Origin of the sequence: Bacillus cereus, assembly GCF_002564555.1 — a bacterium.
Lineage (GTDB): Bacteria > Bacillota > Bacilli > Bacillales > Bacillaceae_G > Bacillus_A > Bacillus_A cereus_K.
Genome location: NZ_NUVD01000004.1, coordinates 57,672 through 115,342 on the forward strand (window position 1 = coordinate 57,672; position 57,671 = coordinate 115,342).

The window sequence follows — 57,671 nt, forward strand, 5'->3', positions numbered from 1 at the left end:
ACAAGTCGCAGATAAATTAATGAAACAATTATAAAAACCATCCAGGAAATTGCTTTAACAATACATTTCCTGGATGGTTTTTGTGAAAGTTAACTATTAACCGTTTCTTTTTGTAATAATTTCTGCATATAACCTAATAATTCATGCTTCAACTCATCGTGCTGTAACGCCATTTCAATTGTTGTCTGAATGAATCCGAGCTTCTCTCCAACGTCATATCGCTTTCCTTCGAAATCGTAAGCGAACACTCTTTGAATCTCATTTAAACGCTGAATAGCATCCGTCAACTGAATCTCGCCACCAGCTCCTGTTTGTTGGTCTTCTAAGAACATGAAGATTTCAGGTGATAGTACATATCGTCCCATAATCGCTAAGTTGGATGGTGCTGTTCCTTGAGCTGGCTTTTCTACAAACTTACTTACTTGATAACTACGATCCTTTTGTACCAGTGGATCAATAATACCATAGCGATGCGTTTCCGTTTCTGGAACAGTTTGAACACCAATTACTGATGATTGTGTTTCCTCATATTGATCCATTAATTGACGTAAACATGGTGTTTCAGCTTGTACAATGTCATCACCAAGTAAGACAGCGAATGGCTCATTACCAATAAACTTACGAGCACACCATACAGCATGACCTAAGCCTTTTGGCTCTTTTTGACGAATATAGTGAATATTAATTTTAGAAGACTCTTGCACCTTCCTAAGGATTTCAAGCTTACCCTTTTCTAGTAGGTTCTGTTCCAACTCAAAAGAATGATCAAAGTGATCTTCAATAGCACGCTTTCCTTTTCCAGTTACAATAATAATATCCTCAATTCCAGATTCAATCGCTTCTTCTATAATGTATTGAATTGTTGGTTTATCAACAATCGGTAACATTTCCTTTGGCATCGCTTTAGTTGCTGGCAAAAATCTTGTTCCTAGTCCAGCTGCTGGAATAATAGCTTTTTTTACAGCTTTCATTACTATTTCATCCTCACTTAATAACATTTATTTTTAATTATATTGATGTGAATTATACTCTATCTTTCACTTACTCTCTTTTAAAAATCACATGTTTAAACGAAAAAAATCTCAATATATATTTAATATTTTAATTTCCTTAGTTCTTATCCTCTGCTTAACCATTCAAAATAAGGTTTATCTTTGTAAAAAGATAAATCTCTAACAAAAACCGGCACTATTGCTTTTTCACTATCGATATCGATTGAACTTCTTTATGTGTTTCATCTGAACGCGCTGCAATATAATAACTTTTAGTTTCATAGAAATAGTGTTTTTCATTATCATTGTTCATCATTTCGGTACCTAATACTTCATGTAATTTTGCAAAGGACATCGAAATATCTTGAAATACAACTTCAACAACCTTATCTTGTACAATAGCAAATTGAATGTTTCCATCTTTAACAATTTTCTTCCCAGCTTGATCCGGCAATGAAATTAAAGAGGTAGGATATTCTGATTTTAATTCCTCAATAGTTTTCCCTAAATATCCTGAGGCATTTACAATATTTGCACCATATACGCGCTTTAATACGTTCGTTAAATCTACTAATTTCGTGTCTTCAGCTATAGCATTTCCTGAGTTAAATGGTTCCATATACTTTGTATTAATCCATCCATTTTCACCATTTAGTAGCTGAACTTCTGACCATTCTTCATTTTTTTCTATATTCTTATTCTTATTAACTACACTAAAAATCTCACCAAAATTTGCTATGCCTATTTTATCGCTATTTACCATCGCTTCTTTACGAATAATAACCTCATTACTCTTTACAACGTACTTTTGTACCTTTTCTTTTTCGCTTATCTTGTTTTCAGATACAGTCTTACTTGAAACAATTTTTCCCGCATTCGTCTCTTCCTTATTAGTACCTAAAATTGTATCTTTATAATAAATTCCCGCAGTAATTCCTGCTACTATCAACGTTAAAGCAATAGCAGATATAGCAAATTGTTTTTTCTTTACTTTGCGACGAGGTTTTCTTTTAAGACTCACAGAATTTCTTTGTAATAGCCCATGTTGAAGATCCGATGCTTCTTCTTCTTTTTGCTTTTCTCGTTCTTCTACAGTCATTTGATTATATTTCTTTAAAAATCCTTCATAATGTCCAACTACTTCATGTACATCCCCATACTCTTTAAATCGACCATAATGTAACCAAAGAGCTTTTGTACAGAAGCTTTTTACTTGAGCAAGTGAATGACTAATAAAGAAGATGGTTTTCCCTTGTTCCTTAAATTCATTCATTTTATCTAAACATTTTTTAGTAAAGGTTTGATCTCCAACAGAGAGAGCCTCATCAATTACCAAAATATCTGGATTAATATGAACCGAAATCGCAAATCCAATTCTAGACTTCATCCCACTTGAATAAGTCTTCACTGGTTGATATATAAATTTCCCTATATCAGCAAACTCAATAACTTTTGGTGTAATCTCTTTAATTTGTTCTTTCGTAAGTCCCATCATTAAACCTTTTAGCTCAATATTCTCAATGCCTGTTAATTGTCCATTTAATCCTGAAGAAATTGCAATTAATGCTGCAGATCCTTTAATATCGACTTTTCCTTTATAAGGAATTGTCACTCCAGCAATTAAATTGGACAGGGTACTTTTTCCGGAACCGTTTAACCCTACAATACCAACTATCTCTCCTTCTGGTACTTCAAAGGATATATTATTTAAAGCGTAATGGTACTCACCATCGTCACTTTTAAAAAATAGATCCTTTAATTTATCAGAGGGCTTGTTGTACATTTTATATCTTTTTGTAACATGTTCGAATTTCACTTTATAATTCATTGAACCATTCACCTTTTATAAGTAGTCAACAAACTGCTTGCGGAACCTTATATGAAACATTGATCCAATCACAAACAAAATAATTGCGATTCCCCAGAAGTATAGTGTATATAATGACCATATGAAACTAATATCACCATGTAATAATGAAAGCCTATAACCTTCCACCACATAATAAAATGGATTTGCTTTCATTAAAAATGCAAAGGCACCATGCATATGTTCACTTGGTTTCCACAATACTGGTGTTAAATAAAATAACATTCTTGTAATTGATTGAATAAACAAATGTATATCTCTTGAAATGGTAGAGATTGTAGAAGTGATAAAAGCTAATGCAATTAAGAAACAAAAAGTAGAAAATATGCAATATATCAAGCCAATTATACTAAGAAAACTTAACCCTTTAATAAATACTATAATAATTAATAGCACACCTAGCAAAATCATATGTGTATATAATTGCGATAATATCACATATGTTGGAATAACACTCAATGGAAAATTCATTTTAGACACTGCATTAAGCTTAGCGTAAATAGAATTTGAGCCTTGAATAATTGAACTGTTAATAAAAAACCATGGAATAATACCACATATCATCCAAACAAAGAAAGGAACCCCTTCTACAGGTGCCCCGCCTCTTATACCTAGGCCAAATACTAACCAATAAACTAAAATTTGTGTTAATGGATTTAAAAATACCCATATAACTCCTAATGTACTCGCTGCATATTGTTGCTTGAGTTCATAAGAAGAAAGCCTTCCCATCAAATAGATGCTACCTACTTGTTCACGAATAACACTTTTTATTGCTTTCATACAATAACCCCATTTTCCTGTAACACCTTATGTATATTTCCAAAATTAATAATTTTCATATTAATCCTTGGATCTTCTACTATACAGTTACGGGTATCAAAAAGAAGAGGTTGTCTCATTTTAGCAGCCAACTTATTATAATCCATGCTACCAAACTCACTATGATCAGTTAATACAAGAAGTAAATCCGCTGCCTCCAAAGCCTCTTCTGTTGATAGTGTTTTAAAGAAACTTGCTTGAATGTATGGGTCATGAATTGCAACTTCGTATCCTTGTTCATGAAGCAATTCTATAACTTCTAGCGCTGGGCTCTCCCTCATATCATCTGTATTTCCCTTATAAGTTACGCCAAACACAGCAACTTTTGGTTTTTCAATTCCTTTAAGTAATTTTCCAACATTTTCTGCAACATATGAGGGCATAGAAATATTTGTATCACGAGACATTTGAATAATATTTGTCAGTTCTGGTGCTTTTGCCACAATAAAATATGGGTCCACAGCTAAACAATGTCCTCCTACTCCAGGGCCCGGTTGATGTAAATTTACACGTGGATGCTTGTTTGCCATTTCAATAACATCCAATACGTTGATTTCTAGTTTATTACACACCTTTGCTAATTCATTTGACAGCGCAATATTAACATCCCGAAACGTATTTTCCATCAACTTGGACATTTCTGCTGTTTTTGCATCTGTTTCAATTATTTCACCTTGTACAAACGTTTCATATACTCTCGCACCCATCCGAGCACAAGTTGGAGTTACTCCTCCTACTATTCTATTATTATATACAATTTCTTTCATTATATGCCCAGGAAGCACACGTTCTGGACAATGGACTAAATATATATCCTTCCCTACTGTAAAACCAACCTCTTCAACTAAAGGTTTTACATAATCATCCATGCTACGGGGGGAAATTGTTGATTCTACAATTAGTATGCTCCCTGGTTTGGCGTAATGGAGAATCTCTTTTACTGCCATTAACACACCTGTTAAATCACATGATTTATACCTATCTTTATGATTTGGAGTTGGGACCGCAATAATAAAAACATCAGCCGCCTCCGGTGTAAGTGAAGCACGTAACACACCTCTATTTACCACTTCTGTTACAATCTCTCCAAGTCCTGGCTCTTCAATAAGGATTTCTCCTCTATTTAATTTATCTACAACCTCTGCATTAATATCGACCCCTACTACTTCAACGCCATGTTTCGCAAACATGGCGGAAGTAGGGAGACCGATATAACCTAAACCCACTACACAGATTTTCATTAAAATCCCCTACTTCCTCTTAATGCCATTTAAATATCAGTTTATATCGCTTGACTGTCATCGTTAACCTGATTTATAACATGTCTTTTATCCGTATCATTTTCACACTGATTATTTAAATAATCAAATAACTTTTCACAACTGTTCGACTTTGTATTAATCATTTTCTTATATTGTCTTTTAACTATTTTAGATACTTTAAAATTCTTTTCACTGTGCTTCTCTATACTATCAATAACTTGATCTTCTTCTAAGAAGAAAGTATTTGGAAGCATCATTTCTATTTGATTATAAGTCAGGGTTTGATGTCCATTGAAATAATCAAAACCATACATCACTACTGGTTTTTGTAAGTAAATAAAATCAAATAATATACTAGAATAGTCTGTAACAATCATACTACTACTTTCTATAATACTCTTTACATCGACTTCGTTAAACTTAATAAAATTAACATTAGAATTATCTGTTGATAATAAGTCTACATACTCAGCCATTCTTGGATGAAGTAAAACGTTTAGTTTCACCTTATTATCTTTTAACACTTGATTTAATTTTTTATTATTTATCAAACTGTGAATTCGTTTAAAATAATTACTTTGTAAAAAGTCTTCTTTTGTCTTGATATGTGTTCTCCAAGTAAAAGTTAAGAGAATGTTGTTTTCTTTTACTTTGTTTTGTAAATATTGTGTTCTAAGAAGCCCTGTAGATATAATATCTTGGGGGTTAAATCCATAATGATTTGAGATAATCCCTTTTTCTACATTAGAAGACACTAAAAATTTATCTGCAATATCATTCCTATTATGGTATACATTTTCAACCCTTTTAAAATTAATAATTCCGTGCTGAATAAATATTCGTTTCGCTTTCCTTAACGACTTGATATTAGAAGGCAACATGATATTTACATTATCTGTACTAATAATGTATTTAGCATTCATACTGTAATATAAATGTCTTAAACTATAAAAATGTATTACATTCCCTAATTTTTTAACTTTTTTATACTCTTTAGCCTCTTTTTTAATTACATAATATATTTTTTTATCTGGATATTTTTCGCGACAATATTTAAAGAATGCATAGCCATTATCATTACATGTATCTCCTGTTTTTTCCCCAATTAACCATATATCTTTCTTCCGAAGAATTAAATTAGAAAGGTCTTCCGTAACTACACTAAATAATAATTTTAATTTTTCCCCCATTCCAATACCTGGATTATTTTTAATCTGAGCTATTGAGAATTGTTTGCTTCTAATATTAGAAATTATTTTTCTTTTGAAATAACCCCACTTGCTAGGAAGCTTTTTATAATTAATGGCTAACTTACTTCTACTTTTAACAATAGGAACTATCTCATAATGCACATTTTCCATCTTTATAAAGTGATTATTTGCTTTATATACAAAATTATTATTCATTCCTCCTAGAGGTACTTGCTTCTTAACCCCTAAGAATTCCGTTTCAATGTAGAAATCATATCCCCCTAGTTGTATCGACCCGTTAAACGGAATTGTTACTTCGTACCCACCATGTCCATATTTAAAGTGTGGACTAGAGAACTTGTTATTATATGCATATGATGCATTAATTTTATATTCCCTTTTTGTCTTTCGATTTACCATAATGATAGTATGCTGAATATCGTTTTTGTTTGTAATAGATATATTATTAATATAAGCTAGTCCTTTTAAAATAAGCTGATTTCCTTCAAATTTAATGTCTACTAACCGATTAATTAACTTATTGGAATTAACATAATGCGTAATATCTACTAAAACATTTTTCCCTTTACATTCAAATATAAAATAGAATTTGCCATTATGTTTTACAGTTTTAAACGGAGGCGTATTTACATCGTCATACATGGTCATTTTTTTCCACAATCGACTTAAGGTAATTAACTCTTCATATTTATTCTCTAATAGCAAAGTCATTTTTACAAAGTTGTGAAATGAAAATACTTTAATTTTATTTTTATTGAAATTGGATCCAAATAAAGTTTCCCTTACTAATTTCAAAACTAGCATTTGTTCCTCTTGCGGATATTGAATAATACTAGAAACATGTTGACTTGCTTCTAACATTCTATAAAATTGAATTGAATTATTAAATCTCACTTTATTTTTAATATTGAATTTATTCTTCTCTATAACATTATTAATAGAACTCACTGCAATAGACAAGTCCTTTAAATTTTGAATACTTTTTTGTTGCGTAATAGAGCTATTAGATGTTTCTCCTCTGCCTCTATAATAATAAACAAAATCTTCGAGGACCAGGGTCTTCTTAGATTGAAAAAACATTGTATTAGAGAATAACAAATCCTCAGCATACTTAATATTTTTAATGAAATCTATATTCTTAATTAGTTCCTTTTTATATAATTTAGCACAACAACTAGGGAATAAATATAAAACCGGGTTCTCAGTAATACTTACTATCTCAAAGTTTTTAATACCCTTCAAAAATTCCATTCTTTGTCTAAACCGGGGAACATTTTCAAATGTTTCAAACTGCTTTTCTCCAATAAATGACATCATTCGCCCAACTACCAAGTCTGCCCCTTGGTTTTCGGCATAATTATACATTTTTTCACACGCATTACTATCTATATAATCATCGCCATCTAAAAACATTACATATTCTGCATTAGCAATTTTCTTTCCAATATTTCTTGGTTCTGACGGACTACCTGTATTTTCTAAAAATCTATAACTAACTCGGTTCTCTCGCTCAGCTATTTGTTTTACTACATTCGTTGTATTATCAGTGGAACCATCATCTACAACAATAACTTGGACACCTTCTAATGTTTGATTTAAAACAGATTCAATAGCCTCCTCAATATAATTTTCAACATTATAGCTTGCGATAACAACAGCTACTTTATAAAGGGGAGGTTGCTCTTCAACATTTTGTATTTGATTTAATAGATTTTGAATATATTTTTCATTCTTCTTGGCAGGGTTGTACACATTCAAGAAATTTATATCTGTATAATCATTTCCTTTAACCTTAACTACTTTTGCACCAGATAGATGTTGCTTCAAATAGCTATAATATACCTTTAAACGTTCATTTACTGAGCGAATATCTTTAATATTTTTAAATTGATGAAAAACACCATCTTTTAGATACTCTTCAGATAAGTACATCTCATGGATAATAACACGTTTATTAAAATACTGATTTACAACTTCTATAAATCGGTCACAGTATGTTTTCCACGTTTTAAAATCTATATGATTTCTTTTTATAACTTCAAAGTTCATCTCTTTGTATACATTACTATCTCTAACAATCCAACTGTTTAGAACTAAGGAGTCTTCTTTTTTCAGAAGATCATACCTTTCATCTAACAAATCAATAATAATATAATCATTCTGTCTTGAAATTTTCTCAATATCATTTAAAAAAGTTTTATTCAACTCGTTTCCTAAAACTCTCTCCTTGGCATAACTATGGGGTGTTATATTATCTGGATTATAATGAAGGGGAGCTGACATCATACTCATCATAGAATGAAGAGCATAATCCGCATCTACATATATACTATTCTCTATTACAGCACTTAATATATTTCCCGTTTCATTCCCTAAAGTTACAATGTTCACTAATGGATCCCACCCTTTACTTTTTCTTACTCATTTAAAAACGAAATTCCGCTAAATTTTATATTAACTTATAATGTTTGTAACAGTTTGTTTAGCCCAATTCCCAAGATGTTTTGGTAAATCTCCATGTCCTTTTCCATCTTTTAAAAGGTTATTATATACAATCTTATTTTCACGTAAAAGTTTTGTGAACTTCTCAAAGTAAACTTCATAATAAATATCATTAGTAATACTTAAAAATTCTATCTTCGTCTGTATACCTTCATATAGTAAAGACGGTAAAACGTCATCCATATATTTTGTATCTTCTTTAGATACACCCCCAGCAACATTTTTAACTAAACTACTCTGATGATAATAGCTACTATTAAATATCCCCCAATAAATAGGAGGACCACCGGCAACTACATGTCCGACATTCATTCTCAACCCATAATATAAAGCTGAACCGCCACCTTTAGATCCGCCAAGCATAATAATATTTTGTTTTGCGACATTACATTGCTGCGCAATATTTTCTATCAACTCTATAATATTTCTCTGCAAATTATCTTTTCTGTTTGTATCTTGATAAAATCTTCCGTTTAATCCGTAATCATCTAATAAATATAATGTGTTCACGGGCATATCCTTTAAAATCCCTAAAAACTCATACTTAGTTATATATGGATTAAAACCATGAAAAACTACCACTAAATATTCACTTGCTTTTTTCTTTAATAAATATTTAATATTTTCACTATCGGGGCAATGGCATACTTTATCAAAAGCTGTTACGTATCCTTGTTTACGATGGCGACGTATTTTCAAATAATTAATATGCGCTTTACCTTTTCCTTTCACCTTCAGATAAATACGATAAAAATTAAATTTACTTGGTGTATTAATAATTCCATTATGTTCTGTACACTTTTGTGAATAAAATACGCGTCCTTCATCATTAAAGAAATTGACCACTACACTTATATCTAGTTCATTTTGTTTCTTATCTATTTCTAGTAGATATTCCGCATCCTCTTTCAACACTGGAAGTAAATTTCTGTTCACTTTGAAAAATTCGTCATAAAAATTCGTCCAAAATCCTACCGTTTTTTCTTCACTTTCTACAGACATTTGAATTTCTGCTTCGCCACCAACACAAAATTTAAAATCTATATTTGCATGTGGTACTAAGTACATATGTGTAGTAAAGGGGATTTTATAGTACTCTTGTGTACTATCAAATGTATTGTACAAATCTGTATAATACTTCTTAAAATATTCGTCTCCTGGAAGATTGAATTTTAAACATGGTGTAAAAACAGATTCAGCGTAATTCTTATCTATTTTTATCGTACCTATACCTTCAAAATTCTTTTTAAAGAAATCATACATTTTTTGTAATTTCTTATTTACCTGAGCTACTTCGGAATAGTTTTCTAACTTTATCGCTTTATTTTCTTTCAAATATTCTTCTGTAAAATACACTTCATGAAGAATAACTTTATCACTAGATACTACTTTTTTTAGCATTGCTATAAAATCTAAGCAAACTCCTTGCCATCTCATATTAAACACATTTGCATGTTTAATAGATTCGCCTTTAAGATCTACTTCTTCTAATTCTTGTTGTAAATCACATGTTAAGGTTAATTTTTCACCTTCATAACTTAAAACATCGTATGCTTCATCCAATAAATCAATAATGATATAATCTGAAGAATTCACATACTTGGGTAGATCATAAAACTTAGAGTAGCTTTCGTATTGTATTTGAGATGAATGAAAGAGACCGGTATTTTTGAGTTCTTGTTTTGACATTAAAGTTTCTAAGTTTACTTGATGGATATCTGTCACTAACTCAATATTTTTCGTCGAAGCTAAATTAAAAACCAATCTACTTGCAGCACCAATAGTTGTAATTTTCACCTTGCCAATCCCCTATTCTTTTTTTATAGATTCAAATATCATTTGACAATGTTTATTAGAGCTTCTTTTTAGATATACAGACCGCTGTTTTTTAAAAACCATTTCGTCAACACAAAAATTTACTTTTTGAGAAATAATATTGAATAAATCTTCCATGCCATTAACAACCGGCCCAAATAAGTCTTGCTTATGATCAATCGGCCCTTCATTGTAATGCCTAGAATAGAATTCATCATAATCAAATTGATAGAAAATAACCGGCTTATTCATATAAGCAAAATCAAATGAAACGGTAGAATAATCCGTAATCAGTAAACGATGCCGTTTTAATAAGCTTTGAACAGTTTCTTCTCCCTGTTTAATGATCCTGATTCGTTTATGCAAAGCAAGCTTTTCTGCACCAAATTTTTGTGTTTGATAGTGCGGAAAGAATGTCAATGTTAAATCTTGCTCTTCTAGTATTTGATGAAGCTCTTTACTTTGTAAAAATGACATGTATGTTTGCCAATAATTTGATTCTTCCAATTGCTCTTTTGTTTTAATCCAGCTTCTCCACGTTGGCATGAGTAAAATTTCATTCCCTTTACTCTCATCTTGTAGTGCATCCCAACGTGCAAGTCCTGTTACAATTACTTCATCTTCGGTATAACCAAATTCTTTTACAATATGATCTTTCTCAAATTGGGAAGATACGACAAACAATGAGTATCCCATACGATTTTTATTCAATACATGATTCACCCGACTTACACCGATGACTCCATGTTGAATAAAAATTTTCTTATTTTGTTGCCATTCTGGATAATACTTCAAAATATCTTTGTACGCACTCGTATACATATTTGCTGTTTCTGAATAACTGTTAATCGTCTTATCACAAATTAATAAGTAAAACGTATGTTTAAAACTCCCGTATCGAATACTGTTACCTAGATTTTTAATATTTTTATAATCATTTGATTTTTTGTCGATAACATAATATATCGGTACATCTGGATATTCTTTTCTAATATAGGTAAATAAATGATAGGAATTGTCTTGCGCTGTATCCGGTCTTTCCCCAATTAACCATATCTTTTTTTTGCGAAAATATGAACTAAATAGCTTATACAAAACTATAGCAAAAAATGACTCATACTTTTTCCGCTTAAAAAGACCTATATCATAGCGCATCGCTCGTTTTTTTTCACGATATTTATTCATCATTCGCTGCGTATAACTACACTTACGAATTTGAATTGTAGCTTCACTATTTTTATATAGCATTCTAAACTCTAATGGATTTATCTCTTGATGTTTTGTATTATTGCGTAACTGTGCCAATAAAACCTTTATTGGTTCTTCAACAACAGTATTCCCTATGTTGAGGCGTATTGATATTTTCCATTCTCCCTCTTCTAACAAATCTTTCACATTGACCTCTATTGTTTCAAAGCCCGCATCATTATAGTCAATGGTATTGTTAGAAAATAGGTATGTTATATCGGTACGTAAGGAGCTTTTTAATTGAATTATTTTAGTAGTTCCTTCTTTTCGAAATACCAATTCTTTTTTTATTCCCCTTGTAGACAAGTTTTCAATAAAAGCATATCCACTGATTGTTAAGGTTGCTTGTCGAAGCCTTATACCTTCAATTCGATGATTTACTGTTAAATGATCTACTTGTAATAAGTTTTTATATCGAGGAAAAAATCGGTATAAATAATAATAATATTTCTCATTCTCACAAATAAGTTCTTTAGAAATAGATTCATCTCGAAGAATGACTAATAATTGTGTTAAAGACGTGCAATCATTCTGTTTAATCATTTCTGTTATTAATTGATCACGCACATTTAACTCCTCTGTAATATTTGAAAGATGCAAACTTGAAAGAAATTCATTCCCAAACTGAATAACTTGAGATAGTTGTTCCTTGGAAAAGCTCGTACCTTTTAAAAGAATAGAATCAACAAAGAATTTCCATTGTCTTTTCTCAATGAAATCAATATATGATTTTTTTGCATACTCCTCATAGAGGGATTCTAATTTCTTTTGTAATGTAACTAATTGTTTAAAAAATGATACACTTGTTTTTTTTGATAAATTCTCTCCACTATCTAGTACCCTATAGTTCAGAAAAGGAATATCTTTTACAACAATACGGTCAGATACAAGAAAACAGTGCTGTGTAAAAAGCAAATCTTCTCCTACTTCCAAATCCTCAGCAAAACAGATGTTATGTTGTCTACATAACATCCTTTTAAATATTTTATTACTAGCAGATGGTGTCAAATGTAATTCAGAATGCACTGTAATATTTCTAACTGCAGGTAAATCCTTCTGAAATACCTTTTTCATATATGAAAGCGGCCATTGCTTATATTCATTAAAGCATTTAATATTTGCAATACCAATGTCTGCATCTTCTTTAATTACATGCTTATATAGCTGTTCATAAGCCGTTGAGTTTATGTAGTCATCTGCGTCTAGAAAAGTAACATATTCACCTTTTGCATACCGAAGCCCCGTATTTCGTGCACTACTCACGCCTCTATTTTTTTGCGTGTATACTTTAACATGACTATACATCTCTTCGTATTTTCGTAAAACACCTATACTGTTATCTGTTGATCCATCATCCACAACAATGATTTCGATGTCTTTTAATGTTTGATTGATAACAGTCTCCAAACACTGCTTTATATATTGTTCTTTATTATAACTTGTAACTATAACACTTAATTTTATTTTTTTCAACAACTATCATTCCCATCTGCTAAACCATACAACGACGTAAAGAATAGAAAATACTCCCCTATCCTTTAGGTTATTGTAAACCCCTATATATATCTACAAAGAGTTTCTTTTCATTTTCCCAATTATAACTTTTTCGAGCTGTAAAACAATTTTGTCTCATCTTTTCTATTTCTTCTGGATGATCAAGTAAATAGTTTACACCTTCTGCAATAGAAACTGGATCATGAGAATCCACACAAACCCCTGTATACTCCTTCTCAACAACACGCTGAATTTCAGGGAAACTACAAGCGACAACAGGTACACCACTCATCATATACTCAAATAATTTGTTAGATGAAGCTGAGTAGTGATTGAAACAAACATTATTTAATACTTGAAAACCTAAGTAAGCATTTTTTGTATAGTGTAACAATTCATTCACAGGCACCTTTGGAATAAATGTCACTTTGTTTTCCAAACCTAATTCTAGGACCATTTTTTGTAAATCAGGTTTTATACGGCCGTCACCTATGAATACAACGGTTCCTCTCTTAAACATTGGAACAGCTTGTATTAACTTATCTAAACCTCTACCGACTTGAATGCCACCTTGATATAAAAGAATAGGCTCATCTTTAGAAATGTTTAACATCTTATGTAAGTTCATTGCATCACTTTCTTCTGGCTGTGTAACAAAAGGATAATTATGAATAACTTTTGGATAAAAGCCATATAAGTCTTCCGCATATTTTGCACGTGTATGATTTTCCATAATCATGACATCTGCATATTTAAGAAAGAATTTTTCCATAATCCCATAAATTTTACTATTGTATCCTGTACGACTAGTCTGTACCTCATGTGAATCATAAACCAATTTCTTTTTTCTAAATATTTTTGCGCAAAGCCACCCTTGTGGTAGTGTATTTAAATCATTAGAATGATAGAAATCATATTCTTTTTTCAAACCTACCTTGACCATTTGAGCCAATATGTAAGAGCGTACAATTAATGTCCGTAGCTTTCCCACGGAGAATACTGCACCAAATAATAATATCAAACATGTTATCATCGGAAATTTCCATAAACAGAGTGCCGCAATTATTCCAAACAACAACATTGTAATTATATTTTTTGTTATCAACTGTTTTACTCGTTTTGCTGCACCCAAACCTTTTTGTAAAAGAGATAGGCGATTATTTACACGTGTTACTGTAAACCCTTCTTTTCGCATCTCCCACTTAGGTAAATCCTGTTGTTTCCAATCGTGAATACATATCAAGTCCACTTCATAACCCTCTTCAGCTAAAGCCGTGCATTCCCTTAACACACGGGCATCATTTGTGAAGTGGTTCCATACGAACATACACACTTTCTTCTGTTGCATTTTTTTCCTCCATTAAACTTGTTAATACTTTAATATTATTTTTCCACCTCAAATGTTGAAAGGCATGTTTATGTCCATTACTCCCTATTTTCCTACGCAATATCTCATTCTCAGATAATTTTATAATATGCTCTCCCAATTCTTTCACTGTTCGATCCTGTGAAATCAAACCACACTGAGCAGTATTAATAACCTTTTCGGCATATCCAGAGACATCTCCAACGATAGGCTTTTTCATACACATATAATCAATAATCTTTCCTGGCAAAACTGTTTGAAATACTTTTTCATCTACTAAACTAACATATGCAATATGTGCTTTTTCCACTTCCTGTAGAGTCTTCTTACGACTTTTTGCTTGAATAATTTCTATATTAGAAAGTTTTTTTTCTTTAATAACTTCAGCTACTCGATAACTTTTAAATCCATAGCCAATTATTTTAAATTTAATATTTTTTTTGTCCTTTAAAAATTCTGCCACATCAATCAACTTTAGAACATCTTGAGCTAATCCGATATTCCCTGTATAAATCACTTCCACTGTTTCAGCATTTGAATAAGTCATAACCTGTTTATTGTCTACCATATGTAATTCTTTCTCTGTCAAAGAATTTGGCATGAATGATATTTTTTCACGTTTAACATTTTTTAACTCAAGATACGGGATAAACCCTGCGCTATTTACAATGATCTGATCGGCTGTACGATATAAAAGCTTCTCTAAAGCATATGCTATTGATAAAACAAATCGATTCGCAAAAACTCCAACACCCAATAATGATTCCGGCCATAGATCTCGAACATCTAACAATAGTTCAGCCCTCAATCTTTTCTTAGCAAAAATCCCTGCTATACCGATAAAAATAGGCGGGGTTGAAACAAATACATAATCATACTTTTTATCCATACGCAATATAGCCATAATAAAAAGTATTGTAATTTCCAAATACAGAAATAACCTTCTTAACATATTATTGGTGTACTTCTTCACCTTTGGTTTTACTCTAATAATGTCGTCACTATTTAACGATGCCTCATCCCAAAATTCCTTTTTCTTATATAAATTTTCATTTGGATATCTTGGATCAGTAGTTAAAATTGTAACATCATATCCTTTTTCATTTAATTCCGAGTAAATATTCTTAATTCGATTCGCCGCACTCCCAATTTCCGGATAAAAATTCTGTGCTATCACTAACACTTTCTTCATTTTTCTATGTCCCTTCTTCCTCCCGTATCCATTAATGCCCCATTCTATTCTCTCTAATCATTCTCTATTTTTAATTTTTAATAAATTTGGTAAATTTGGTAAATTTGGTAAAATCACAAAATTAACTTTAAATTTACAAATTTCACTTTAAATTTACAAATATAAGGATATCACTAAATCTGACAAAATTGAACCTTTCTGACTAATAATTTATTCCCCTTAATAATATTTTAATATTCAAAAATATAGTTATTTATAAATGATACTCATTAATCTGAATATCCCCTTATGAATTGGACAAATATAAATAAACCTTGAACAGCAAATAAATAAGCTGGCTGTTCAAGGTTACCGTATTTCAAATCATATTAATTCTATATCTATCGTAATGCACGACGTGGTAATTTATCAATATTCTCTAACATAATACCTGTACCAACCGCAACACATTGCATTGGGTTTTCAGCAATTAATACTGGTACTCTTAATTCTTCTGCTAGAAGCATGTCGATACCGTGTAATAGCGCTCCACCGCCTGTTAGAATAACACCGCGGTCGATAATGTCCGCAGATAATTCTGGTGGCGTGCGCTCTAGTACGCCTTTTGCAGCTTGTACAATGACAGCTGCGTCTTCTTTTAGTGCTTCTGTAATTTCTTCAGAGCATACTGTAATTGTACGTGGTAAACCTGTTACCATGTCACGTCCGCGAATTTCAAGTTCCTCGCTACGTGCACCTGGGAATACTGTACCAACTTTAATTTTAATATCTTCTGAAGTACGTTCTCCAATTAATAGCTTATACTTACGTTTGATGTAGTTTAAGATCTCCATATCAAACTTATCGCCAGCCATTTTGATAGAGGAGGAGGTAACAATATCACCCATAGATAGTACAGCGATATCTGTTGTACCTCCACCAATATCAACAACCATGTTACCGCTTGGTTGGAAGATTTCCATACCAGCACCAACTGCTGCTACTTTTGGTTCTTCTTCTAAAAAGACTGTTTTACCACCTGAACGTTCAGCAGCCTCACGAATTGCTTTTTGTTCTACTGATGTGATATTAGTTGGACAACAAATTAAAATGCGAGGTTTTGAAAAGAAGCTCTTTACGTCCAATTTGTTAATGAAATACTTTAACATTGCTTCTGTAATGTCGAAATCTGCGATTACACCATCTTTAAGTGGACGAATTGCTACAATATTACCAGGCGTACGTCCCACCATACTTCTTGCTTCTTCACCTACTGCTAATACTTTACCTGTGTTACGATCAATTGCCACAACAGATGGCTCATTTAATACAATACCCTTACCTTTAACATGAATTAATACGTTAGCCGTACCTAGGTCAATTCCGATATCTCGCGCAAACATTCCCGTTTTTTCCTCCTCGATATTCAAAATCAGGTTACACCCGAATTCTTTTACACCTAATTTCTGATTTTATCATAAATTTAACAGAAACGTAATATTCGCAAAAAGAATTCTTCTGAAAAATATTACCGAATGTATGCGGAATGTTTGCTATCGTATACTTATTGACGTACAGGCTTTTCTACATCTTCTTTTCTATACTTTTGCTTTGTTGCTTCTCCCCCTCTTAAATGACGAATAGACTTATGATAATCAAGGATTTCTTTCACTTCATTTGCGAGCTCTGGATTAATTTCTGGTAGACGTTCTGTTAAATCTTTATGGACTGTACTCTTTGATACCCCAAATTCCTTTGCAATGACACGCACTGTCTTTCTTGTCTCCACGATATACTTACCAATCTTGATAGTTCTCTCTTTGATGTAATCGTGCACACCACTCGCCTCCCTAAATTGGATGTGAGAAGTGTGAAATGAGCCTCGCTGCATACGACTAAGAAGTAAGTGTGAGTGCTGTTTGTAAGCGTTAAACATTCTTGGATTTATAATGAAATGATTCACGATTTCTCACCTCAAACACTCTCTTTGCTTTGGTTTATACCATTGTATTGCCCGCACTACTGATATATGCTACATGTTCACTATTTTTGAGGACTAAGTACAAAAAACTTTAATTTTAAGAAAAGTACATCCTTTAAATAAAAAAGCCTATTAGAATTTAAATACAATTCTAATAGGCTTGAACTTTACTTATTTGGAACCTCATATTTACCTGAGACTATTTTCTCAAAGGTATCCATTTTAGTATCCGCTGAAATAAACCAACGTTTTATTTCTAGGGGCTTATTTTCTGGTGTCGCATACCCTTGTATACTAGCAAATGCTAACTCCATTTTTAAATCTTTTAATATTTGGATTGTATCTTTATTATACTGTCCAAATGGGTATGATATATAATTTGACTTTAAAATATCTTTACTTTTTAATATATCATTTTTCACCACTTGATTTCCTTCGGCAAGTAAAGCTGCTGATCCATTCTTAAATTTATGTAAATCATGTGTATGACTTCCAAATTCAAATACATCTTTCATTTTATTCATTTCATTCATACTTAACATTTGAAACGCTTTAGGATTAAACTTTTCTTCCTTATTGGTTATTCTAGATGTAACTGCAAATGAAGTTGCATGCATGTTATATTTTTTCAAAATTGGATACGCATATACATAATTTGATTTAGAAGTATTATCAAATGTGATTAAGACACTTTTCTTAGGAAGTTTCTTTTTATTTTTTATAAACTGATTAAATTCTTCCAAAGTAAGAGTATGATACTGATTGTCCGCTAAATACTTCATTTGTTTTTCAAACGTTTCTACCGATACCGCAGTCTCCTTATCTTTTAATACTGGATTTTCATTTTTATCTTTATCTTTTGTTAAATAATAATATTGCAGAACTGGTACTTTATCCTGATTACTTGCAGTATTCATTTTATTAAAAATGAATACTCCAATTCCAGCGACTAAAGCCACTGCTACCGCTATTAAAATAAATAATTTTTTAGAACCTTTTCTTTCTCTAGTTTTCATTAAACTTCCCCCTCAACCACAACAAAAAATACAGTATATTAGATCCCTACTGTATTCTAATATCGTTTTTATGTAAAAAAATCACAATTAGTATTATACGGCCTAGCTCTAAAAATTCCAATAGGTGTACTAAAAGAAAAGACACTCCTTTTTGGAGTGTCATTCTTCTCGATCATATTCTTCTTCTAACAATTGATGGTGGGGAGCGCCCTTCTTACCGGCAATATAATAGTACAAAGTAAATAAAACAAACAATAAAATAATAGCAATCGACAGAACAAATAAAAATGACACAGTATCCCCTCCTTTTTATAATATATATTCGAGAATCTCGTCATTTTTCCTTGTTATTGCACCTTTTTTCTCGAAATTGATTATTTTTATATGAAAATGAAAAAATCAGCTCTCCTAGTGAGAACTAATTTTTTCACTTTTTTATTCTTGTGAAGAAGAACCGTTAGATGATTCTGTAGAACCATTTGTTGATTTTTCTTCTTTCTTAGTTTCTTCTTTTTTGCTGCTTGTCTCTTTATCACTAGTCGAACCACTTGTTGATTTCTCTTCTTTTTGAGACTTGTCTTCTGTTTTACTTTCTGGTTTCGTGCTTGTTGACTTCTCTTCTTTTTGAGATTTGTCATCAGCCTTTTTACCAGAAGCATTCGTTGCCTTTGCAGCACCTGCATCAGCTTTAATTTCTGTTACTGATTTATTTAAGTAACGCTCAGGGTTCACAGCCACATTATCTTTACGTACTTCAAAGTGAACGTGAGAACCTGCCTCTTTGTTCATTGCACTTAGACCGGATTTTCCTAATACTCCACCTTGCATGACTCTTGCACCTTTTTCTACTTTCACACTGCCTAAGCTTTGATAAGATACCGCTACACCATTTCCGCTATCAACTGTTACAACATAACCAAGAAGTGAATCTTTTTCAGCTTTCGTTACGACACCACTTAAAGCAGCTGTAACATTGAATTCTTTTCCGTTCTTCGCAGCAATGTCGATTCCTTTATTTGGGGAATATGTGTTGTTATAAAAGACAAGTGCTTTTTCTTGTTCCGCCTCAGTTGCTGCATCTTCATAGAATTTCTTCTGTACGACTACTTCCGCATTAGCGGCAGATGGCATTTTTACTACTTCTGAAGATTTCGTTACTGGTACTGCTGGATCTTCCGATTGTGTATACGGCGTTGCTTGATCTTGGTTCGGAGTCTTCTTCGGATTAGCTCCTTGGAACCATAGCGCAACCATTAAGATTACTGCTGCACAAGCAATGTACAGTGCCGGAAACACCCATCTTTTTTGAAATAAATGTACTACCTTTTGCGACTTTTTATTATTTCTTCCTCGCATTCCATCATCACCTCAGCAATCATTTTGAACAATATTCACGTATCCTATACAACGTATAACTAATTACTTTTCGACAAATTATGTAAAAATATGTATAGAAATTGTAAAATTTCCGAGGAAATGATAGAAAATAGAAAAAACTGAGCGTTTCGGCTCAGTTTTTAGTCCATTTGTTTCTTTTTATATACGATTAAACATGCAATAAGCGCAATAATAAGCCACACTCCAACATTTAATATATGCCCACTAATACTACTAAACCCTGCTCCCTCTACTAAGCTGTTAATTGCTTTTGCCATATGAGATGTTGGAAGATACTCAATCATTGTCTTAATGACTTTATTTTCAACCATTGGCTCAAATTGTACCGCTAAATACATCGTCATTAATATCGGCATTCCAATTAGTGATGTTTGCGGTACAGATTCAGCTAATAATCCAATCGTTGTTCCAATTACGATAAATAGAATTGTCCCACTTAAGAAAATAAACCCTAGCAATACAAGATTGCCACTGAATTGATCTAGAATGAATAAGTTCACAATACAAATACAAAGCGTCAAGCATGCTGTTAATATACTTTTTCCAAGAAGAACTTCAACAGAAGAAGCTGGCGATAGCATTAAAACACGCAACGTATGTTTTTCTTTTTCTTCTGCGATTACCATCGATTGAACAAACCCAGCAACAAATAGAAAGGCCATTAAAGTAATAATACCAACTCCTGCACTCCCTTGCCCAAATCTGCTAAATATAAATGCAAATATAATTGGTAAAGATGCCATTAACAGCACTTGTGAATTTGTCTTAAAATCTTGTACTTCTTTTCTAAAAATAGCTGATACACGTCTCATTGAAAATGTCATTACAATCCCCTCCCAGTCACTTCAATAAAGATATCGCCTAGTGTTGGTTCGTGTGAATGAATGGATAGTAGTTCACCTTTTTTCATCCATTCTGAAATACGTTTTGCACCTAATTCATCTTTTTGTACGACTTCTTTTTGCTTATCTTTTAATACGACTTGTATTTGATCTTTCGCGTATTGTAAGCGAAGGTTTTCTGGTGTATCAAGCGCTACAATTTCTCCGCCACACAGAAAGGCAATGCGGTTACAAAGCATTTCTGCTTCGTCCATGTTATGCGTCGTTAAGAAAATCGTCGTTCCCTCTTTATTTAAGTCTTTTAAGATTTTATGAATGTTTTGTACGTTTACTGGATCGAGTGCAGATGTTGGTTCGTCTAAGAAGAGGATATCTGGTTTATGAAGAATTGCTCTTGCTAAAGTTACACGTTGCTTCATTCCTTTTGATAGTTTCTTTATCTGTGTTTTTTTATCATCTAATAGATTTACTTGTGCTAGTACTTCATCGATTCGTTCTTTTTTACAATCGTATAAGTCACAAAATAGTAGTAAGTTATCATAAATGCTAAGTCTTTCGTATAAGCCGCTATTGTCTGTTAAAATACCAATTCGTTTGTAATCGATGCTGCTTGGTCCTGTAATATCTTCCCCTAATACTCGTACCGTTCCAACACTATGAAGTAATTGAGAAGTTAAAATTTTTACTGTTGTTGTTTTCCCAGATCCACTCGGTCCGAGGAATCCGAAAATCTCTCCTTGTTTCACCTCAATATTTACATTTCGAAGTGCTGTTTTTCCGTTGAAACTTTTCATTACATCTTTCATTTCAATTGCCAATGTCATCTCGTCATCCCCTTTGTTTTTCTTTTTTATAGATGAAAGTCGCTTTAGCGCTTTTCGTTTGTTTGTTTCGCTTTTCTTGACTCAATCATATGAAAAACAAAGGGTAGGCGCAGTAAAATACCGATAAAAGGAGTATTTTTACTAGTGAATGAATCGTATTTTGAGCTGATTGGAGCATTTTTATATCCCAATTACATCTTTTAACTCATCCATTCTTCCTTTTGAAAGCGGGATTGAACTTTTTCTTTCATCATCCAAAATTAAGCTAAAACTATTACGAGTCCACGTAATAACTTCTCGTACTCTTTGTAAATTTACAAGGTACGAGCGATGACATCTGAAAAATCCGAATCCTGTTAATCTTGTTTCTAATTCACTTAATGTTAACGCACATACAAAATCACCTTCACGCACATGAATATGCGTTACTCCATTTTGTGTTTCAATGAAATGAATTTCCATCGGATCAAGTAAAATGATTTTATCGTTCACTTTCGCTGGTATTCTTTCTAATTTCATTTGCGGAATCATTTGAACGACTTTTTCTTCATCGACTTCTTCTGCTTCTTCTTGCTCAATTTCTACTTTTTTCACACCATCTTGATTTAATATGTATACATCTTCTGTTAATGAAAGGGCGTCTGATAAGAAAGATGACGTAATAAAGATTGCCTTTCCTTGCTCTTTCATTTTCATAATTGCTTTTCGAATAATAATCGTACTCTCTGTATCTACATTTTGCTCCGGCTCTTCCAAAATAACTAAATCTGGATTATGAATCATGACACGCCCGATATGAAGACGTCGTTTCTCTGAAAATGATAATTTTTCTATTTTAACGTTTAGCTTATCTAGGAGACCGACATATTGTACCACTTCTTCTATACTCATATTTGATTCATAAAGTCCTATTAAGAATTTGAAGTATTCCTTCACCTTTAAACGATCATATGCTTCATCTTTCAAAAAACAAAAGCCGATGCGGGAATAATTTTTCTTTCCAATTGCTTCTCCCTCAAACAGCACATTGCCAGTTGAAGCTTCTTCCTCGCCAATAATGATGCGATGCAAAATCTTTGCTGTATGGTTATTACATTGCAAAACAACACATTGTCCCTTCTCAACCTCTAGCTCAATTGCCGGTAACTGGTTCGCTTTCCCTAATTGTTTCAACTCCAGTAACGCCATTTCGTCTCCTCCAAATGTTTTTTATCCTATTATACCAAACAATTAATGGAAAATTATGATATTTCATACAACGTTTTAAGGTATTATATAACTATGAAAACATAAAGGGGGAATTCTTAATGATTCGTGATGCAATTATTGAAGGGAATCACCGCTATAGTTTGACGAGAGTGTGGGATATTACAAACGAGAACCGCGCTCTATTTATTATGCTAAACCCAAGCACAGCAGATGAACAACAAGACGACATGACTACGAAGCGTTGTATTAACTTCGCAAAGCGGTGGAAATGTGGCAGTTTAGAAATCTGTAACCTGTTTAGTTATCGTACAACTTATCCTAAAGATTTACGGAAGCTTCCCTACCCTGACATCATAGGAGAAAAAAATCGCTATTACTTAGAAAAAGCCTTTAAAGAAGCAACTATTGTCGTTGTAGCTTGGGGAAAGCAAGGGAAACTACATAAACAATCTACTCACATACATCCTCTCCTCAAACAATGGTCACACGAGCATAAAAAAACTATCTATTGCCTTGGATTTTTAAGAAACAAAGAACCACGCCATCCACTTTACGCACCTACTGAAACTGAAATAATTGATTTCTTCACAAATCCACCATTCGACGGAGGAAAACTACCATGCAAAATTGGCAAACAATAATTAAAGTAGCTGGCGAAGGAGGCTCTATCTCACTATTTGGCTTACAACAAGCCGATAAAAGATGGATTTTTTCTCGTCATATAAATGAAATGGATTATGGTATTGACGATATAGATGCTATTTCTCATTCCTTCCATGTTGTACACACTTGGGAAGATGGGTTAGATTTACTAAAACGTTTCCCCTGGCCACATCTTCGCCCCATTACTGTTCATCCAGATTTTGAACAGCGTGTATGGGAGGAAGTTCAAAAGCACACTCTGAAGCGCCGTTCACGCCTGAAAGATTGGAAAGAAATTTGTCATGTCGACTAAAAAGAAGGCTATCCAAGTGAAAGGATAGCCTTCTTCTCTATTTCTGCTCCACCATATAAGTCTGGAGTTGATCTCGAAGTGCCCGTTTTAGAAACTTCCCTACAGATGTTTTCGGAATTTCATTTACGAATAAAATATCATCTGGCATCCACCATTTTGGGAACTCTGCTTCTAATAAAGCGTACAACTCTTCTCTTTCGACTGCTTGGCCCTCTTTTAATACGACGCAAGCAACTGGGCGCTCTTGCCATTTTTCATGCGGTACTGCCACGACAGATGCTTCTAACACTTTATCGTGTGACATTAAGGCATTTTCTAAGTCTACGGAAGAAATCCACTCACCGCCGCTTTTAATTAGGTCTTTCGTACGATCAGCAATTTTAATAAATCCTTCCGAATCAACTGTAACGATATCTCCTGTATGGAGCCACCCATCTTTCATCGATTCTTCTGTACGCTCATCGTTATAATAGCTACCCGTAATCCATGGGCCTTTTAGACATAGTTCTCCCATTTCTTCGCCATCCCACTTAATTTCACCGTCTTGTCCGATCACTTTCATTTCTAGCCCAGGTAATAAATATCCTTGGCGAGAGCGTAAATTATAGTAATCGTCTTTCGGTAAATCACGTTGATATGATTTCGGACAATTAATTACAACAGCAGGGCTTGTTTCTGTCATTCCATATATTTGTCTAAATGCAATTTCATATTTCTCTTCATACGTACGAATCATGCTCATTGGAGCAGCTGATCCACCTGACCATATCGTTTTTACACTACTAATATCATATGGATGTTTTTCTAGTTCCTGCAACAAGCCAATCCAAATGGTCGGCACGCCAGCCGTAATTGTTACTTTCTCACTTTCAATTAATTCCGCCAAAATCTTTGGTGTGAAATGTGGTCCTGGTAATACGAGTTTTGTCCCAAACCATGTACTCGCAAACGGTAATCCCCATGCATTCACATGGAACATTGGAACGACAGGCATACAAGTGTCTACTTCTGATATATTCCCGCCATCTGCGAGTCCGAGTGTATAACTGTGGAGCGCAATACTACGGTGTGTGTAAACTACACCTTTTGGTTTTCCTGTCGTAGCCGATGTGTAGCACATACCGGCTGGTTCTTTTTCATCTAAATCTTTTACAAACGGAAATGTCTCATCGCCTTCTTCGAGTAATTGGTCGTAATGATATGCTGGTGATAGTGTTGTGTGAGGTAGTTTATGATCGTCTGTCATAATGATAAAGGCTTTTATATGCGGGATTTCGTGTTGAATACTCTCTAATACAGGTACCATATCTTCATCGACAAGAATGATCTTATCTTCTGCATGGTTAATAATATATGAAATGTGATCAGCGGAAAGTCTTAAATTAATCGTATGTAGTACTGCACCGATTCCTGGAATTGCAAAGTATGCTTCCAAATGCCTATGATGGTTCCAAGCAATTGTACCTACTTTATCTCCTTGTTCGATTCCCATTTTCGTTAATACGCTAGCAAGCCTTCTTGTCCGCTTTGCAATTTCTCCGTATGTTAATGTATGAATACGTGATGCAGTCCGTGAAACAACTTCCTTTTTTGAAAAATATTTCTCTGCACGTTCCATCATTGTTGGAATGAGAAGCGGTACATCCATCATCATTTTTCATTACCCCCTGTTATTATATTTTATATATTCACATAATTGTATTATAACACAAGGTGTACAAGCCACCTTCCATTTATTTCTACAAATAATGACAAAAAGAGCTAATGTAAATTAGCTCTTTTTGCACTCTACTTCTTCACCATCAATTTTCCTTCATAATCGTTCATCGTCTTTATTTCAACGCCTTTATAATAATGAGCGACGATATCTGTATATTTCTTACCTTCCGCTGCCATACCATTCGCTCCATATTGACTCATCCCAACGCCGTGGCCGAAGCCTTTCGTTGTGACAATGATTTTATCGCCCTCTTGTTTCCACGTAAAGTCCGAAGAGCGTAAATCTAACTTTTCACGAACTTGCTTTCCTGTTAGTGTTTTCCCTTGAAACGCTACATCCTTTACTCTTTTCCCCTCTGTAAGATCTTTAATAGTTCCAACCTTTCCGTCCGCCAGCACTTTCACACCGAGACGTTTTTGAAAATCAGCTACTGTGAATGTTTGCTCGCTCGTAAATTTTGGAGATGCTTGATCCCACGGGCTATCTACGCTCTTTAAATACGGATAATCATTCCCCCAATAATCAGCTGCATTTTCTGTGCGGCCGTTACTCGTTGAGAAGAAAGATGCTGAAATTGGTTTTCCCTCATACGTTAAAACTTGTCCTGCGGTTTTAGAAACGGCTTCCTCGATTTTCTTTAAATTATTTTCGTAGTTATTACCCCATTGTTTTTTCAATTCTTCTTTGCTTTTGTACACTTGATCTTTCACCGTATCTACCACGTCCGCGTTGTTTTTCTTTTCTCCGCTTAACATACGCTGCACTACAAATGTTCTCGCTGCTAATGCCTGCGCCTTTAGCGCCTCTATTTCAAAACTGGCATTCATCTCAGAAGCTACTACGCCTGTCACATACTCCTCCACCGGTAATGTTTCTACCTTCTTCTGCCGATCACGATATACAGCTACTTGAACAGCTGTATCTACTTTTCCTGGAGCTGGTATACTTTCAACGGCTGGAGGAGTTTTAGAAGCTGCTTCTTCCCCTACTTTTGCTTTCGCAAACGGGATAACAAGAGCAGCAGGTACAATGATAACGAGCGCTATTAAGAGCGCTACTGTAATGAAAAGTGGCTTTGAAAATTTCATCCTATTTTCCCCCAATATAAAGTTGGCTTCCTTTCATTTTTATGGAACTACGGGGTTTTTTAGAACATACTTGAGCATATTGGTATAAAGTGAAACTTTAATCAGCAGGGGTTCTTAATTTCTTTGCTTTCACTGAATTTTTAGGTAGGAGTCTTAGTGCGGGATAAACTGAAATTTTAATGAGGTGGTGTTTCGCTGATCGCAAATAGACGGATAAAACGAAAATTTTCTAAATATTTTTACTGGTACGTGCATAAGTATAGAATTTATTGACTATAACAGTAATAACCCAAAAAAATAGCCCCTATGTCAAAAGACATAGAGACTATTTCAATTAAGCGTGAAGATCAGAAACTTCTTGTTCTTTCACTTCTTCTACTTTTTCGTTTACACGTTCAATAGTTGCACCTAATGCAGCTAATTTTTTATGGAAGTCTACATAACCACGGTCAAGATGTTTTAGTTCAGTTACACGAGTGTAACCTTCTGATACTAAACCAGCTAGGATTAATGCTGCAGCTGCACGTAAATCAGTTGCACCTACTTCAGCACCTTGTAAGCTGTTTGGACCGTTCATAATAACAGAACGACCTTCGATTTTAATATCAGCATTCATACGACGGAATTCTTCAACGTGCATAAAGCGGTTTTCGAATACCGTTTCTGTAATCATACTTGTTCCATCAGCGTGTAGTAATAATGCCATCATTTGTGATTGCATGTCTGTTGGGAAACCTGGGTGAGGCATAGTTTTAATATCAACCGCTTTTAACTTATCTGGGCCGATAACACGTACACCTTCATTTTCCTCAACAATTTTAACACCCATTTCTTCCATCTTCGCTGTAATTGAGCGTAAATGTTCAGGCACAGCATTTTCAATTAAGATGTCTCCACCAGTAATTGCCGCTGCAACCATGAATGTTCCCGCTTCAATACGGTCAGGAATAATAGAGTGGTTCGCACCATTTAATTTATCAACGCCTTCGATACGAATCGTTCCAGTTCCAGCTCCGCGTACTTTCGCTCCCATCGCATTTAAGAAGTTAGCTAAGTCAACGATTTCTGGTTCTTTCGCTGCGTTTTCAAGGATTGTTGTCCCTTTTGCTAATGTAGCTGCAGACATAATGTTTTCTGTCGCGCCCACGCTTGGGAAGTCTAAATAAATTTTAGCTCCTTTTAGTTCTCCCTCAACGTATGCCTCAACAAAGCCATTACCAACCTGTACTTTTGCTCCCATTGCTTCGAAGCCTTTTAAATGTTGGTCAATTGGACGTGAACCAATTGCACATCCACCAGGAAGTGCAATACGAGCACGACCGTTACGTGCTAATAATGGTCCCATTACTTGAACAGATGCACGCATTTTACGTACATATTCAAATGGTGCTTCGATGTTTAGTTCTTTAGAAGCATCGATTGTTACTTGGTTATTTTCAAATACGACTTCAGCATTTAAATGACGTAATACCTCATTAATTGTGTATACATCAGACAAAACTGGTACTTCAGATAGTACATTCTTTCCATCACTCGCTAATAGGGCTGCAGCGATTATAGGTAATACAGCATTTTTTGCGCCCTCAACACGCACTGTGCCGTTTAACCGCTTTCCGCCACGGACGATGATCTTTTCCAAATTATTCCCCTCCGTGTCCTTTTTTCAGTATCTATTCACTCAATACTCAGAAGTTATGATCGGTGTGCCAACCACAATTGTATCTTTGTTGTTTGTAGAACGTATTGCTATTTGCACATTTATTTTCTCTCTATTTGTTGAAAGAGCGTCATTCCACTTTTTATTGTATGCGGAGACTGACACAAATGCTCTTTCTTCTACTTGTTCGATCGCTCTTGCTGAAAGATCTTTCAAAACCTGATTGGTTTTATTTTGCAAAACACCTTCAATCTTATCATTCACTACACCCTGAACACAAGTGTAAATTATAGGTTTTTCACTAAAAATTTTATTCATCTTCTGAACATACTTCGGGTCCCATTTCGCCCCACTTACTTCAAAGATAATGAAAGTGTTTTCTTTAGTATTTTCCTTACTCCAAGTTACTACTACTCGTTCTTCATACGAAGAAAATTTTTTATAGGCTGTAGCTTTATATCCATCCGAAGATTGTTCTAATTCCCACTTTTGAATCTTCGCCTTGTCCTTCACATCGTTTAACAATTTTTGAAACGTATGTATATTAGAAATCGTTTTTGTCTCTCTCGCTAACCATGACCACTTCTCCACTTTTGCATCATTTTTCTCTAATGCTGCGATCATGCTCTCCATTTTTTGTTCATCGCTTATCGGTTTCATCTCTCTATATCCAACCAAAAATAAAACAACACTCAAGGCAACAATAAAAATGGCTTTAAGCTTCAATTTCATCCCCTCCTACCCCCATTGTTAACGGAGATATGAGGTTCTATACACTTACTTTACTAAATACGTTAAACTCTTTGAATAGCCTAAATAATCAAGGGAAAAGTTACTTACGGATGTCCCAATTGCAATGGTAATTAGAATGAGTAATACTCTCGTCTGCATCACTTTTCCAGGCTTCATTAAACGCTCAATGTGAATGGCTTGCAGGGCCCACCACGTAATGGTAATAAACAATAGATGCGAAACAATAGCAATCAGTGCTTGTTGCCCTAAAAGTTGCGCCAAAAAATCGACTCCTTTTTACTTGGCTACTACTTACAAAACATATAAAAAACGATACCATACTAAGTAGGAGCCACACTTTTTCAAACGCAAATAGGTATCTTACATTTTATATCGAAATTTCATTTCCAAAAACGTATACCCATATGCATGTTCATTTGTGGTTAACACAAAATAAAAAGCGTAGAGTACCGACTCCACACCTTTTATTTTCACTATTGTACCACGTTCCCTAAGAAGAAGAAATCTTTCATTAATGGAAAATATTCATAAAAGAAATTGTATCCAATCATCGGCATAATTCCTAGTATTACAATCGAAATTGCACAAAGACTCATAACAACCTTTATATTGAACGGTAACCGAATCTTTTCTTCCGTCTCCCCTGCCCGGAAAAACATTTGCTGTAAAATCCGGAAATAATATACGAATGAGATGACTGTCGTCCCCATCATAATAGATGCTAGTACGTAGTGAGATGGTTCTACATGAAGTGCGCCTAAAAAGATGTTAATCTTTCCGATGAAACCAGCCGTTCCTGGTATCCCTGCCAATGATAAAATAAAAATCGTCATCACTATCGCTGTAAATGGCGATCGCTTATATAATCCTGTAAAAATGGTGATGTTTTCCTTATCGTTTTGTAAGATTAAGCCGTGGATAATGGCAAATGCTCCTATGTTCGTAAGCATGTAAGCAAGCATATAAAACCACATGCTATCCATCGTAAATGGCGATAATGCCACAAGTGGAACGAGTAAATACCCTGCGTGCGCGATACCTGAATAAGCAAATAAACGTTTTACGTTGTATTGTTTTAACGCGACTACGTTTCCAACAATCATCGTAATACTTGCTAGCACGGCAATGTATATGCTCATACGCCCGTATAAAGATTGCATGTCTCCTTGTATTGATACACTTGCAAAAACCATAAGGAACAGACGAATAATGAGTAGGAACCCAGCAATTTTGGAAATCGTTCCAAGGAAAGCAGTAACAGGTGTAGCCGCACCCTCATATACATCTGGTGCCCACATATGGAATGGCACTGTTGCAATTTTAAATGAAAGTCCAACGAGCAATAGGAGAAATGCGAGAGCTAGCAATAACTGAATACCACTAGCAAGTCCCCCGGTGAATACTTTTTGCATATCCACAATATTGGTTGAACCTGTAATACCGTATAAGTAACTCATTCCAAAAAGCGTAATTGCTGTTCCAATCCCCCCGTTAATGACGTATTTCATCGCCGCTTCATTTGATGCACGGTTCTTTTTGCGAATTCCTACTAAAATGTATGAAGAAAGTGACAGCAACTCTAAACCGACGAAAAGCGTAATGAAGTCGACACTAGAAGCCATGAACATCGCACCAAGAAGCGCCATTAAAAATAAGTAATAATATTCTCCTTTATCTTCAATCGGATTCTTCTTGTCATCGCTCATTGCGGTGCATAAGATGAGAGCTGCCCCGCCTAATAACAACGTTTTAAACCCTTTTGAAAATCCATCTAATACGAATGATCCGTTTAAAATATCTCCTGCTGGTTCGCCGTATAGCGTAATTAATGACACGATTGCTAATACGATGGCAGCAATCGCACCCAGCGCTACGTACCTATGGTTCAGCTTAAAAAACAAATCACATATGGAAAGAAGGATGGCAGCTCCGAGAATGATAAATTCTGGCACCATAAGATGCCACGATAAGCTAAGTAACGTATTCATATCCATCCTACTTCACCCCCAATGTTTTCAATGTATTTTGAAGCGGATCCCCTAGTATTTCTGGCATTACTCCGATTGCAATAATACAGACGATAAGTAATATGACAGGTACATACTCCCACCCGTGTATATCAGATTTCGCTTCCCACTCTTTCTTACCAAAGGTCACTTGGAGTGTCGCCCTTAATACGTATACAGCGGTTAAAATAATGCCAAGTACGCCGAAAGCGGCAATGACTGGCTCTCCTTGAAATAAACCGAGAAAGGCAAGAAACTCACTAACAAACCCAGACATCCCTGGCAATCCGAGCGATGCCATTCCTCCAGCTAAGAAGAATCCGCTAAGTACTGGGACACTTTTTGCAAGTCCGCCAAGCGCTGTAATATCAGAAGTACCGAAACGCTCTTCAATGATACCAAGCAGGAAGAAGAGTAACGCTGCAATTAAACCATGTGACACAACTTGGAATAATGCCCCTTGTGTACCTGGTGCGTTAAGTGCAGCAAGTCCCATTAAAACAATTCCCATATGCGAAATACTAGAGTAAGCAAGTACCTTCCTAAAATCCGTTTGGATGAGTGCTAAAAAAGCACCGTACAATAAATTAATGACTCCTAAAATCGCAAGTAGTGTTGCGAACTCGCGAAAGTATTCTGGGAATAGCCCCTTCCCGAAGCGAATAATTCCGTACGCTCCAATCTTTAGCAGAACCCCTGCATGAAGCATAACTACAGCAGGATGCGCTTCAATATGAACATTGACCATCCAACGATGCAACGGGAAAACAGGTAGTTTAATTGCAAAGGCAATCATTATAGCGATAAATATGCCGAACTGTAAGCTACTCGGTACACCCAATCCTCCCCCAGCGCTTCCGCTTGCTAATATCTCTTTCAGCTCCGCAATATTTGTTGTACCTGTTTTCGCGAACAAAATTGAGAAAACAATGAGCAAAATAGCTGAGCCAATGCCGTTATATATTAAATAACTATATGCAGCCTTTTCACTCGACAATTTCCCCCACTTCCCAATTAATAAAAACATTGGTGGCAGCGTAATTTCAAAGAAGATAAAGAACAACATTAAATTTTGAGCAGCGAAGACGCCGAGCATCCCTATTTCTAGCATGAGTAATAGCATATAAAATGCTTTTAAATTTCTTTTAATGGAAAACGCCGCAATTGCTGCAAGCATCGCTAGCAGGGCTGTCAGCACCATCATGACAAGTGAAAGACCATCAATTCCAAGCTCATAATAGATAGAAAACCACCTTTTATCCACCGCTGCAAAATCTCCAAATTTAATCCATTTCACTTTTTCATCAAATAGCGATAAACTCTTTCCAGAAGCGTATGTACAAGCGAGGACGATGGCGATTCCAAATGGAAGCGCCGTTCCAAACAAACCGAGCGCCCTCACTGTACGTGATTCTTTTTTCGGCGTTAATACAAGTAATAGAATTCCTAAAAGTGGGGAAAAAATGAAGAACGTAAGTAGCAAATCATTCATCGTAAATCCCCTCCCGTATACAACAAAATAATGACGAGTAATGCGAGTGAGACTGCTGTTACAGTGCCATATACTTGTACATTCCCGTTTTGAAGTTTCGATCCTATGCTGCTCGCACCTTTCACCAAACTGCCAATTAAAACTGCGATTCCTTCTACAACATATACTTCAAATAGGCGAAGCACATGAGCGATTCCTTTCGTAAGAGGAAGCACCGTAACATTGTATAGTTCATCCACATAATATTTTTCTTTCAGGAGATTATGAAGGAAGGAGCCTTCTCCTCCAGCCCAATTCCTTGCGATCGTTTTCTTTCCATAGATGAAATATGCAAGGACAATTCCCGCAAATGAAACGAGTGTCGCAACGATCATAATCCAAACTGGCCCATGAGCTTCTTCCACCTTAAATCCTATATCTTTCGTAAGCCAATCTCCTAGAAACGTCCCAAACCATGGTGTATTTATATATCCCGCTACTACCGCGAGAACGCCGAGGACAATCATCGGATACGTCATTGTGCGGGGCGATTCATGCACGTCTTCCTTCGTCTTCGCTTCTCCAGTAAAGACAAGAAAGTATAAACGGAACATATAAAATGCTGTTAAGAATGCTGCAAGGACTGCTAAAACAAATAGAAAGTAATTGCCACTCATCCAAGTTGCCGCCAAAATCTCATCTTTACTAAAAAATCCGGAAAGGAGCGGCACTCCGCTAATTGCAAGTGTACCTATTAAAAATAACGTACCAGTTACTTTCATCTTCTTCTGTAAACCGCCCATTTTATTAATGTTTTGCGTATGCACGGCATGAATTACACTCCCTGCTGCCAAAAATAGTAGCGCTTTAAAGAAGGCGTGTGTCGTTAAATGGAATACACCAGCTACATAACCAGCAGAACCTAGCGCAAGCATCATATACCCGAGCTGGCTAACTGTAGAATAAGCAAGCACTCTCTTTATATCCGTCTGTACAAGACCGATAGAGGCTGCAAAGATTGCGGTGAATCCTCCAACGATTGCAACCGTCTGCATCGCCACCGGACTTGCTGAAAATAGCGGAAACATCGTCGCTACTAAATATACGCCGGCTGCTACCATCGTCGCTGCATGAATAAGTGCCGAAACAGGCGTCGGCCCCTCCATCGCATCTGGTAACCATGTATGAAGCGGAAACTGACCTGATTTTCCCATCGCCCCGATAAAAATTAATATCGCCGTTATAGTAATCATAGTAGGGGGAAGATCGCCCGTGTAAATCGCCCTAAAGATTGCGTCATATTCAAAGCTACCTGCATGCCAAAAGATTAAAATCATCCCAATAAATAAACCAACATCTCCAATACGAGTCATAATAAAAGCCTTTTTCGCAGCAGCCTTCGCTTCTTCTTTAAAGAAATAAAAACCGATGAGTAAAAATGAACCGAGGCCCACTAACTCCCAAAATATATAAAGCTGTAATAAATTCGGCGATATAACAAGCCCAAGCATCGCAAATGTAAAGAGCCCTAAATATGCATAAAAAGTTGGTAATCTTTCGTCACCTTTCATATAACCTTTCGAATACACATGTACAAGTAAACTCACAAGTGTGACGATAAACAACATTAAAGCTCCTAATGCAGTCACTTCAAAACCAAATGATATATCAATATCTCCAGCTCTAAGCCATACCCACTTATGCTTCACTGTTCCTGATGAAAACCTTTCTATCAATATAAGTACCGCGAATATAAAGGAGAGAAAGACGAAGAAAATACTAAGTACACTGCTTCCTTCTCTAATTTTCTTCCCGAACATAATAAGTAATAAAAACGAAACAAGCGGGAAAAGCGGTATGAGCCATGCATAATCGATCATTGTTTCCTTCCCCCTTTTCGGTCACAATGGCTATCCTTTGAGCGTATCCATTTCATCTACATGAACTGTCGTACGATTACGGTACAAAGCAATTAAAATAGCGAGTCCTACCGCCGCCTCCGCTGCTGCTACAGCCATCGTAAACAACGAGAAAATTTGTCCTGTTAAATTTGGAAACAAGCCTAATTTACTAAACGCCACTAAGTTTAAATTGGCAGCGTTCAGCATTAATTCGATACAAACTAATACAATTACTGTATTTCGCTTCGTTAAAGCTCCAAATAGACCGATGCAAAACAAAATAATCGCAAGCGTTAAATACGCAGAAGCTGGAACGCTACTCATTGGAATCCTCCTCTTTCTCATCCTTCTTCGCAAGTATAATCGCGCCAACAAGTGCTACAAGTAAAATAACTGAAGTTAATTCAAATGGAATAATATATTTCGAATAGAGAAGTGTACCGATTTGAAGTGTGTTTTTTTCATGGAGAGGTAAACTTCCTTGTGTGCTTTCATTTGCAAAATCAATATTATTAACAGCGAAATACATAACCGCCCCAAATGCTACAACCGCAAAGAAGATAATCCACTTTCGAAGAGTAAGACGCGATTCATTTTCCGCGTTATGTTTCGTTAACATAATGCCAAAAATCATAATAATTGTGATCGCACCAGAGTAAAGTAAAATTTGTGCAACGCCGATAAACTCGGCTGATAAAAGAAAGTACAAACCTGCAATGCTGAGAAATGTCAGAACGAGAGCTAGCATCATATGCATGACTTTCGTTAAGTTCAACATAAGAACACCGCCGATAATTGCAGACAAGGATAGGATAAAGAATGCTACAAACTCGCCATTCATGCTTTATTCTCCTTCCTGACGTTTTCGTCGTTTTCGTCAAGCCACTGCAAATTTTTAAATAAGTCATCACGTGAATATTCCGCGAGTTCAAAGTTATTTGTCATAACAATTGCTTCTGTCGGGCAAACTTCAGTACATAAATCGCAAAGAATACAAATTTCAAAATTAATATCGTACGTATCGATAATCTTTCCCTTTTTCGTAGGATCCGGATGTTTTTTTCCCGTTAACTGAATACAGTCTGTCGGACAAATGTTAGAGCATTGATTACAAACAATACATTTTTCTGGGTAAAATTTTTGAATCCCTCGAAAACGATCTGGCAATGGCAACGGCTGATTTGGATAATCATACGTCACCTTCTTCTTACTCAAATTACTTAATGTATATTTTAATCCTTTAAATAGTCCTTTCATCTCTTACTGGCACCCCCCTCATAGATTAGAAGAATAACTCCTTAATCAATGCCGTTAAGAAAATATTTGCAAGTGCAATTGGCAATAATACTTTCCAGCCAAACTCCATTAACTGGTCACCTCGTATACGCGGAAACGTGACGCGAAACCAAATTAATAGAAAAACTACACTGCTAAATTTCAACGCAAACCAGACAGCACCTGGGATAAAGCCAAGGAACATAACTGGATTCCATCCGCCTAAAAAGAGCACTGTAATTAACGATGCCATCCCGAAGAAATATACATACTCTGAAAGCATGAAAAACGCCCAGCGAAACCCTGAGTATTCCGTATGATATCCAGAAACAAGTTCTGACTCTGCTTCTGGCAAATCGAATGGCGTCCTATTTAACTCTGCAACTGCTGCGATTAAGAAAACGACAAAACCAATTGGCTGCACGAAAATGTACCATACCTTCTCTTGCGCTACTACAATCTCATTTAAATTCAAGCTACCAGCTAACAAAACAACGCCAATCACACTCATTACGAGCGGAATCTCATAAGAAATCATTTGCGCCGCCGCACGCATCCCTCCTAAAAGGGAGTATTTATTATTCGATGCCCATCCGCCAGTCACAACACCAATCGTCGTAATACCGGAGACAGCAATATAATAGAGCAGCCCTACTCCAATATCTGCGAACTGAAATTTATCAGTAAACGGGATAACTGCAAGCACCATAAACGCTGGTGCGAAGGCAATGACAGGCGCTAATATAAATAACGGTTTATCTGCCGCTTTCGGAATACTATCTTCTTTTAGTAATAGTTTCAAAACATCAGCTACCGTTTGCAGTAAACCGAACCGCCCTCCAACTTGGTTTGGCCCAATCCGCCCTTGCATAAATCCCATCACTTTCCGTTCTGCCAAAATGCCGTATGTAACGAAGCCAAGGACTGCAAATAATAGGAGCACTGCTAATCCGAAAAAAATGAAGAAATTTGTCCAGCTTGAAGGTGATTGTAAGAGCGTCTCAATCACTAGCCATCAACCTCCCCAAGTACAATATCAACTCCACCTAAAATCGTAATTAAATTGGCGATGTTTTCACCTTTCAATAACCTCGGTAAAATTTGCAAATTATAAAAAGACGGCCTGCGGAATTTCAGACGATACGGCTCTTTCTTTCCATCACTAGCGATATAGCAACCAATCTCCCCCCGCGGCGATTCTATACGGACGAACGCTTCTCCCTTTGGTGCCTTAATAATTTTCGGTACTTTCGCTAGTACGGCTCCGTCTTTTGGGAACTGCTGGACTGCTTGCTCAACAATTTTTAACGACTCCTCAATTTCTTCCATTCGGCAAACGTAGCGATCCCAAGCATCCCCTACGCTCCCAACAGGAACATCAAAGTCAAAGCGATCATAAATCGAATATGGCTCATCTTTGCGAAGATCCCAGTTTACTCCGGTGCACCGCAAATTCGCTCCGCTTAAAGAATAAGAAATCGCTTCTTCTGCGCTATATATACCAACGCCTTTTACACGATTTAAGAAAATCTCATTACCGCTAACAAGGTCGTGATAACCTGCCAATTGCTCCCTCATATACGGAACAAACTCTTCCACCTTTTCAATCCATCCGTCCGGCGCATCCCACTTCACACCGCCGACTCTCATATAGTTAAAAGTAAGCCGTGCACCGCATAATTCATTTAATAAATTTATGATCATCTCTCGTTCACGAAAAGCGTACAAAAATGGGCTAACTGCTCCTATATCAAGAAGATTTGTCCCCCACCAAACGAGATGACTCGCAATCCTTCCAAGCTCCATCGCAAGCACCCGCAAGTATTCGGCACGCTCCGGAATTTCAAGCCCCATCATCGTCTCTACAGCATGGCAAATGACGTAGTTATTCGTCATTGCTGATAAATAGTCCATTCGATCTGTATAAGGAATAATTTGCGTATACTGTAAACTCTCAGCAATCTTTTCAGTCCCGCGATGCAAATACCCAATAACCGGTGTAGCTTCTTTAATAATTTCCCCGTCAATCTTAATAACAAGCCTGAACACACCATGTGTACTCGGATGCTGAGGTCCTACATTCAAAAGCATCTCTTCCGTACGAATCATAAGCTACACCTCCACATCATACGGTTCATAATCTTTCCTAAGCGGATACCCTACCCAATCATCAGGCATTAAAATACGCGATAAATTCGGATGCCCCTTAAATACAATGCCGAGCAAGTCATACGCCTCTCGCTCCGGCCAGTCTGCCCCTTTCCAAAACGTTGTCACTGATTCTACTTCCGGCGCCTCCCTATCCAGCTTTACCTTCACTGCTACTGACTGTTTCTTTCCATATGAAAATAAATGAACATACACTTCCATATGTGTCACAAAATCCGTAGCATGTAGCTCTGACATATAATCAAAAGCAAGTCCCTCATGAAATCGCAACGACTCCATCACTTCATAATATTTTGAAGGCTCCACCACAAGAGTTGGCACATCTTTTGAAAGTTTATTAATGTAGGAATCTACTAATGCATCCTCTCCTACTTTCTCCCTAATAACCCCAACATACTGATTTAAATACGGCTGATTAATAGATGCTTCTTCCGGCTTCGGCTCATCTTCTGCCTTACCTTCAGTACCCTTTGTCTTTGCCCTTGCCGCTGCGACTGCTTTCGCCTTCGCTGCTGCAATTGCCTTTGCCTTTTCATCTCCCGAATCTCCATCACCTTGTGAGGCTTTCTGCTTCGCTAACGCCACTGCTTTTGCTTTTGCGGCTGCTACGGCCTTTGCCTTCGCTTTCGCTTTTTCCTCTTCCGTTACTTCTTCTGACCCTTCTCGCTTTTGCTTTGCTAACGCTGCCGCCTTTGCTTTCGCAGCTGCTGCTGCCTTTGCCTTCGCTTTCGCTTTTTCCTCTTCCGTTACTTCCTCTGTTCCTTCTCGCTTTTGCTTTGCTAACGCTGCCGCCTTTGCTTTTGCAGCGGCTGCTGCCTTCGCTTTGGCTTTTTCTTCTTCCGTTACTTCCTCTGTTCCTTCTCTCTTCTGCTTCGCTAACGCTGCCGCCTTTGCCTTCGCTTTGGACTTTTCTTCTTCCGTTATTTCTTCTGTTCCTTCTCTTTTCTGCTTCGCTAACGCTGCCGCTTTTGCTTTTGCAGCGGCTGCTGCACGTCGTTTTGCTTCTTCTACGGTCATTTCATTACCTTTTGGTAGCGCTTTCTCTTTTTCTTGATTTTCTTCCTCAAGTTTACTTATTTCCACCTCATGTTTCACTACAAGGCGTTTTCTTGCTTCTTCTTTCGCGCGCCTAGCTGCTTCTTTTTTCAAATCCTCTAAATCTTTGCTTGGATCACTCATTTATTCGTCACCTGCTTTCCTGTCTTTGCCTCGTAACGAATTTTCTCTTTCAACTTATTAATGCCATAAATTAAAGCAGCAGGATTAGGTGGGCAGCCAGGAATATACACATCAACTGGTACAATTTGATCTACCCCTTTTACGACAGCGTATGAATTTACATATGGACCACCAGCTGTTGCACAAGATCCCATCGCAATAACCCATTTTGGTTCGGGCATTTGATCATATAAGCGCCGAACAATAGGAGCCATCTTCTTCGTTACCGTTCCCGATACAATCATGACATCCGATTGCCTTGGTGAAGTCCGAAAAAATGATCCAAATCGATCTAAATCGTAATGCGATGAACCTACTCCCATCATTTCAATCGCACAACATGCCAGTCCGAATGTCATCGGCCATAAAGAGTTACTCCGCGCCCATCCTTTCAACTGTTCTAATGTAGAAAAAAAGATATTTCGTTCTAATTCTGCCCGCTCGTTTGGGTGCAATTCCTCAAAATTTATAACCATTGTAACACCTTCTTTTTCCAAGCATACGCTAATCCAACTAGCAACATTACAACAAAGATGAGCATTTCAATTAATGCAAATAAACCTAGCTTGTCATATGCAACAGCCCACGGATATAAAAATAAAGTTTCTACATCAAAGATGACAAACAATAAAGCGAAAATATAATAGCGAGCATGAAACCGAATATTCGCATCATGAAAAGGCTCAATTCCACTCTCATACGTCGTTGCTTTCGCTTCACTCGGTTTGTTCGGACGCAGCAATCTTCCTAATGTAAGAGCCACTACCGGCAGCAATATGCCTAATAGCAAGAAAATCAGAACGATCATATAACTATTTTCATATACACTTGCCATTGTGAAACCCTCCCCCCTGAATTAAGAACAAGTTCACTTAGTAAACAATATGTCCTAGTTGCAGCAATTATTATTTTTAAATTTTTCTAAATAATACAACTATTTAAATTATTATAACAAAATTTAAATTCCTATGTCGATATGTTGGGAACAGAAACGATAATTATTAAAATCTATTTTTATAACTCGCCACAACTGTGCAAAATAAGTATAGAAATTATATATGTTTTTCAACCAATCATAAAAAATACAAAGAGAAGTTTATATATATACTGGAGGTGATATAAATGAAAAAACAAACACATGTAAATATTCTTGTAAGCATTTTATTGTTATCTATCGCGATTCATTACGTAGCAATGCCTTTTCTATATGAATACTCATTTCCATTTCAAATATTAATTGGAATGAGTAGCCTATTAATCGATCTTATTGTTTGTAGTTATATATTTTATTTTTCAAATATAAAACAAGGGTTACCTCGTTTATTTTGGACAATATTATCTGTTGGAACCCTCTCTTACTTCATTGGTGATATAGTCGTTTCCTATCAACGTTTAATTTTAAAGGACTACTATACGTTCGTTGATCCATCCGATTTTTTTTACTTACTTTTTTTAATTAGCTTTGCATTTGCCTTTCTATATGAAATCATTTATAACCGGAATTTATTAGAAAAGCTTTTTATGATATGTGATATTTGCATTATTGTTACAGCCCAATTTACTTTAAGTTACTATCTACTTATTGAACGAACCATTTACGCTTTTACAACATCCTATATCGACATATTTGTTCAGCTTACCTATCCAATGACTGATTTACTCTTCCTTTTAATAGGGATTAATCTTTTGTTCAGACCATTGTCCTTATTACCAAAACAAGTTGGTGCGCTTCTTGGCAGCGCTTTAATTTTGTATGCCACTACGGATGCGATTTATGCTTATATAAAATACTTCACACCAGAGTATTCTATGTTTACTGTTACTCCACTCTATCAAGTTACCTTAGTACTAGTAGCAATCGCCTGTGTTCTTCATACGAAAGAACCTGAAAAACAAGAACAAGTACTACTAACACCTAAATTTGGGGAATCCATTCGATTATCATTACCGTATATTTCTGTCATGATGCTTATTGTTTTTATGTTGGTCGAATATGTTTTTGTACCCATTGTAGTAATTGGCCTTATGATAACATTCTCTTTCGTTCTCATACGCCATAGCTTAGTGCGAAAACAAAATAAAATATTATTGGTAGCACAAATGCAATTCAACTCTGAACTCGAGAAACAAATTGAACTACGTACAGAAGATTTAGTAGAACAAAAAAATGAGCTCTATCATAACCAGCAAATGTTCAAATCTTTATACGAGCATCATCCAGATCCAATTTTCACATTAGATTTGTACGGTAATTTCCTAAAAGTGAATAACGCTGGTACTACTTTACTTGGTTATCAAACGTATGAATTATTAAATCAACCTTACTACTCACTCATATATGAAGAAGATTTAGAAGAAATTATTACCGCTTTTCATCGCGTAAAAAAGGGGAATTCTATCTCTTTAGAAATACGAGCGTATCACAAAAACAGAGATATTTACTACTTGCACGTTACAGCTGTTCCCATCTTTTTAAAGGATCATATTTCAGGGGTCTATTTAATGATTAAAGATATTACGGAAAGCAAACAACAACAAGAACAAATTAATTTCCTAGCATATCATGATACTTTAACTGAGCTTGCAAATCGCCGTGCATTTCATCAATATTTAGAAAAAGCGATTGCACGAGCAAAAATATCAAAAAGGCCCTTTGCTGTTATGTTCCTCGACCTAGACCGCTTTAAAGTTATTAATGATACCCTCGGTCATCGGGTAGGAGATCTCCTATTAATTGCAGTAGCAAAAAGACTCGAAAAAATATCGACATCAAATATGAAACTTGCTCGACTAGCTGGGGATGAATTCACAATCCTTATCGAAAATTATAAAAAAAGAACAGATGTAAAAAAGATAGCTGATATGATTGTAGCGTCCATGAATGAGCCATTCGAAATTGAAAATCAGCATTTACAAATCTCACCGAGTATCGGGATTGCAATATACCCTGAGGCAGGTGAAGATCCACTGTCGATTTTACAACATGCTGACATGGCCATGTACGAAGCAAAAAATAAAGGAAAAAACGGTAGCTCCCTTTATACAAAAGAACTGTATAAAAAAATGGAACGTAAAGCTCGAATCGAAAAAGATTTGCCACTCGCTTTAGTAAACCAAGAATTTTATCTCGTCTATCAACCACAAATTGATACAACAACAAGTAAAATTATCGGTGCTGAAGCATTAATACGCTGGAAACATCCACTATTAGGCGAGATTTCACCATGTGAGTTCATTCCCATTGTAGAAGAGACTCCTCAAGTCATCCCACTTGGACATTGGGTGCTACGAGAGTCTTGTCGTCAACTAAAAATATGGAAAAGTTTTGGATACACAAACTTAAAAATGAGTGTCAATTTATCAGCGAAAGAATTTCAACAAAATCAATTAATCGAAAATATTTCACGAATACTAAAAGACGTAAAAATTGACCCAAAAGATGTAACACTTGAACTAACAGAACGAATTGCGATGATTGATGAAAAAGAAACATTATCGAGACTAAAACAATTAAAAGAATATGGTATTCAAACGTCCATTGATGACTTCGGTACCGGCTACTCTTCTCTTGCTTATTTATCAATTTTCCCTATCGATACATTAAAAGTACCAAAAGAATTTATACAACTAGCCGATCATCGCCCTGAAGAAAGAGCCATCGTTTCAACCATTCTTTCCCTTGCAAATACTTTAAATCTTTCAGTCGTTGCGGAAGGAATTGAAACAGAAAAACAGCTTAAGTTTTTACAAAAAAATAACTGTAAATATATGCAAGGTTACTATTTCAGTAAACCTCTAACAAGTAAGCACTTTATAAGATTTCTACAAAAAACACCCAGTATGAACCAATAGTTCACACTGGGTGTTTTTTTATCCCTCTATTTGCGGGCAGTAAAAGCCCGATTGGTGATTACAATTTCACCTTATATTGTTGGAGTTCTTTTCTCATAATATTCTTCCGCAATCTCTTCGTAAAAAGCTGCAGCTGTTGTATAAAAATATGGAATCAACCATAAGAATCCAATCCCGAGTGTAATACAACTTAATATAAACCAACCAATAAAACTTAAACATAAAATGAAATACTCCATTTTATGCCCATCCATCATACGACGGCTTTCTGTAATGGCTTGGTTCAATGAATACTCGGGATGATCATTTAAAATAAAATACGTCATCGCATAAGAAAACGATTTAATAATGCCTGGAATAATGAAAAGCAACGTCCATAAAAAAAGATAAAGATTCACTAATAAATATACTAAAAATGATTTCAGAAATCTTGTTCCTTCTGTAAACCAAACAAATATATTACCGATACTAGCTTGCTTTTCACGAAGGATATTTAAAGCAAGATAATATCCTCCTAAAGTTAACGGTCCAGTAACAAAAAATGTAAGAATATTTATTGAAAGTGAACTACTTGTTTTTTGCCAACCGAAAATTGAAGAAAATACCCATTCAATACTAACACTAAAAATCATGGTAAGAATTGAAAAGAGTAGTGTAGCCCCGACAGCTAATCCCCATTTGCCTTCCAATGAATCTAGTGCTTCTCCTTTTAAATCACTAATCATACTTAGCCTAGCCTCCTATACGCAATAATTCTATTAGTATAGCACGTCCTTACTGCAATTCACCTTTTGAAATGTAACGATAAAAATGCGCTGTCGTTGTACTCATATACGGGCTAAGCCAAAGAAGCCCTATTCCAAAGGTAAGAATCGCTAAAATAATCCATCCTATGAAGCTAAGCCATAAAAGAAACAAATCTAACTTATGCCCTTTCATAAGATGCTTACTTTCTTTCATCGCCTGCGACACACTATATTCTGGATTTTCAATCATCACATAATACGTCATCGCATAAGAAAAATACATCACAATCATGCCAACGATTGAAATAGCTAATAGTACGAAGAAAGCAATGGCGAACGACGTATTTCCTTCTTCACCGAAAAATGCGAATAAACCTAATAACAACATTGGAATCCAAGTACCTGTATATAACAAAATCGCTAGCATGGCCCACATTGTTTTCATCATTCTTTTAAAGCCACGGAATCCTTCGAATAGATGATCTACTTTAGCACCTTCTCGTTTACTTATCTGTAAAAATACATTTGTATAACCATATGATGTAATACCATTTGATGCGTTACTCAAAATTATCATGATGCAATAAAAAATCCCAAACATAATACCTGCTCCAATTGACATCGTTTCCTCTTCAATTGACCCGGTTAAGATAGAAATTAAGAGAAATATAATTAGTCCCGGAATTAAAAGTATGAGCATTGTAGCCATTGAAACAACATAACTTAAAATAAAATATAAAACCGTCGATCCGACACCTAGTCCCCATTTTCCCTTTAAAGAGTGCAATGCTTCTCTTTTCATTTCACCGATCATTTATTCAGCTCCTTTATTCATTATTGTACATTCTCTACTTATACAAACATCAATACAATTATACCATTTTTGTAAAATTATCCATAAACTACAATAAAAAAAACCGTAAAGGCAAAGCCTTTACGGTTTTTTTTACTTCATATCGGAAACGTTTAAACGGTTCACAGCACGTTGTAGTGCCATTTCTGCACGTCTAAAGTCAACATGCGCTTGTTTATCTTGCATACGTTGCTCAGCGCGACGCTTCGCTTCATTTGCACGATGGATATCGATATGGTTTGCTTCTTCAGCAGATGATGATAATACAGTTACTTTATCTGGACGAACTTCGATAAAGCCACCGCTAACTGCTACATAATCAGTGTGTCCACCATTTTTCAGACGAACTGCACTAATTTTTAATGGTGCAACAGTTGGAATGTGACCTGGTAAGATCCCCATTTCCCCACTCTCTGCTTTTACACTTACCATTTCTACTTCTTTTTCGTAAACCGGTCCATCAGGAGTTACAATACTGACTGGAAATGTCTTCATACTTCGTCCCTCCTAAGGCCTTACGCCATCATTTTCTTCGCATTTTCAATAACTTCTTCAATGCCACCAACTAAACGGAATGCATCTTCTGGAAGGTCATCATATTTTCCTTCTAGAATTTCTTTGAAACCACTAACTGTATTTTTTACAGGTACATAAGAACCTTTTTGACCTGTAAACTGCTCAGCTACGTGGAAGTTTTGAGATAAGAAGAATTGAATACGACGAGCACGATGTACAACTAACTTATCTTCTTCAGATAACTCATCCATACCTAAGATAGCGATGATATCTTGAAGCTCTTTATAACGTTGTAAAGTTTGCTGTACTTGACGAGCTACTTCATAATGTTCTTCTCCCACGATTTCTGGAGAAAGTGCACGAGATGTAGATGCTAATGGATCTACGGCTGGGTAAATACCCATTTGTGTTAAACGACGCTCTAAGTTTGTTGTTGCATCTAAGTGAGCGAACGTTGTAGCTGGTGCTGGGTCAGTATAGTCATCGGCTGGTACATATACCGCTTGGATAGACGTGATAGACCCTTTATTTGTAGATGTAATACGCTCTTGTAATTGACCCATTTCTGTTGCAAGTGTTGGTTGGTAACCTACCGCAGATGGCATACGACCAAGAAGGGCAGATACTTCAGAACCTGCTTGCGTGAAACGGAAGATGTTATCGATGAACAATAGTACGTCTTGTCCTTGCTCATCACGGAAATGCTCAGCCATTGTTAAACCTGTTAATGCAACACGTTGACGTGCTCCAGGTGGCTCGTTCATTTGTCCGAATACCATCGCAGTTTTCTTAATTACGCCAGAATCACTCATTTCGTGATATAAGTCATTACCCTCACGAGTACGCTCACCTACACCAGCGAATACAGAGATACCACCGTGCTCTTGTGCGATGTTGTTAATTAATTCCTGAATTAATACTGTTTTACCTACACCGGCACCACCGAATAGACCGATCTTACCACCCTTAATGTAAGGAGCAAGTAAGTCTACTACTTTAATACCAGTTTCAAGAATTTCTACTTTAGTAGATAACTCTTCGAATGCAGGTGCTTGACGGTGAATTGGATCACGACGTACATCCGCAGGAACATCACCATCTAAGTCAATTGCATCACCTAATACGTTAAATACACGACCAAGTGTTGCATCACCAACTGGTACAGAGATTGCTTTACCAGTATCTTCTACTTCTGTGCCACGAACAAGTCCATCTGTGGAAGACATTGCAACTGTACGAACTGTGTCATCACCTAAATGAAGTGCAACTTCAAATGTTAAGTTAATGTTTGCTCCGTTTTCGTTGCTTTGTTTTACCGTAAGGGCGTTGTAGATTTCTGGTAGCTTTCCGCCATCAAACTTAACGTCTACAACCGGACCCATGATTTGCGTAACGCGCCCTTTATTCATCGGGTTCCCTCCTAGCTTTCTTTTAATTAGCCAGCTTTCTAAGAGAAGTCGGCTTTTAATTTTTTTATTAGTGTAGCTTTCGCGACTCTTTTGAAAGAGCCGCTTCCACCTTTTATTACTATTCTAACGCTGCTGCTCCACCAACGATTTCCGTAATTTCTTGCGTAATCGCTGCCTGACGCGCACGGTTGAATGAAAGTGTAAGTGAATCGATAACTTCCATTGCGTTGTCTGTAGCACTCTTCATTGCTGTCATACGCGCCGCATGCTCACTTGCTTTACCGTCCAGTAATGCACCGTACACTAAGCTTTCTGCGTATTGTGGCAATAGTACTTTTAAAATTTCTTCTTCAGAAGGTTCGAATTCATAAGCTGTCGTCGGTTTGTCAGACGCCACATCCGTAAGCGGTAAAATTTTATTTTCCGTTACTTCTTGTGAAATTTTACTTACGTAATGGTTGTAGTAAATGTACAGCTCATCATAAGCACCATCTGCGAACATCGCAATTGCTCGAGAAGCAAGATCTTTAATATCTGTAAATGATGGGTGGTCAGATAGTCCAACTACTTCATCAATGATGTTAAAGCCGCGACGTTTTAAATAATCACGTCCTAGTCGTCCAAGCACAATAATTGAATATTGGTTTGAATCCATATTATGACGTTCACGAATTACGTTACTAACTGTACGTAATACGTTACTGTTATAACCACCTGCTAGTCCGCGATCCGATGTAATAACGATGTATCCTGTACGCTTTACAGGACGCGCATTTAGCATTGGATGATTAATCCCTTTGCTTCCTTGCGCAATGCTCGCTACTACTTCTTGAATCTTTTCCATATACGGAACGAAAGATTTAGCATTTTGCTCTGCACGGTTTAACTTAGATGCAGATACCATCTCCATCGCTTTCGTAATTTGACTCGTTTTCTTTGTCGAGGTAATCTTCGCTTTTATATCGCGTAAAGATGCCACAGGTTTTCACCACCTTTTTTCCGGAAGTTGGCACGATTAGTAAGAATCCTCTTCCTAATCTACGTTGCAAGATATTCTTGCTCATGATTGAAGGAAAAGAATAGGTGCACCTACTCTTTTCCTTTACATAACCGTCAGCAATCTCAGAAATTGAGATGCCTTTTATATGATCTAGCTTCAGCGGCTTGAATGAGCCGCTGAAGCTTTTATTTATTATTCAGAAGCTACGAATACTTTTTTAAATCCATTAATTGCTGCTGCAAATTTGTCGTCATCCGCAAGTTTCTTAGTTGTGCGGATTTCTTCTAATAAGTCAGTTGCATTTGAATCTAACCAAGCATGGAATTCTTCTTCGAAACGAGTGATATCTACTACTGGGATATCATCTAGGAATCCACGTGTTAAAGCGTAAAGAATAATAACTTGTTTCTCTACACGTAACGGTTTGTGTAATCCTTGTTTTAATACCTCAACTGTACGAGCACCACGGTTTAATTTCGCTTGTGTTGCTTTATCAAGGTCAGAACCGAACTGAGCGAACGCTTCTAACTCACGGTAAGATGCAAGGTCAAGACGAAGTGTACCTGATACTTTACTCATCGCTTTAATCTGAGCAGATCCACCAACACGAGATACAGAAGTACCCGCATCGATCGCTGGACGTACGCCAGAGAAGAATAGGTCAGATTGTAAGAAGATTTGTCCATCCGTAATCGAGATTACGTTTGTTGGGATGTAAGCTGATACGTCCCCTGCTTGTGTTTCGATGAAAGGTAGTGCAGTTAAAGAACCGCCGCCTCTTGCATCACTTAATTTTGCTGCACGCTCTAATAAGCGAGAATGTAGGTAGAATACATCCCCTGGATAAGCTTCACGACCTGGAGGACGACGTAATAGTAATGACAGCTCACGGTAAGCCGCTGCTTGTTTTGATAAGTCATCATATACTACTAATACGTGTTTACCATTGTACATGAACTCTTCACCCATTGTTACACCAGCATAAGCAGCTAGGTATAATAATGGAGCTGGTTGAGAAGCAGATGCAGTTACAACGATTGTGTAATCTAATGCACCGTGCTTACGTAGTGTTTCTACTACGTTACGTACAGTTGATTCTTTTTGTCCGATAGCTACATAGATACAAATCATATCTTCATCTTTTTGGTTGATGATTGTATCAAGTGCAACTGCTGTTTTACCTGTTTGACGGTCACCAATGATTAACTCACGTTGACCACGGCCAATTGGTACAAGAGCATCGATCGCTTTAATACCTGTTTGAAGTGGCTCATGAACAGATTTACGATCCATTACACCTGGTGCTGGACTTTCGATTGGACGAGTGTTTGTTGTATTGATTGGGCCTAAACCATCAACTGGTTGACCTAATGGGTTTACAACACGACCGATTAGTTCTTTTCCTACTGGTACTTGCATGATGCGACCAGTACGACGAACTTCGTCACCTTCACGGATTTCTGTGTAAGGTCCTAAAATAATGATACCTACGTTGTTTTCTTCTAAGTTTTGTGCTAGTCCCATAACGCCGTTAGAGAACTCTACAAGTTCACCAGCCATAACGTTATCAAGACCATGAGCACGCGCGATACCGTCACCAACTTGGATAACTGTACCAACATCACTAACTTCGATTTCAGACTGATAGTTCTCGATTTGTTGCTTTATCAGTGCGCTAATTTCCTCAGCTCTGATGCTCATGTGCTTCACCCCTATCTATTCTTCATTAATTCACGTTGAATACGTGCTAATTTGCCTTGTAAACTTCCGTCATAAATGCGATTTCCAATACGTACTTTAATGCCGCCTAGTAAATCTTCATCTACAACATTTTTCACGCGAATTGCATCTTTTCCCGTTTTCTTTGCAAATGCTTCTGCAATGTTAAGCTTCTCTTCTTCTGATAGAAGACGAATAGAATATACAGTTGCATCCGCTACGTTGCGTTCTTCATTAGCAAGAACAACATATTCATTTGCAATTTCAGGTAAGATATCAATGCGCTTGTTATCAATTAAAATATATAACGTATTTAAAATAGATTCAGAAACAGATCCGAATACGTTTGCAAGAAACGTTTTCTTCTGCTCTTTTGAAATGTTCGGTTGCGTTAAAAAGCTATGTAGTTCTCCGTTCTTTACATAAACGTTTTGTACAAGGCGTAATTCCTCTTCAAACATTTCTAATACGTGTTTTTCTTTTGCAATTTTAAAAAGAGCGACAGCATAACGTTTTGCTACAATCCCATTGCTCATCGCGCTTCTCCTACTTCTTTAATATAATCGCGAATTAACTTCACTTGATCTTCTTCTTTTAATTCTTTTTCAATTACTTTAGAAGCAATTTGAACAGATAAAGAAGCAACTTGTTCTTGTAAAGCAGCAATTGCTTGCTCTTTTTCGCGTTGAATTTCTTGTACAGCAGATGCTTTAATTGATTCTGCTTCTTCTTTCGCAGCAGCAACAATAACATCTTTTTGATCTACAGCTTGTTTTTTCGCTCTTTCGATTAACTCTTGTGCTTCAACACGCGATTGTTTTAACATCTCACGTTGTTCTTCTACTAATTTCTTCGCTTCAGCGTTACTTCTTTCTGCAGCGTCGATTTCATTAGTAACATGCTCTTCACGTTCTTTCATAATTCCCATTAAAGGACCCCACGCAAATTTGCGTAGCATTACTAATAGAAGTAAGAAAATGAACAATGTATAAGCAATCGTTCCAAATGGAATGGCAGCCCCTAATAATAAAGTTGGCACAAGGATTCACTCCCTTCAAAATATCTAAATTGATCATATGAAAAAAAAAGACATACGTTTCGTTCATAAAGCAATGGCGAAGAAAGTTCAAAAAACACTCTTCGCCATCTATGTAAGGGGAGTCTCCCTTATTTGTTCATTACGATGAAAGCAATAACTACACCGATGATTGGAAGTGCCTCAACTAAAGCAACCCCGATGAACATAATTGTTTGAAGTGCGCCTTTTAATTCTGGTTGACGAGCAACACCTTCGATTGTACGTGATACGATAAGACCGTTACCAATACCTGCACCTAATGCTGATAAACCAATTGCAATTGCAGCTGCGATTACACCTAAACTCATTTAATTTGTCCTCCTTTGTATTATAAAAAAATAAATTTTTTCTTACTTAAATTATATTAATGGTCATGGCTTACTTTATGAGCCATATAAACCATCGTTAACATTACGAAAATAAATGACTGGATTGATCCAACGAATACACTGAATCCCATCCATGCTAACATCGGTACAAGTGCACCTAATGCTCCAAGAGCTGATGCCCCGCCTAACTTAGCAAGTAATCCTAATAAGATCTCACCTGCATAAATGTTACCAAATAAACGAAGACCTAACGTTAATGTGTTAGCAAACTCCTCAATAACCTTTAATGGGAATAAGAATTTCATCGGTTGGAAATAACCTTTTACGTATTCTTTCGTACCCTTCATCTTAATTCCATAATAATGGGTGAGGGTAACTACCATCACGGCTAATGTTAATGTAACTGCTGGATCAGACGTTGGTGATCTCCACCATGCAATATGTTCGCCAGCCTCAACTGTTGAATACATGAATGGTAAACCAAGGAAGTTCGATACGATGATAAACATGATAAGCGTAACGCCAAGCGTTAAGAAGCGTCCACCTGTTTTCCAGTCCATCGTACTATTGATAATCCCTTTCACGAAATCAAACACCCATTCCATGAAGTTTTGCATCCCGGTTGGGCGAAGGGCTAAACTGCGAGTTCCTATAACAGCGATTAAGAAAACAATAACTGCTGCTACAGTAACCATCATAACTGATGACAAATCGAACGTTAAACCTAGAAATTCAACTAATTTACCGTGTTCCACTAGTAATTCACCTCTCTTCCCTGCTCGTATACTCTAAATAAAGAAAATCTATGATCATGACAAGGTATCCTGTCAGCAATCCTACACCTAAGCCCCACATCGCAATTAATTCTTGATATTTGGCTGCAAATAAAATCAATAATCCAATCGTGGCGAATCTTGAATATGTACTTACCGCTGTTGCTTTAAACTTCACGTTTTCTCCATTTGTTACGCGATCTAACAGCTTGTCTGTTCTACGTGCAATGATGCGCAAACTAAGAAAACTGAAAATCGTTCCGATAATCAGCCCAAGAAATACATCCTTGTAAGAGGTAAATCCCCATCCTAGCACTAGAAGCGCAAGCAAGTAGTACATATATTTCTTTTGTCTTTGGACAAGTCCATGTACGTCTATCATCATTGCTCTCCCGAATAGTAATGTCGAATGAGTCGAATCATTGCGTATACCCCTGTTCCTAATCCTAGTAATAAACCTATTATAAGAAACAATGGAAACGTTCCAACCTTATTATCAATCCATTGCCCCCCAAAGATTCCAATAAGAATAGAACCGACTAACTGAGCAAGAATTCCTGACATTAAAGCATAAGCTTTTATATGGCTGCGATCGTTTTTTTGCAAGGATTCATCCCTCCAATATGTAACCCTCATTCACGATGTGTTAATAATAACTCATTTTTCTGCATAAATTCTATACAAAATAAAAAGTTTACATTTTCGTCACGGAATAGATGCATTTTTGTCACTGAAAGCCCTACCATCTATCCCCGTTGTTAGCATACAATAGGGTATTAACAGTGTCAACGAGAAATCGTAAAAAATCAAAAAATTTGAGTATTAGTCATTTCCTCCCAAAAATGAAAACGTTCCCCTTCTAAATACTGGTTAGAGATATGCAATTTCTAACAGTTTTCTCTTTATAATAGAAGAAAATGTTCACAAGTTTGTCACTATTTTATTTTTAAGATATAGCGCTTTCCTTCCATATTATAGTGTTCCCTAGACGTAAGACTTCTATATTATATGTGATGTGTATGTAACTTATGTTGTATATACCCTGTATATTTATCTTCCCCTCCCCTGCACGTTCTGGGCAAAAAAAGACGAGAGGGGACTCCCCTCTCGTCTGTTGTCTTACTTCGTTCCGAATAAACGGTCACCAGCATCACCAAGACCTGGTACTACATATCCATGGTCATTTAATTTTTCATCTAATGCTGCTACATAAATATCAACATCAGGATGTTCTTCTTGTACTACTTTTACTCCTTCTGGAGCAGCTACGATACACATTAATTTAATTTGTTTCGCACCGCGCTTTTTCAGAGAATTAATTGCTTCAGCAGCAGAACCACCTGTCGCTAGCATCGGATCTAGTACGATGAAGTCACGCTCTTCTACATCCGTTGGAAGTTTCACATAGTATTCTACCGGTTGCAATGTTTCAGGGTCACGATATAAACCAACGTGTCCTACTTTTGCTGCTGGAATTAATTTCAGAATTCCATCAACCATTCCTAAACCTGCACGTAAAATCGGAATTAAACCGAGTTTTTTACCAGCGATCACTTTTGTTGTCGCTTTGCTTACAGGTGTTTCAATTTCAATGTCTTTAAGTGGAAGGTCGCGAGTAATTTCGAAAGCCATTAAACTTGCTACTTCGTCCACTAATTCACGAAAATCTTTCGTACCTGTATTCTTATCGCGAATATATGTAATCTTATGTTGAATTAACGGGTGATCAAATACATACAGTTTTCCCATGTGAATCTCTCCTTTAGATGATATTCATGCGTTTATACGCTTTTTTACACTATTTACGATTGTAAAGAAAACGCTACTAATATTCAAGGGCAAATTTGGAAAAATCATGATTTTGCATGAATCTATCTAGTATCTTTACCAATTATGGGAGCTGTATCCTTCATTATATCGCCAAAATTTATTCATCATTTGTATACATACTTAAAAAACAATATATGTCCAAGAAAAAAGACTGCCAAAACTATTACGTTTTAGCAGTCTCTTTCAATCTATTATAGGTCTGTATACATTGGGAATTTGCTCGTTAACGCTTCTACACGCTTACGCGCCTCTTCTAATGCAGCCTCATTCTCATGATTTTTTAATGTATAGGCAATAAGTGCCGCAATTTCATCCATTTCTTCTAATCCGAAACCACGAGATGTTACAGCCGCCGTACCGATACGTACACCGCTTGTTACAAATGGGCTTGCTGTTTCAAATGGAATTGTATTTTTGTTCACTGTAATACCAACTTCATCTAATACGTGCTCTGCTACTTTACCTGTGATTTCTAAGTTACGAACATCAATCAAGATTAAGTGATTGTCTGTTCCACCAGAAACAAGTGTAAGTCCTTCTTTTTGAAGGCCTTCAGCTAAACGGTTCGCATTATTAATGATATTTTGTGCATATGTTTTAAAATCATCTTGAAGTGCCTCACCAAACGCAACAGCTTTTGCAGCGATTACGTGCATAAGTGGGCCACCTTGAATACCAGGGAAGATTGATTTATCAATTTGTTTTGCAAATTGCTCTTCACATAAAATCATACCGCCACGTGGACCACGTAATGTTTTATGTGTTGTTGTTGTAACGAAATGTGCATGTGGTACTGGGTTTGGATGTAAACCTGCAGCTACTAAACCAGCGATATGTGCCATATCAACCATTAAGTATGCGCCCACTTCATCTGCAATCTCACGGAATCGTTTGAAATCGATAACACGAGGGTACGCACTCGCACCTGCAACGATTAATTTTGGTTTATGTTCTTTCGCTTTTGCTAATACATCATCGTAATTAATACGGTGAGAATCAGCATCCACGCCATATTCTACGAAATTATATTGTACTCCACTGAAGTTAACAGGGCTTCCGTGTGTTAAGTGACCACCATGAGATAAATTCATACCAAGTACTGTATCGCCTTGCTCTAAAATTGTGAAGTATACTGCCATGTTCGCTTGTGCACCAGAATGCGGCTGAACATTTACGTGCTCTGCGCCAAAAATTTCTTTCACGCGATCACGTGCGATATCTTCTACTACGTCTACGTGCTCACAGCCACCATAGTAACGTTTTCCAGGATATCCTTCAGCATACTTATTCGTTAAAACAGAACCTTGTGCTTCCATTACTGCTTCACTTACAAAGTTTTCTGAAGCAATTAACTCGATCTTTGAACGCTGTCTTCCTAGTTCTGCCTCAATTGCAGCAAATACCTTTTCATCTTGACGTTTTAAATGATCCACCAAAATCCCCCTTTTCTGAACGAATTACATCGATTCCCAATAGTTTTTTCTTATTTATTCAGAAAAAACGAAAATTCAGGTTGTAATTCTTTCGAACCTTCATGTTTTCAACTACATTCTAACATGACTTTCTATATCATAAAAGAAAAAAAAGACCGAAAATCGGTCTTTTCTTTCTTCTATTATAAAGTCAGACAACGTACCTTTTATCTTATAATAAAAAGCTGTTATAAGACTTCCTAATTTTTCATATTTAACGGCAAGTAATAGTTTCTTCTGCCGCCGCATAAACAGCACGTGCTCCACCAATTAGTTTTCCACGTGTTTTCGCCATTGTTACATGCGCATTTCCAATTTCCTTCACACTTGTACGAACCGGAACAGCTACATGCTTTAAATGCATACCGATAAATGTATCGCCAATATCCATTCCAGCATCCGCTTTAATAAATTCAACTACTACCGGATCTTTCAAATTATGATACGCATATGTTCCCAATGCACCACCTGCTGATCTAACAGGCGTAACTGTTACAATTTCAAATTGATATTTCATCGCTACATCTCTCTCAACTACTAAAGCACGGTTTAAATGCTCACAACATTGAAAAGCCAATTCGATACCTGTTTGCTCTTGAAATTGTTTTAACTCAGAAAAAATCGCTTCCGCTACTTCCATCGTCCCTGATGTTCCAATTCTTTCACCTAGCACTTCGCTCGTGCTACATCCCACTACAAAAATTTGACCACTTTGTAATGAAGCTTGCTCTTGGAAATCAGAAAGCGACATTTGTAGCTGTTCTCTTACCTTTACGATTTCTGTCATTACGCCTCTTCCTTTCACAGGTTGGTTCACCAAATTATATTTCATACTACTTATAGTTAGAATCTATTATTTTGTTTCGTACGTTTTAATTTTTCCTACACGGTTTTCGTGACGTCCACCTTCATAGTCAGTCGTTAACCAAATTTTTGCGATATCACGTGCTAAGCCAGCTCCAATTACACGCTCGCCCATTGCTAGCATGTTCGTGTCATTATGCTCTCTCGTCGCTTTCGCGCTGAAAGTATCATGAACTAATGCACAACGAATACCATTTACTTTGTTTGCTGCAATTGACATACCAATGCCTGTCCCACAAACTAAAATGCCACGATCTACTTCACCATTCGCTACCATTTCTGCTGCTGGAAACGCAAAATCAGGGTAATCAACAGAACCAGCTTCACATTCACAGCCTAAATCAATATATTCAATATTTAACTCTTCTAATAAACTTACAAGTTCTTTACGGATATTCATACCGCCGTGATCAGATGCTACTACTACTTTCATTTTTACCCCTCCAAAATTTCAATCCATTATCTTCATAATACAGTCCGCTACCTCAATAAAGCGAAATGTTCTCCAATATCGTATTATACACGAAACATCAACCTTCTGAATGTTTTTTCAATAAAGTTTGTACAAGACCTTCCATCTCTTTTAATGTTTCCTTATAAATAGAAAGAGAACCTCCAAACGGATCAGAAATATCCTTATTTACACCTTCAGCTACTCCATACAGTGTATACACTTTCTGTTCAATATTAGGATAATGCCCAAGTACAATTTCCTTATGATTTTCTGTCATTGTTACTACAATATCAGCCCAATCAAGCAACGTTTCATTTATCTGCTTTGAAGCATGATTAATTGAAATCCCTTTTTCAATCAGTGCTTCTTTCGCATAAACCGATGCATCGCTTCCAGGATAGGCGAAAACACCAGCAGATTGCACTTCAAACTTACCTTCTCCATGATGACGTAGTAACGCCTCAGCCATCGGACTACGGCATGTATTTCCAGTGCAAACAAATAACACTCGTTTCATCCAAACCCACCCCTTATATTGTATCTTTTCTCTTTAATAATAGCTTACATTAGAATAGAACAAAAGAAATGTGAATATACAAAAGGCGCATTTTTCTAAGAAAAATGCGCCTTTCCACATATATGTGAAACCCTATTTCCAAGTGCCCAGGGTATTTTAACATACCTACTAAACATACGATAAAAAATAAGGAATCCATTTCATATGAAACGGATTCCTTTTATACAACAATTATTTCATTGTAACTTTCATTACTTCTGTTGAACCTTTTGTAGCTGTTACGCCTATAGTTGTCTTAATAGACTCAGCCGCATCTGTGTTTGTAATAACGATTGGAGTAATTGTGCTTTTCGCTTTTTCACGAATTAATTCTAAGTCGAATGAGATTAATTTATCTCCAGCTTTTACAGCTTGGCCTTCAGAAACGTGAGCTTCGAAACCTTCGCCTTCCATTTTTACAGTTTCTAATCCAACATGGATTAAAATTTCTGTACCGTTTTTCGCTTTAATTCCAATAGCGTGTTTTGTGTGGAATAATTGTACGATTTCACCATCAACTGGAGATACAACTACACCTTCAGTAGGATCGATTGCAACACCGTCACCCATCATACGACCAGCGAATACTGGATCTGGTACTTCTTCAATATTTTTCACTGCTCCAGTTAATGGAGCTACGATTGTTTCTTCATTTGTTTTTGAACCAAGACCGAATAATTTTTTAAACATAGGATAGTCCTCCTTATAATTTACCTAAAAGTTTATAGGGCAATCCCTAGTAAAGATCGGGACACATGTAAGACTTCATACTTCGAATATTATACTGTAAAAACGCTTTCGAAATAAATTACGTCATTACTAATAGACTCTTATTGTATCGCTTCGTAAAATTCCAGTCAATTCTGATTGTCTGAATAACAATAAGAGGTTAACTTCTACTTGTATTCTCTCTTTTTTCACCTTACTTGTCTAGAAGTCTTTACTACATTTTGTTTTTTGTTGTTAATTTGTAAAATTTATTTAAAA

The 57,671-nt window shown here is 36.1% G+C and carries 56 protein-coding genes (1 of these 56 only partly in view); 4 read left to right on the forward strand and 52 right to left on the reverse strand.

Translation table 11 applies throughout. The features are described 5' to 3' along the window. Nucleotides 1-34, forward strand: partial view of a CoxG family protein gene (locus COI75_RS01055; RefSeq protein ID WP_098448156.1) — the 3' portion only. 410 nt of this gene lie to the left of the window's left edge; only the last 34 of its 444 coding nucleotides appear in the window; its start codon lies off the left edge, out of view; its stop codon occupies nt 32-34. A 55-nt stretch (nt 35-89) separates the two neighbouring features. Here COI75_RS01055 and galU read toward each other — a convergent pair whose 3' ends face one another. The 17 genes from galU to COI75_RS01140 all read right to left on the reverse strand — a co-directional run bounded on the left by galU (nt 90) and on the right by COI75_RS01140 (nt 22,999). After that, nucleotides 90-971 carry a UTP--glucose-1-phosphate uridylyltransferase GalU gene (gene galU, locus COI75_RS01060; protein ID WP_098448157.1) on the reverse strand — a complete coding sequence of 294 codons (882 nt, stop codon included), beginning with the start codon at nt 969-971 and terminating at the stop codon, nt 90-92. Between the two features lie 217 nt (nt 972-1,188). After that, nucleotides 1,189-2,820, reverse strand: coding sequence for a teichoic acids export ABC transporter ATP-binding subunit TagH (tagH, locus tag COI75_RS01065; RefSeq protein WP_098448158.1), 1,632 nt, complete (start codon nt 2,818-2,820; stop codon nt 1,189-1,191). Between the two features lie 15 nt (nt 2,821-2,835). Then, on the reverse strand, nt 2,836-3,642 hold the full coding sequence (locus COI75_RS01070) for an ABC transporter permease (protein WP_098448159.1): 807 nt from the start codon (nt 3,640-3,642) through the stop codon (nt 2,836-2,838). Further along, on the reverse strand, nt 3,639-4,922 hold the full coding sequence (locus tag COI75_RS01075) for a nucleotide sugar dehydrogenase (protein ID WP_098448160.1): 1,284 nt from the start codon (nt 4,920-4,922) through the stop codon (nt 3,639-3,641). The genes COI75_RS01070 and COI75_RS01075 overlap by 4 nt, the downstream gene beginning before the upstream one ends. A 41-nt stretch (nt 4,923-4,963) precedes the next feature. After that, nucleotides 4,964-8,545: a bifunctional glycosyltransferase/CDP-glycerol:glycerophosphate glycerophosphotransferase gene (locus COI75_RS01080; RefSeq protein WP_098448161.1), complete on the reverse strand. Its 3,582-nt coding sequence runs from the start codon at nt 8,543-8,545 to the stop codon at nt 4,964-4,966. A gap of 63 nt (nt 8,546-8,608) precedes the next feature. Next, complete coding sequence (locus COI75_RS01085) at nt 8,609-10,453, reverse strand: accessory Sec system protein Asp2 (protein ID WP_098448162.1); 1,845 nt, start codon at nt 10,451-10,453, stop codon at nt 8,609-8,611. Nucleotides 10,454-10,465: 12 nt separating this feature from the next. Beyond that, nucleotides 10,466-13,195 carry a bifunctional glycosyltransferase/CDP-glycerol:glycerophosphate glycerophosphotransferase gene (locus COI75_RS01090; RefSeq protein WP_255265666.1) on the reverse strand — a complete coding sequence of 910 codons (2,730 nt, stop codon included), beginning with the start codon at nt 13,193-13,195 and terminating at the stop codon, nt 10,466-10,468. A 67-nt stretch (nt 13,196-13,262) separates the two neighbouring features. Further along, on the reverse strand, nt 13,263-14,561 hold the full coding sequence (locus COI75_RS01095; RefSeq protein ID WP_098448163.1) for a glycosyltransferase: 1,299 nt from the start codon (nt 14,559-14,561) through the stop codon (nt 13,263-13,265). Then, complete coding sequence (locus tag COI75_RS01100; protein WP_098448164.1) at nt 14,512-15,771, reverse strand: glycosyltransferase family 4 protein; 1,260 nt, start codon at nt 15,769-15,771, stop codon at nt 14,512-14,514. The genes COI75_RS01095 and COI75_RS01100 overlap by 50 nt, the downstream gene beginning before the upstream one ends. A gap of 380 nt (nt 15,772-16,151) precedes the next feature. Further along, nucleotides 16,152-17,153: a rod shape-determining protein gene (locus COI75_RS01105; protein WP_098448165.1), complete on the reverse strand. Its 1,002-nt coding sequence runs from the start codon at nt 17,151-17,153 to the stop codon at nt 16,152-16,154. Between the two features lie 161 nt (nt 17,154-17,314). Then, on the reverse strand, nt 17,315-17,587 hold the full coding sequence (gene spoIIID / locus COI75_RS01110) for a sporulation transcriptional regulator SpoIIID (protein ID WP_000544012.1): 273 nt from the start codon (nt 17,585-17,587) through the stop codon (nt 17,315-17,317). A gap of 311 nt (nt 17,588-17,898) precedes the next feature. Next, entirely contained in the window at nt 17,899-18,747 is an 849-nt protein-coding gene (locus COI75_RS01115) for a polysaccharide deacetylase family protein (RefSeq protein WP_098448166.1), read from the reverse strand. A gap of 159 nt (nt 18,748-18,906) precedes the next feature. Continuing rightward, nucleotides 18,907-19,041, reverse strand: coding sequence for a hypothetical protein (locus tag COI75_RS01120; protein WP_000008899.1), 135 nt, complete (start codon nt 19,039-19,041; stop codon nt 18,907-18,909). 141 nt (nt 19,042-19,182) lie between these two features. Beyond that, nucleotides 19,183-20,103, reverse strand: a complete 921-nt coding sequence (locus tag COI75_RS01125) for a M23 family metallopeptidase (protein WP_098448167.1) — start codon at nt 20,101-20,103, stop codon at nt 19,183-19,185. A gap of 161 nt (nt 20,104-20,264) precedes the next feature. After that, nucleotides 20,265-20,969 carry an ABC transporter permease gene (locus COI75_RS01130; protein WP_098448168.1) on the reverse strand — a complete coding sequence of 235 codons (705 nt, stop codon included), beginning with the start codon at nt 20,967-20,969 and terminating at the stop codon, nt 20,265-20,267. After that, nucleotides 20,969-21,811: an ABC transporter ATP-binding protein gene (locus tag COI75_RS01135; protein ID WP_098448169.1), complete on the reverse strand. Its 843-nt coding sequence runs from the start codon at nt 21,809-21,811 to the stop codon at nt 20,969-20,971. The genes COI75_RS01130 and COI75_RS01135 overlap by 1 nt, the downstream gene beginning before the upstream one ends. A gap of 180 nt (nt 21,812-21,991) precedes the next feature. Next, nucleotides 21,992-22,999, reverse strand: a complete 1,008-nt coding sequence (locus COI75_RS01140) for a LytTR family transcriptional regulator DNA-binding domain-containing protein (protein WP_098448170.1) — start codon at nt 22,997-22,999, stop codon at nt 21,992-21,994. A gap of 119 nt (nt 23,000-23,118) precedes the next feature. Between COI75_RS01140 and COI75_RS01145 the strand changes: the two genes are divergently transcribed. Continuing rightward, a complete protein-coding gene (locus tag COI75_RS01145; RefSeq protein ID WP_098380505.1) occupies nt 23,119-23,661 on the forward strand; it encodes a DUF1643 domain-containing protein in 543 nt (180 codons plus the stop codon). Next, nucleotides 23,640-23,975 carry a hypothetical protein gene (locus COI75_RS01150; protein ID WP_001181900.1) on the forward strand — a complete coding sequence of 112 codons (336 nt, stop codon included), beginning with the start codon at nt 23,640-23,642 and terminating at the stop codon, nt 23,973-23,975. The genes COI75_RS01145 and COI75_RS01150 overlap by 22 nt, the downstream gene beginning before the upstream one ends. Nucleotides 23,976-24,012: 37 nt before the next feature. Here the strand turns inward: COI75_RS01150 and COI75_RS01155 are convergent, their stop codons facing one another. The 16 genes from COI75_RS01155 to nuoA all read right to left on the reverse strand — a co-directional run bounded on the left by COI75_RS01155 (nt 24,013) and on the right by nuoA (nt 40,068). Next, nucleotides 24,013-25,629, reverse strand: a complete 1,617-nt coding sequence (locus COI75_RS01155; protein WP_098448171.1) for a long-chain fatty acid--CoA ligase — start codon at nt 25,627-25,629, stop codon at nt 24,013-24,015. 134 nt (nt 25,630-25,763) lie between these two features. Continuing rightward, nucleotides 25,764-26,783: a stage II sporulation protein D gene (gene spoIID / locus COI75_RS01160; RefSeq protein ID WP_000672646.1), complete on the reverse strand. Its 1,020-nt coding sequence runs from the start codon at nt 26,781-26,783 to the stop codon at nt 25,764-25,766. A gap of 334 nt (nt 26,784-27,117) precedes the next feature. Then, entirely contained in the window at nt 27,118-28,422 is a 1,305-nt protein-coding gene (murA, locus tag COI75_RS01165) for a UDP-N-acetylglucosamine 1-carboxyvinyltransferase (RefSeq protein ID WP_000411262.1), read from the reverse strand. A gap of 39 nt (nt 28,423-28,461) precedes the next feature. Then, the gene (locus COI75_RS01170; RefSeq protein WP_439897249.1) at nt 28,462-29,166 is read right to left on the reverse strand and encodes a YwmB family TATA-box binding protein; all 705 of its coding nucleotides are present in this window, start codon (nt 29,164-29,166) and stop codon (nt 28,462-28,464) included. 51 nt (nt 29,167-29,217) lie between these two features. After that, nucleotides 29,218-29,454 carry a DUF1146 family protein gene (locus tag COI75_RS01175; RefSeq protein ID WP_098448173.1) on the reverse strand — a complete coding sequence of 79 codons (237 nt, stop codon included), beginning with the start codon at nt 29,452-29,454 and terminating at the stop codon, nt 29,218-29,220. 212 nt (nt 29,455-29,666) lie between these two features. Continuing rightward, the gene (gene nuoN / locus COI75_RS01180; RefSeq protein ID WP_368665675.1) at nt 29,667-31,181 is read right to left on the reverse strand and encodes an NADH-quinone oxidoreductase subunit NuoN; all 1,515 of its coding nucleotides are present in this window, start codon (nt 31,179-31,181) and stop codon (nt 29,667-29,669) included. Between the two features lie 7 nt (nt 31,182-31,188). Further along, complete coding sequence (locus COI75_RS01185; RefSeq protein WP_098380502.1) at nt 31,189-32,691, reverse strand: NADH-quinone oxidoreductase subunit M; 1,503 nt, start codon at nt 32,689-32,691, stop codon at nt 31,189-31,191. Further along, a complete protein-coding gene (nuoL, locus tag COI75_RS01190) occupies nt 32,688-34,550 on the reverse strand; it encodes an NADH-quinone oxidoreductase subunit L (RefSeq protein WP_098448175.1) in 1,863 nt (620 codons plus the stop codon). The genes COI75_RS01185 and nuoL overlap by 4 nt, the downstream gene beginning before the upstream one ends. Before the next feature lie 30 nt (nt 34,551-34,580). Beyond that, nucleotides 34,581-34,895 (reverse strand): NADH-quinone oxidoreductase subunit NuoK, encoded by a 315-nt coding sequence (gene nuoK / locus COI75_RS01195; RefSeq protein ID WP_000100078.1) that lies wholly within the window; start codon nt 34,893-34,895, stop codon nt 34,581-34,583. After that, entirely contained in the window at nt 34,888-35,412 is a 525-nt protein-coding gene (locus tag COI75_RS01200; RefSeq protein WP_063222506.1) for an NADH-quinone oxidoreductase subunit J, read from the reverse strand. Before COI75_RS01200 ends, nuoK begins: the two co-directional genes overlap by 8 nt. Next, the gene (gene nuoI / locus COI75_RS01205) at nt 35,409-35,828 is read right to left on the reverse strand and encodes an NADH-quinone oxidoreductase subunit NuoI (RefSeq protein ID WP_000677191.1); all 420 of its coding nucleotides are present in this window, start codon (nt 35,826-35,828) and stop codon (nt 35,409-35,411) included. Before nuoI ends, COI75_RS01200 begins: the two co-directional genes overlap by 4 nt. A 25-nt stretch (nt 35,829-35,853) precedes the next feature. Beyond that, the gene (gene nuoH / locus COI75_RS01210; RefSeq protein ID WP_000573439.1) at nt 35,854-36,855 is read right to left on the reverse strand and encodes an NADH-quinone oxidoreductase subunit NuoH; all 1,002 of its coding nucleotides are present in this window, start codon (nt 36,853-36,855) and stop codon (nt 35,854-35,856) included. Continuing rightward, nucleotides 36,855-37,955, reverse strand: coding sequence for an NADH-quinone oxidoreductase subunit NuoD (nuoD, locus tag COI75_RS01215; RefSeq protein ID WP_098380499.1), 1,101 nt, complete (start codon nt 37,953-37,955; stop codon nt 36,855-36,857). Before nuoD ends, nuoH begins: the two co-directional genes overlap by 1 nt. Nucleotides 37,956-37,958: 3 nt before the next feature. Further along, nucleotides 37,959-39,194 (reverse strand): NADH-quinone oxidoreductase subunit C, encoded by a 1,236-nt coding sequence (locus COI75_RS01220; protein ID WP_098448176.1) that lies wholly within the window; start codon nt 39,192-39,194, stop codon nt 37,959-37,961. Then, on the reverse strand, nt 39,191-39,709 hold the full coding sequence (gene nuoB, locus COI75_RS01225; protein WP_000236331.1) for an NADH-quinone oxidoreductase subunit NuoB: 519 nt from the start codon (nt 39,707-39,709) through the stop codon (nt 39,191-39,193). Before nuoB ends, COI75_RS01220 begins: the two co-directional genes overlap by 4 nt. Further along, complete coding sequence (gene nuoA, locus COI75_RS01230) at nt 39,700-40,068, reverse strand: NADH-quinone oxidoreductase subunit NuoA (RefSeq protein ID WP_000179271.1); 369 nt, start codon at nt 40,066-40,068, stop codon at nt 39,700-39,702. Before nuoA ends, nuoB begins: the two co-directional genes overlap by 10 nt. A gap of 287 nt (nt 40,069-40,355) precedes the next feature. Between nuoA and COI75_RS01235 the strand changes: the two genes are divergently transcribed. Next, on the forward strand, nt 40,356-43,085 hold the full coding sequence (locus COI75_RS01235) for a putative bifunctional diguanylate cyclase/phosphodiesterase (protein WP_000744964.1): 2,730 nt from the start codon (nt 40,356-40,358) through the stop codon (nt 43,083-43,085). A gap of 71 nt (nt 43,086-43,156) precedes the next feature. Here the strand turns inward: COI75_RS01235 and COI75_RS01240 are convergent, their stop codons facing one another. From COI75_RS01240 to COI75_RS01330, 19 genes are all read right to left on the reverse strand, one after another. Next, nucleotides 43,157-43,810 (reverse strand): DUF975 family protein, encoded by a 654-nt coding sequence (locus COI75_RS01240; protein WP_000622446.1) that lies wholly within the window; start codon nt 43,808-43,810, stop codon nt 43,157-43,159. Nucleotides 43,811-43,859: 49 nt separating this feature from the next. Beyond that, nucleotides 43,860-44,645, reverse strand: a complete 786-nt coding sequence (locus tag COI75_RS01245; RefSeq protein ID WP_000578805.1) for a DUF975 family protein — start codon at nt 44,643-44,645, stop codon at nt 43,860-43,862. A gap of 132 nt (nt 44,646-44,777) precedes the next feature. Continuing rightward, nucleotides 44,778-45,179 carry a F0F1 ATP synthase subunit epsilon gene (atpC, locus tag COI75_RS01250; protein ID WP_000847215.1) on the reverse strand — a complete coding sequence of 134 codons (402 nt, stop codon included), beginning with the start codon at nt 45,177-45,179 and terminating at the stop codon, nt 44,778-44,780. Nucleotides 45,180-45,199: 20 nt separating this feature from the next. Next, complete coding sequence (gene atpD, locus COI75_RS01255; RefSeq protein WP_001032587.1) at nt 45,200-46,609, reverse strand: F0F1 ATP synthase subunit beta; 1,410 nt, start codon at nt 46,607-46,609, stop codon at nt 45,200-45,202. 118 nt (nt 46,610-46,727) lie between these two features. After that, the gene (gene atpG / locus COI75_RS01260) at nt 46,728-47,588 is read right to left on the reverse strand and encodes a F0F1 ATP synthase subunit gamma (protein ID WP_000157703.1); all 861 of its coding nucleotides are present in this window, start codon (nt 47,586-47,588) and stop codon (nt 46,728-46,730) included. A 213-nt stretch (nt 47,589-47,801) separates the two neighbouring features. Next, nucleotides 47,802-49,310 (reverse strand): F0F1 ATP synthase subunit alpha, encoded by a 1,509-nt coding sequence (gene atpA, locus COI75_RS01265; RefSeq protein ID WP_000027511.1) that lies wholly within the window; start codon nt 49,308-49,310, stop codon nt 47,802-47,804. An 11-nt stretch (nt 49,311-49,321) separates the two neighbouring features. Continuing rightward, a complete protein-coding gene (gene atpH / locus COI75_RS01270) occupies nt 49,322-49,864 on the reverse strand; it encodes a F0F1 ATP synthase subunit delta (RefSeq protein ID WP_000064685.1) in 543 nt (180 codons plus the stop codon). Continuing rightward, complete coding sequence (gene atpF, locus COI75_RS01275; protein WP_001142618.1) at nt 49,861-50,367, reverse strand: F0F1 ATP synthase subunit B; 507 nt, start codon at nt 50,365-50,367, stop codon at nt 49,861-49,863. Before atpF ends, atpH begins: the two co-directional genes overlap by 4 nt. 128 nt (nt 50,368-50,495) lie before the next feature. Continuing rightward, the gene (gene atpE / locus COI75_RS01280) at nt 50,496-50,714 is read right to left on the reverse strand and encodes a F0F1 ATP synthase subunit C (protein ID WP_000052064.1); all 219 of its coding nucleotides are present in this window, start codon (nt 50,712-50,714) and stop codon (nt 50,496-50,498) included. Nucleotides 50,715-50,770: 56 nt separating this feature from the next. Further along, nucleotides 50,771-51,490, reverse strand: a complete 720-nt coding sequence (atpB, locus tag COI75_RS01285; protein ID WP_000399875.1) for a F0F1 ATP synthase subunit A — start codon at nt 51,488-51,490, stop codon at nt 50,771-50,773. 7 nt (nt 51,491-51,497) lie between these two features. Continuing rightward, complete coding sequence (locus COI75_RS01290; RefSeq protein ID WP_000567601.1) at nt 51,498-51,890, reverse strand: ATP synthase subunit I; 393 nt, start codon at nt 51,888-51,890, stop codon at nt 51,498-51,500. Beyond that, nucleotides 51,890-52,114 carry an AtpZ/AtpI family protein gene (locus COI75_RS01295; protein WP_001171219.1) on the reverse strand — a complete coding sequence of 75 codons (225 nt, stop codon included), beginning with the start codon at nt 52,112-52,114 and terminating at the stop codon, nt 51,890-51,892. Before COI75_RS01295 ends, COI75_RS01290 begins: the two co-directional genes overlap by 1 nt. Before the next feature lie 26 nt (nt 52,115-52,140). After that, nucleotides 52,141-52,254 carry a DUF4024 domain-containing protein gene (locus tag COI75_RS01300; protein WP_000232963.1) on the reverse strand — a complete coding sequence of 38 codons (114 nt, stop codon included), beginning with the start codon at nt 52,252-52,254 and terminating at the stop codon, nt 52,141-52,143. Nucleotides 52,255-52,627: 373 nt separating this feature from the next. Beyond that, nucleotides 52,628-53,257 carry a uracil phosphoribosyltransferase gene (gene upp, locus COI75_RS01305; protein WP_000517536.1) on the reverse strand — a complete coding sequence of 210 codons (630 nt, stop codon included), beginning with the start codon at nt 53,255-53,257 and terminating at the stop codon, nt 52,628-52,630. Between the two features lie 272 nt (nt 53,258-53,529). Then, on the reverse strand, nt 53,530-54,771 hold the full coding sequence (glyA, locus tag COI75_RS01310) for a serine hydroxymethyltransferase (RefSeq protein ID WP_000349803.1): 1,242 nt from the start codon (nt 54,769-54,771) through the stop codon (nt 53,530-53,532). Between the two features lie 253 nt (nt 54,772-55,024). Then, entirely contained in the window at nt 55,025-55,642 is a 618-nt protein-coding gene (locus tag COI75_RS01315; RefSeq protein WP_141530718.1) for a TIGR01440 family protein, read from the reverse strand. 21 nt (nt 55,643-55,663) lie between these two features. After that, the gene (rpiB, locus tag COI75_RS01320; protein WP_000869917.1) at nt 55,664-56,107 is read right to left on the reverse strand and encodes a ribose 5-phosphate isomerase B; all 444 of its coding nucleotides are present in this window, start codon (nt 56,105-56,107) and stop codon (nt 55,664-55,666) included. A gap of 97 nt (nt 56,108-56,204) precedes the next feature. Then, nucleotides 56,205-56,645, reverse strand: a complete 441-nt coding sequence (locus COI75_RS01325; protein ID WP_000832362.1) for a low molecular weight protein arginine phosphatase — start codon at nt 56,643-56,645, stop codon at nt 56,205-56,207. Nucleotides 56,646-56,876: 231 nt separating this feature from the next. Further along, a complete protein-coding gene (locus COI75_RS01330; protein WP_000473664.1) occupies nt 56,877-57,374 on the reverse strand; it encodes a PTS sugar transporter subunit IIA in 498 nt (165 codons plus the stop codon). Nucleotides 57,375-57,671: the final 297 nt, after the last annotated feature.

Coding starts and splice junctions, on each gene's coding strand:
- galU (WP_098448157.1), bottom strand. CDS start 971: ATGAAAGCTGTAAAAAAAGCTATTATTCCAGCAGCTGGACTAGGAACA.
- tagH (WP_098448158.1), bottom strand. CDS start 2,820: ATGAATTATAAAGTGAAATTCGAACATGTTACAAAAAGATATAAAATG.
- COI75_RS01070 (WP_098448159.1), bottom strand. CDS start 3,642: ATGAAAGCAATAAAAAGTGTTATTCGTGAACAAGTAGGTAGCATCTAT.
- COI75_RS01075 (WP_098448160.1), bottom strand. CDS start 4,922: ATGAAAATCTGTGTAGTGGGTTTAGGTTATATCGGTCTCCCTACTTCC.
- COI75_RS01095 (WP_098448163.1), bottom strand. CDS start 14,561: ATGCAACAGAAGAAAGTGTGTATGTTCGTATGGAACCACTTCACAAAT.
- COI75_RS01100 (WP_098448164.1), bottom strand. CDS start 15,771: ATGAAGAAAGTGTTAGTGATAGCACAGAATTTTTATCCGGAAATTGGG.
- COI75_RS01105 (WP_098448165.1), bottom strand. CDS start 17,153: ATGTTTGCGCGAGATATCGGAATTGACCTAGGTACGGCTAACGTATTA.
- COI75_RS01115 (WP_098448166.1), bottom strand. CDS start 18,747: ATGAAAACTAGAGAAAGAAAAGGTTCTAAAAAATTATTTATTTTAATA.
- COI75_RS01125 (WP_098448167.1), bottom strand. CDS start 20,103: ATGCGAGGAAGAAATAATAAAAAGTCGCAAAAGGTAGTACATTTATTT.
- COI75_RS01130 (WP_098448168.1), bottom strand. CDS start 20,969: ATGACATTTTCAATGAGACGTGTATCAGCTATTTTTAGAAAAGAAGTA.
- COI75_RS01135 (WP_098448169.1), bottom strand. CDS start 21,811: ATGACATTGGCAATTGAAATGAAAGATGTAATGAAAAGTTTCAACGGA.
- COI75_RS01140 (WP_098448170.1), bottom strand. CDS start 22,999: ATGGCGTTACTGGAGTTGAAACAATTAGGGAAAGCGAACCAGTTACCG.
- COI75_RS01145 (WP_098380505.1), top strand. CDS start 23,119: ATGATTCGTGATGCAATTATTGAAGGGAATCACCGCTATAGTTTGACG.
- COI75_RS01150 (WP_001181900.1), top strand. CDS start 23,640: ATGCAAAATTGGCAAACAATAATTAAAGTAGCTGGCGAAGGAGGCTCT.
- COI75_RS01155 (WP_098448171.1), bottom strand. CDS start 25,629: ATGATGATGGATGTACCGCTTCTCATTCCAACAATGATGGAACGTGCA.
- spoIID (WP_000672646.1), bottom strand. CDS start 26,783: ATGAAATTTTCAAAGCCACTTTTCATTACAGTAGCGCTCTTAATAGCG.
- nuoN (WP_368665675.1), bottom strand. CDS start 31,181: ATGAATACGTTACTTAGCTTATCGTGGCATCTTATGGTGCCAGAATTT.
- COI75_RS01185 (WP_098380502.1), bottom strand. CDS start 32,691: ATGAATGATTTGCTACTTACGTTCTTCATTTTTTCCCCACTTTTAGGA.
- nuoL (WP_098448175.1), bottom strand. CDS start 34,550: ATGATCGATTATGCATGGCTCATACCGCTTTTCCCGCTTGTTTCGTTT.
- nuoK (WP_000100078.1), bottom strand. CDS start 34,895: ATGAGTAGCGTTCCAGCTTCTGCGTATTTAACGCTTGCGATTATTTTG.
- COI75_RS01200 (WP_063222506.1), bottom strand. CDS start 35,412: ATGAATGGCGAGTTTGTAGCATTCTTTATCCTATCCTTGTCTGCAATT.
- nuoI (WP_000677191.1), bottom strand. CDS start 35,828: ATGAAAGGACTATTTAAAGGATTAAAATATACATTAAGTAATTTGAGT.
- nuoD (WP_098380499.1), bottom strand. CDS start 37,955: ATGATTCGTACGGAAGAGATGCTTTTGAATGTAGGACCTCAGCATCCG.
- COI75_RS01220 (WP_098448176.1), bottom strand. CDS start 39,194: ATGAGTGATCCAAGCAAAGATTTAGAGGATTTGAAAAAAGAAGCAGCT.
- nuoB (WP_000236331.1), bottom strand. CDS start 39,709: ATGGTTATAAATTTTGAGGAATTGCACCCAAACGAGCGGGCAGAATTA.
- nuoA (WP_000179271.1), bottom strand. CDS start 40,068: ATGGCAAGTGTATATGAAAATAGTTATATGATCGTTCTGATTTTCTTG.
- COI75_RS01235 (WP_000744964.1), top strand. CDS start 40,356: ATGAAAAAACAAACACATGTAAATATTCTTGTAAGCATTTTATTGTTA.
- COI75_RS01240 (WP_000622446.1), bottom strand. CDS start 43,810: ATGATTAGTGATTTAAAAGGAGAAGCACTAGATTCATTGGAAGGCAAA.
- COI75_RS01245 (WP_000578805.1), bottom strand. CDS start 44,645: ATGATCGGTGAAATGAAAAGAGAAGCATTGCACTCTTTAAAGGGAAAA.
- atpC (WP_000847215.1), bottom strand. CDS start 45,179: ATGAAGACATTTCCAGTCAGTATTGTAACTCCTGATGGACCGGTTTAC.
- atpD (WP_001032587.1), bottom strand. CDS start 46,609: ATGAATAAAGGGCGCGTTACGCAAATCATGGGTCCGGTTGTAGACGTT.
- atpA (WP_000027511.1), bottom strand. CDS start 49,310: ATGAGCATCAGAGCTGAGGAAATTAGCGCACTGATAAAGCAACAAATC.
- atpH (WP_000064685.1), bottom strand. CDS start 49,864: ATGAGCAATGGGATTGTAGCAAAACGTTATGCTGTCGCTCTTTTTAAA.
- atpE (WP_000052064.1), bottom strand. CDS start 50,714: ATGAGTTTAGGTGTAATCGCAGCTGCAATTGCAATTGGTTTATCAGCA.
- COI75_RS01290 (WP_000567601.1), bottom strand. CDS start 51,890: ATGATAGACGTACATGGACTTGTCCAAAGACAAAAGAAATATATGTAC.
- COI75_RS01300 (WP_000232963.1), bottom strand. CDS start 52,254: ATGGTAGGGCTTTCAGTGACAAAAATGCATCTATTCCGTGACGAAAAT.
- upp (WP_000517536.1), bottom strand. CDS start 53,257: ATGGGAAAACTGTATGTATTTGATCACCCGTTAATTCAACATAAGATT.
- COI75_RS01315 (WP_141530718.1), bottom strand. CDS start 55,642: ATGAAATATAATTTGGTGAACCAACCTGTGAAAGGAAGAGGCGTAATG.
- rpiB (WP_000869917.1), bottom strand. CDS start 56,107: ATGAAAGTAGTAGTAGCATCTGATCACGGCGGTATGAATATCCGTAAA.
- COI75_RS01325 (WP_000832362.1), bottom strand. CDS start 56,645: ATGAAACGAGTGTTATTTGTTTGCACTGGAAATACATGCCGTAGTCCG.
- COI75_RS01330 (WP_000473664.1), bottom strand. CDS start 57,374: ATGTTTAAAAAATTATTCGGTCTTGGTTCAAAAACAAATGAAGAAACA.